This is a genomic window from Anabaena cylindrica UHCC 0172 (assembly GCF_034931625.1).
Classification (GTDB): domain Bacteria; phylum Cyanobacteriota; class Cyanobacteriia; order Cyanobacteriales; family Nostocaceae; genus Anabaena; species Anabaena cylindrica_A.
This window is the reverse complement of the sequence record NZ_JAYGGY010000014.1, coordinates 1-57,671: the sequence shown is the minus strand read 5'-3', so window position 1 is coordinate 57,671 and position 57,671 is coordinate 1. Positions and strand designations below refer to the sequence as shown.

46 protein-coding genes and 2 pseudogenes (1 of these 48 running past the window's edge) are annotated in these 57,671 nt (G+C 38.1%); 26 read left to right on the top strand and 22 right to left on the bottom strand.

Annotated features, from left to right (window positions below):
• A protein-coding gene (locus VB713_RS06245; RefSeq protein ID WP_416242411.1) for an amino acid permease crosses the window boundary here: on the top strand, positions 1-2,198 show its 3' portion. The gene continues 604 nt to the left of window position 1, outside the view; 2,198 of the gene's 2,802 nt are visible here — the last part of the coding sequence; the start codon falls outside the window, past its left edge; its stop codon occupies positions 2,196-2,198.
• A 151-nt stretch (positions 2,199-2,349) separates the two neighbouring features.
• Here VB713_RS06245 and VB713_RS06240 read toward each other — a convergent pair.
• Both VB713_RS06240 and VB713_RS06235 read right to left on the bottom strand, forming a co-directional pair.
• Positions 2,350-3,048: pseudogene (locus VB713_RS06240) on the bottom strand (glutathione binding-like protein).
• Positions 3,049-3,330: 282 nt separating this feature from the next.
• Positions 3,331-6,054: a pitrilysin family protein gene (locus tag VB713_RS06235; RefSeq protein WP_323310728.1), complete on the bottom strand. Its 2,724-nt coding sequence runs from the start codon at positions 6,052-6,054 to the stop codon at positions 3,331-3,333.
• Positions 6,055-6,356: 302 nt separating this feature from the next.
• Between VB713_RS06235 and VB713_RS06230 the strand changes: the two genes are divergently transcribed.
• Positions 6,357-7,319 (top strand): hypothetical protein, encoded by a 963-nt coding sequence (locus VB713_RS06230; RefSeq protein WP_323310709.1) that lies wholly within the window; start codon positions 6,357-6,359, stop codon positions 7,317-7,319.
• A 157-nt stretch (positions 7,320-7,476) separates the two neighbouring features.
• Here VB713_RS06230 and VB713_RS06225 read toward each other — a convergent pair whose 3' ends face one another.
• The 4 genes from VB713_RS06225 to VB713_RS06210 are packed head-to-tail and all read right to left on the bottom strand — an operon-like array spanning position 7,477 to position 9,913.
• Positions 7,477-9,177, bottom strand: coding sequence for a hypothetical protein (locus VB713_RS06225; protein WP_323310708.1), 1,701 nt, complete (start codon positions 9,175-9,177; stop codon positions 7,477-7,479).
• Positions 9,178-9,199: 22 nt separating this feature from the next.
• Positions 9,200-9,568, bottom strand: a complete 369-nt coding sequence (locus VB713_RS06220; protein WP_323310707.1) for a hypothetical protein — start codon at positions 9,566-9,568, stop codon at positions 9,200-9,202.
• Complete coding sequence (locus tag VB713_RS06215) at positions 9,561-9,749, bottom strand: hypothetical protein (protein ID WP_190713494.1); 189 nt, start codon at positions 9,747-9,749, stop codon at positions 9,561-9,563. The genes VB713_RS06220 and VB713_RS06215 overlap by 8 nt, the downstream gene beginning before the upstream one ends.
• Positions 9,746-9,913, bottom strand: a complete 168-nt coding sequence (locus VB713_RS06210; protein ID WP_323310706.1) for a hypothetical protein — start codon at positions 9,911-9,913, stop codon at positions 9,746-9,748. The genes VB713_RS06215 and VB713_RS06210 overlap by 4 nt, the downstream gene beginning before the upstream one ends.
• Positions 9,914-10,104: 191 nt before the next feature.
• On the opposite strand from VB713_RS06210, the gene VB713_RS06205 reads away from it, so the two are divergent.
• Positions 10,105-11,313, top strand: coding sequence for an XRE family transcriptional regulator (locus VB713_RS06205; RefSeq protein WP_323310705.1), 1,209 nt, complete (start codon positions 10,105-10,107; stop codon positions 11,311-11,313).
• Positions 11,314-11,320: 7 nt separating this feature from the next.
• Entirely contained in the window at positions 11,321-11,866 is a 546-nt protein-coding gene (locus tag VB713_RS06200; RefSeq protein ID WP_323310704.1) for a hypothetical protein, read from the top strand.
• Positions 11,867-12,001: 135 nt separating this feature from the next.
• Here VB713_RS06200 and bchM read toward each other — a convergent pair whose 3' ends face one another.
• From bchM to nagA, 3 genes are all read right to left on the bottom strand, one after another.
• Positions 12,002-12,685, bottom strand: a complete 684-nt coding sequence (gene bchM, locus VB713_RS06195; protein ID WP_323310703.1) for a magnesium protoporphyrin IX methyltransferase — start codon at positions 12,683-12,685, stop codon at positions 12,002-12,004.
• 161 nt (positions 12,686-12,846) lie between these two features.
• Positions 12,847-13,761, bottom strand: a complete 915-nt coding sequence (locus VB713_RS06190) for a DUF4351 domain-containing protein (RefSeq protein ID WP_323310702.1) — start codon at positions 13,759-13,761, stop codon at positions 12,847-12,849.
• Positions 13,762-13,770: 9 nt separating this feature from the next.
• Positions 13,771-14,934, bottom strand: coding sequence for an N-acetylglucosamine-6-phosphate deacetylase (nagA, locus tag VB713_RS06185; RefSeq protein WP_323310701.1), 1,164 nt, complete (start codon positions 14,932-14,934; stop codon positions 13,771-13,773).
• Positions 14,935-15,011: 77 nt separating this feature from the next.
• On the opposite strand from nagA, the gene purE reads away from it, so the two are divergent.
• Positions 15,012-15,530 (top strand): 5-(carboxyamino)imidazole ribonucleotide mutase, encoded by a 519-nt coding sequence (gene purE, locus VB713_RS06180; protein ID WP_323310700.1) that lies wholly within the window; start codon positions 15,012-15,014, stop codon positions 15,528-15,530.
• Between the two features lie 826 nt (positions 15,531-16,356).
• Positions 16,357-17,829, top strand: a complete 1,473-nt coding sequence (locus tag VB713_RS06175) for an ammonium transporter (protein ID WP_323310699.1) — start codon at positions 16,357-16,359, stop codon at positions 17,827-17,829.
• A gap of 485 nt (positions 17,830-18,314) precedes the next feature.
• Here the strand turns inward: VB713_RS06175 and VB713_RS06170 are convergent, their stop codons facing one another.
• The 4 genes from VB713_RS06170 to VB713_RS06155 all read right to left on the bottom strand — a co-directional run bounded on the left by VB713_RS06170 (position 18,315) and on the right by VB713_RS06155 (position 21,623).
• A complete protein-coding gene (locus VB713_RS06170) occupies positions 18,315-18,581 on the bottom strand; it encodes an NIL domain-containing protein (protein ID WP_323310698.1) in 267 nt (88 codons plus the stop codon).
• A gap of 54 nt (positions 18,582-18,635) precedes the next feature.
• Positions 18,636-19,475, bottom strand: coding sequence for a sulfate ABC transporter permease subunit CysW (gene cysW, locus VB713_RS06165; RefSeq protein WP_323310697.1), 840 nt, complete (start codon positions 19,473-19,475; stop codon positions 18,636-18,638).
• Positions 19,462-20,331 (bottom strand): sulfate ABC transporter permease subunit CysT, encoded by an 870-nt coding sequence (gene cysT / locus VB713_RS06160; protein ID WP_323310696.1) that lies wholly within the window; start codon positions 20,329-20,331, stop codon positions 19,462-19,464. Before cysT ends, cysW begins: the two co-directional genes overlap by 14 nt.
• A 185-nt stretch (positions 20,332-20,516) precedes the next feature.
• Positions 20,517-21,623: a sulfate ABC transporter substrate-binding protein gene (locus tag VB713_RS06155; protein WP_323310695.1), complete on the bottom strand. Its 1,107-nt coding sequence runs from the start codon at positions 21,621-21,623 to the stop codon at positions 20,517-20,519.
• Positions 21,624-22,335: 712 nt separating this feature from the next.
• Between VB713_RS06155 and VB713_RS06150 the strand changes: the two genes are divergently transcribed.
• The gene (locus VB713_RS06150; protein ID WP_323310694.1) at positions 22,336-23,532 is read left to right on the top strand and encodes a response regulator; all 1,197 of its coding nucleotides are present in this window, start codon (positions 22,336-22,338) and stop codon (positions 23,530-23,532) included.
• Positions 23,533-23,550: 18 nt separating this feature from the next.
• On the opposite strand, the gene VB713_RS06145 is transcribed toward VB713_RS06150, so the two are convergent.
• On the bottom strand, positions 23,551-24,324 hold the full coding sequence (locus tag VB713_RS06145; protein WP_323310693.1) for a class II glutamine amidotransferase: 774 nt from the start codon (positions 24,322-24,324) through the stop codon (positions 23,551-23,553).
• A gap of 217 nt (positions 24,325-24,541) precedes the next feature.
• Here VB713_RS06145 and msrB point away from each other — a divergent pair, with 217 nt between their 5' ends.
• Positions 24,542-25,036 carry a peptide-methionine (R)-S-oxide reductase MsrB gene (msrB, locus tag VB713_RS06140; protein ID WP_323310727.1) on the top strand — a complete coding sequence of 165 codons (495 nt, stop codon included), beginning with the start codon at positions 24,542-24,544 and terminating at the stop codon, positions 25,034-25,036.
• Between the two features lie 52 nt (positions 25,037-25,088).
• Here the strand turns inward: msrB and VB713_RS06135 are convergent, their stop codons facing one another.
• From VB713_RS06135 to VB713_RS06125, 3 genes are all read right to left on the bottom strand, one after another.
• A complete protein-coding gene (locus tag VB713_RS06135) occupies positions 25,089-25,424 on the bottom strand; it encodes a XisI protein (RefSeq protein WP_323310692.1) in 336 nt (111 codons plus the stop codon).
• Positions 25,412-25,828, bottom strand: coding sequence for a XisH family protein (locus tag VB713_RS06130; RefSeq protein WP_323310691.1), 417 nt, complete (start codon positions 25,826-25,828; stop codon positions 25,412-25,414). The genes VB713_RS06135 and VB713_RS06130 overlap by 13 nt, the downstream gene beginning before the upstream one ends.
• 166 nt (positions 25,829-25,994) lie before the next feature.
• Entirely contained in the window at positions 25,995-26,618 is a 624-nt protein-coding gene (locus VB713_RS06125; RefSeq protein WP_323310690.1) for an MBL fold metallo-hydrolase, read from the bottom strand.
• Positions 26,619-26,880: 262 nt separating this feature from the next.
• On the opposite strand from VB713_RS06125, the pseudogene VB713_RS06120 reads away from it, so the two are divergent.
• A pseudogene (locus VB713_RS06120) lies at positions 26,881-27,149 on the top strand (four-helix bundle copper-binding protein).
• A gap of 177 nt (positions 27,150-27,326) precedes the next feature.
• On the opposite strand, the gene VB713_RS06115 reads toward VB713_RS06120, so the two are convergent.
• Complete coding sequence (locus VB713_RS06115) at positions 27,327-28,916, bottom strand: helix-turn-helix domain-containing protein (protein ID WP_323310689.1); 1,590 nt, start codon at positions 28,914-28,916, stop codon at positions 27,327-27,329.
• Between the two features lie 1,037 nt (positions 28,917-29,953).
• On the opposite strand from VB713_RS06115, the gene fdxB reads away from it, so the two are divergent.
• From fdxB to VB713_RS06095, 4 genes are all read left to right on the top strand, one after another.
• Positions 29,954-30,247: a ferredoxin III, nif-specific gene (fdxB, locus tag VB713_RS06110; RefSeq protein ID WP_323310688.1), complete on the top strand. Its 294-nt coding sequence runs from the start codon at positions 29,954-29,956 to the stop codon at positions 30,245-30,247.
• Between the two features lie 434 nt (positions 30,248-30,681).
• Positions 30,682-31,626, top strand: coding sequence for a cytochrome c oxidase subunit II (locus tag VB713_RS06105; RefSeq protein WP_323310687.1), 945 nt, complete (start codon positions 30,682-30,684; stop codon positions 31,624-31,626).
• Positions 31,627-31,667: 41 nt separating this feature from the next.
• Positions 31,668-33,314 (top strand): cytochrome c oxidase subunit I, encoded by a 1,647-nt coding sequence (ctaD, locus tag VB713_RS06100; RefSeq protein ID WP_323310686.1) that lies wholly within the window; start codon positions 31,668-31,670, stop codon positions 33,312-33,314.
• Positions 33,315-33,493: 179 nt separating this feature from the next.
• Positions 33,494-34,090 carry a heme-copper oxidase subunit III gene (locus tag VB713_RS06095; protein ID WP_323310685.1) on the top strand — a complete coding sequence of 199 codons (597 nt, stop codon included), beginning with the start codon at positions 33,494-33,496 and terminating at the stop codon, positions 34,088-34,090.
• A gap of 178 nt (positions 34,091-34,268) precedes the next feature.
• Here VB713_RS06095 and VB713_RS06090 read toward each other — a convergent pair whose 3' ends face one another.
• Together VB713_RS06090 and VB713_RS06085 are read right to left on the bottom strand one after the other, a co-directional pair.
• Complete coding sequence (locus VB713_RS06090) at positions 34,269-34,835, bottom strand: Uma2 family endonuclease (protein WP_323310684.1); 567 nt, start codon at positions 34,833-34,835, stop codon at positions 34,269-34,271.
• Between the two features lie 270 nt (positions 34,836-35,105).
• Positions 35,106-35,684 carry a hypothetical protein gene (locus VB713_RS06085; protein WP_323310683.1) on the bottom strand — a complete coding sequence of 193 codons (579 nt, stop codon included), beginning with the start codon at positions 35,682-35,684 and terminating at the stop codon, positions 35,106-35,108.
• 54 nt (positions 35,685-35,738) lie between these two features.
• On the opposite strand from VB713_RS06085, the gene VB713_RS06080 reads away from it, so the two are divergent.
• The gene (locus tag VB713_RS06080) at positions 35,739-37,226 is read left to right on the top strand and encodes a glycosyl hydrolase family 57 (protein WP_323310682.1); all 1,488 of its coding nucleotides are present in this window, start codon (positions 35,739-35,741) and stop codon (positions 37,224-37,226) included.
• 6 nt (positions 37,227-37,232) lie between these two features.
• Here VB713_RS06080 and VB713_RS06075 read toward each other — a convergent pair whose 3' ends face one another.
• Positions 37,233-38,033 (bottom strand): exosortase-dependent surface protein XDP2, encoded by an 801-nt coding sequence (locus tag VB713_RS06075; protein ID WP_323310681.1) that lies wholly within the window; start codon positions 38,031-38,033, stop codon positions 37,233-37,235.
• A gap of 1,131 nt (positions 38,034-39,164) precedes the next feature.
• Here VB713_RS06075 and VB713_RS06070 point away from each other — a divergent pair.
• From VB713_RS06070 to VB713_RS06055, 4 genes are all read left to right on the top strand, one after another.
• Positions 39,165-40,220, top strand: a complete 1,056-nt coding sequence (locus VB713_RS06070; RefSeq protein WP_323310726.1) for a permease — start codon at positions 39,165-39,167, stop codon at positions 40,218-40,220.
• Positions 40,221-40,289: 69 nt separating this feature from the next.
• Positions 40,290-41,069, top strand: coding sequence for a TIGR03943 family putative permease subunit (locus VB713_RS06065; protein ID WP_323310680.1), 780 nt, complete (start codon positions 40,290-40,292; stop codon positions 41,067-41,069).
• Positions 41,070-41,139: 70 nt separating this feature from the next.
• Entirely contained in the window at positions 41,140-42,648 is a 1,509-nt protein-coding gene (locus VB713_RS06060; protein WP_323310725.1) for an Ig-like domain-containing protein, read from the top strand.
• Positions 42,649-43,215: 567 nt separating this feature from the next.
• Positions 43,216-44,802, top strand: a complete 1,587-nt coding sequence (locus VB713_RS06055; protein WP_323310679.1) for a hypothetical protein — start codon at positions 43,216-43,218, stop codon at positions 44,800-44,802.
• A 164-nt stretch (positions 44,803-44,966) separates the two neighbouring features.
• Here the strand turns inward: VB713_RS06055 and VB713_RS06050 are convergent, their stop codons facing one another.
• Entirely contained in the window at positions 44,967-47,036 is a 2,070-nt protein-coding gene (locus VB713_RS06050) for a flavin-dependent dehydrogenase (protein ID WP_323310678.1), read from the bottom strand.
• Positions 47,037-47,198: 162 nt separating this feature from the next.
• Here VB713_RS06050 and VB713_RS06045 point away from each other — a divergent pair, with 162 nt between their 5' ends.
• The 8 genes from VB713_RS06045 (at position 47,199) to VB713_RS06005 (ending at position 57,660) form a co-directional block, all read left to right on the top strand.
• Complete coding sequence (locus tag VB713_RS06045; protein ID WP_323310677.1) at positions 47,199-47,432, top strand: hypothetical protein; 234 nt, start codon at positions 47,199-47,201, stop codon at positions 47,430-47,432.
• 169 nt (positions 47,433-47,601) lie between these two features.
• The gene (trpB, locus tag VB713_RS06040) at positions 47,602-48,840 is read left to right on the top strand and encodes a tryptophan synthase subunit beta (protein WP_323310676.1); all 1,239 of its coding nucleotides are present in this window, start codon (positions 47,602-47,604) and stop codon (positions 48,838-48,840) included.
• Positions 48,841-49,367: 527 nt separating this feature from the next.
• Positions 49,368-49,919: a CAP domain-containing protein gene (locus VB713_RS06030; protein ID WP_323310675.1), complete on the top strand. Its 552-nt coding sequence runs from the start codon at positions 49,368-49,370 to the stop codon at positions 49,917-49,919.
• 103 nt (positions 49,920-50,022) lie between these two features.
• On the top strand, positions 50,023-50,652 hold the full coding sequence (locus VB713_RS06025; protein WP_323310674.1) for a ribonuclease D: 630 nt from the start codon (positions 50,023-50,025) through the stop codon (positions 50,650-50,652).
• A 518-nt stretch (positions 50,653-51,170) separates the two neighbouring features.
• Positions 51,171-52,808 (top strand): TAXI family TRAP transporter solute-binding subunit, encoded by a 1,638-nt coding sequence (locus VB713_RS06020; protein WP_323310673.1) that lies wholly within the window; start codon positions 51,171-51,173, stop codon positions 52,806-52,808.
• A 395-nt stretch (positions 52,809-53,203) separates the two neighbouring features.
• Complete coding sequence (locus VB713_RS06015) at positions 53,204-53,920, top strand: response regulator transcription factor (RefSeq protein ID WP_323310672.1); 717 nt, start codon at positions 53,204-53,206, stop codon at positions 53,918-53,920.
• Positions 53,921-54,349: 429 nt separating this feature from the next.
• Positions 54,350-55,111 (top strand): endonuclease/exonuclease/phosphatase family protein, encoded by a 762-nt coding sequence (locus VB713_RS06010; RefSeq protein ID WP_323310671.1) that lies wholly within the window; start codon positions 54,350-54,352, stop codon positions 55,109-55,111.
• Positions 55,112-55,290: 179 nt separating this feature from the next.
• Entirely contained in the window at positions 55,291-57,660 is a 2,370-nt protein-coding gene (locus VB713_RS06005) for a type I restriction endonuclease subunit R (protein WP_323310670.1), read from the top strand.
• Positions 57,661-57,671 lie beyond the last annotated feature (11 nt).

The following is a 57,671-nucleotide window of genomic DNA, read 5'->3' as shown; positions in this document are numbered from 1 at the left end:
CAATAAGTTTTATAAATTGGGCTAAATGGTTCTTTTTTATCAGCTATACAGCCTATAGTTGTGAAACAGTTTCCTCCTTTGTCGCTGATAGTCGTCATCCCCGACAAACTTTAGAATTTCTGGATATTGCTGCTTGGTTAATGCTGCCCATTTTTATTGGTGGTTCTTGGGTAGTAATTCGTTTATCTAATTTGGGAGATTTGGGAGATAACACTTATCTTACCCTGGCGGTTGCTGCTGTGCCTTTTTGGGGAAACTTTGCCCCTATCACCATCACTTTTTTAGTAGCTGGGTGTTGTTTACTAGGTTCAACAACCGCAGTTTCTAATTCCCCCCGAATTATTTACCAGTTGGCTAAAGATCAGCATTTAGCAACAGTATTTTCTCTAGTTTCTCCTCGTGGAGTCTTTGGTTCAGCACTGGTTCTAAGTTTATGTCTTTGTATAATCTACTTTTTGTGGGGAGACATATCTCAAATCGTCATCGTCGGTAATGTGGCCTGGTTTGTCGCATTTATGCTCATGCACTTGGGATTATGGAGAAAACGCAATCAAGCAGATATATTGTGGCCAAAACTATCTTTAGTTTTTTATATCTTAGAAGTTGTAATTCTTGTAGTAACTGCCTATGCTTGGGGTTGGCAAGATTTTTTGGCAGGGTTATTAGCTCCCTTTTTTGTATTAGCGATTGATGCCTTTGTCCGTTACGTTCCCTTCCCTATTTTTCGTTCCCCTTGGTGGGTAAGGCTATATAAATCACAACGACGCACATCAGTCAAAGATTCCCTAGTTATACAAGTGGGGATGTTGATGTTCCTCCTATGCGGTGCAGTTTTAGCAGGTTGTGTATTTGTGTGGCTGTTGAATACACCTCCGAATACTACTACTAAAAATCTGATTGTCATCTTATTAATCACCGTAGCATTTGCGGGAGTTGCGATCGCTTGTTGGACAAGTTTACCGCAAGTGATGGCATTAGCAGAAGCACGGGAATCAGCCGAACACTTATTTACCATTGCCCAAGATGCTATTTTAGTAGTAGATGAACAAGGTATTATCCGTCAAGCAAACCCTGCAACAGCAGATTTTTTTGGTTCCAACCCATCGCAATTATTAGGACATCATCTCAAAAAATGTCTCCCTGAATTGCCTCAATATCCAGAAGAGTGGCAAAAGAGAGAAGAATATACCCTCCACCAAAATCATCAAATTAGAACTTTAGAAGTTTCCATCTCAGACCGACTCAATCAAGATTTTCAAGAATATGTTGTCATTATTCACGACATCACCCAACGCAAACAAGCAGAGGACATATTACGACAATCTGAAGCTCAATTAAGGCAAGAAGCACAACTATTAGCTACGCAATTGGTGCAAAGTGAAAAAATGTCTAGCTTAGGTCAATTAGTAGCAGGTGTAGCACATGAAATCAATAACCCAGTTAGCTTTATTTATGGTAATCTCACCCCAGCAAATCAATATATTCAAGATTTAATTAAACTGATCCAACTTTATCAGCAGCATTATCCCCAACCAAACCCAGAAATACAAAATCAAATAGAAACCATAGACTTAAATTTTGTTATAGCAGACCTACCTAAGTTATTACGTTCAATGGAAATTGGTTCTCAACGAATCAAAGAAATAGTATTATCTTTGCGAAACTTTTCCCGTTTAGATGAGGCAGAAATAAAAGCTGTAAATATCCATGAGGGAATTGATAGTACACTGCTAATTTTGCAAAACCGCATCAAAGCTACATCTGATAGTCCCGCAATTGAGGTAATTAAAAAATATGGTAACTTACCACCAGTAGAATGTTATGCGGGACAACTCAATCAGGTATTCATGAATATCTTAGCTAATGGAATTGATGCTTTAGAAGAGTCAATGATTAATGGCAAGCAAATTGAGAACCCAAAAATTAAAATTCAGACTGAAATCACTAAAGACAAACAAGTAATTATTCACATCAAAGATAATGGTTATGGCATTCCTGAAAATATTCAAAAGCGCTTATTTGAACCTTTCTTCACCACCAAAGCAGTAGGCAAAGGTACAGGTTTAGGTTTATCCATTAGCTACAAAATTATTACAGAAAAACATGGTGGTAATTTAAAATGTATTTCTGCTCCTGAACTGGGGACAGAATTTGTCATTACTATCCCCTTAAAACAACAAGAATTACCACCTGAATAATTTTCTTTCTTCTTCCTATCCCTACGGGACGCTACGCGAACGCGTTCTTTGCGTCTATCCCTACGGGACGCTGCGCGAATGCGGTTCATTTAGTCTGTATTCTCATCGTCAGAAAGTACCTGAATACTTACTTGTCAGCACAGTTATTTATCTAACTTTGTACAGTATTACTTGACTGATTAAATAACAAATCTCTTGATTTTTTGCTATCTAGAGCTTAATTTTTAAACTCCTCAGCTTTCTTGTAAGCACGGATTACGGCTGGACGGTTTTTTATGGTTTCAAACCAGCGTGAAATATGGGGAAAATCGTCTAGATTTTGACCTTGATTTTCATAAGGAACAATCCAAGGATAAATGGCAATATCAGCAATAGAATAATCACCTGCTACAAATTCTCTATCTGCAAGTCGCTTATCTAATACCGCATATAAACGTCCAGTTTCTTTGACGTAGCGATTAATAGCATACTCTATTTTTTCGGGAGCATATTGGCTAAAGTGATGGTTCTGTCCAGCCATTGGTCCTAAACCACCCATTTGCCAAAATAACCACTGGAGAACTTCCACACGTCCATGCACATCTTGAGGAATTAATTTCCCAGTTTTTTCTGCTAAATACAATAATATGGCTCCAGATTCAAAAATGGAAATTGGCGCACCTCCATTTACTGGTTCATGATCAACAATTGCGGGAATGCGATTATTAGGAGAAATTTTGAGAAAATCAGGCTGAAATTGATCACCAGCACCGATATTTATAGGAATGATGGTGTAGGGAATTTCTACTTCTTCCAAGAAAAGTGTGATCTTATGACCATTAGGAGTTGTCCAATAATAAAACTCAATCATCGCTTTTGATGCAAATTTATAGTACTAATTAAAATTGTATCTTAAAATACTTAAGCTCATTTTTGCCAGAAAAAGTTTGGGTTTAATAAACAATACCTTGTCCATTTTCTGTAGGTTGGGTTTCATGCTATTGCGTTGCAACGCTCACGCGAACAACCCAACCTACAAATAAAGACTTTTACCGCTTTTCAAACATCCTCTAAGAGAAGAAGACCGGAAACAGAGTAATGTATTACTAGGTTTATACCTAAATAATACACTGAATTAGCCGTGGTATTACTGTCAAGGGCCAGCAGTGACAATGACCAAATTTTCTGGTTGAATTAAATCTTCAATTGCTTTCTGCACTTGATTCATAGTTACTGCTTGAATGCGTTGAGGAAATTCGCGGATTTCTGCGGTTGATAATCCTGAAACAGCATTATTAAGAATGATGCTGGCTATTTCGCTAGGATTAGCCAAATCTACGGGGTAACTATTGGTAAGAGAACGTTTGGCTGTGTTAAATTCTGCTTCAGTTATACCTTGGTCACGGAATTGTTTAAGTAAAGCTATAGTACTAGCGATCGCTTTTTGAGTATCACCAGGTGCTGTCTGCATAGAAATCAAGAATGGGCCAGGATTGATTCCCGCAGCAAAACCACTGTATATACCATAGGTCAAACCTAAGCGATCGCGCACTTCTGTTCCCAAACGACTCGATAAGGTATCACCACCCAAAATCTGATTGAGAATCAGTGCTGCATAATAACGAGGATCTGTGCGCGAAATGCCATTGTAACCAAGGTAAGTAACAGCCTCAGATTTACCAGGAATTACTGGATTTAGCAGTTGAGTTTTTGACAACGATTTTACGGGATTGAAGCTAATAACAGGTGGTTTTCCCTGTGGTTGCCATTTCTCAAAAGCTTTATTTAACAAGGATTTAAGCTGCATTGGCTCAAAATCACCGACAAAAGTCAATGTTGTAGCATCCGGTCGATAGTGTGTTTGATAAAAACTCACCACATCTTCACGAGTGATATTTTGTAAACTCTCGACAGTGGGAAAACTGTGGAAAGGATGATTTTCTGGATAAATTGCTTGTTGAAAAACCCGTCTTCCTAGGGTTCTGGGGTCATCTAACTGGACTTTGAGACTGATTAATTCTCGTTGACGACTTAGTTCTAACTGGTCTGGGGGGAAGTTGGCATTCTGCACCACATCTGCTAAAGTTTCCACTAATATCGGCAAATTAGCTGATAATCCTTGACCACTAATGCTGAGTCCTTCACGATTAGCGCGGAAGTTTAAACTAGCTCCTCTATCTTCTAAAGTTTGCGCTAAGGTGAGAGCGTTTTGAGTTTGAGTTCCATTCATTAAGTTGGTAGCGGTCAAATTCGCTAAACCCGCTTTTTGATTACCATCAAATTCATTGCCAGCGTTAATCTGTCCACTAATATTGATGGTGGGTAGACTGGAATCTTTTAACAACAGCACCTTCAAGCCATTAGCTAAGGTAAAATTTTGTGGTAAAGATTGTTGGTTAGTGTTGGTAACTGATGTTGTCGGTGGCAGATATTTTGCTAGTTCTGCGGGGTCTACAGGTTGACCAGGACTAAAGTTTTCCGTAGTGCGTCCAGCAGCACCACTAGAAGTTCCTGGTTGACCATCTGCTTGAGTTGGTTCAAAGTAACCGATAGTTTGTTTGGCTGGGTTGAGATATTTTTTAGCGACTCGCTGGACATCTTGGGGAGTAACTTGAGCGATCGCACTCAAATACTTTTCTATATAATGATAGTCTCCAGCAATAACTTGGTTATACGCCAATTGACTAGCTTGACTGCTAATATCCTGATTATTCAAAATATAACCAGCTTGCAACTGGGTTTTGGCTCGGTTTAATTCTTCAGCAGTAACCGGTTGCTGTTGCAATTTCATCAAAGATGCTTGCAGTTCAGCCGTAATTTTGCTTAATTCTTGACCAGGTGCGGCTGTAGCACTAATATCATACCAACCCGGTTCTATCAGTTCCGCAGCAGAACCACTGACCGAACTAGCCAATCCTGATTCTATTAGAGCTTGATACAATCGAGAACTACGTCCACCTGTCAGAATAGCATCCATGACATCAATTGCCGGTACATCAGGATGTTTGATATCTGGTAAGGGATAGACAGCTTGGAATAGTGCAGCACTTCCTGATTGTTTGAGGACAATTGGCGTTTTTTGAACAGCATTAACCGCTGTCACCGCAGGAGAAACTTTCAAAGTCGTTTTTTCTCCTTTTGGCAATTTTCCAAAAGTTGCTTTGATAGATTTCAGTGTCTGTTTGGTGCTAAAATCACCTGTAACTACCAAAGTCGCATTATCAGGACTGTAGTAAGTTTGGTAATAATTGCGTACCTGCTCAAGCGTGAATTTTTCCACATCAGCTTTTGTTCCCCCCACTGGTAAACCGTAAGCACGGTTAGGGAAAGCGGCTTTTCTGACTTCTCGATCTAAACGATATTCTGGAGAGTTTTCATATCCTTGCAACTCAGAAATGACTACACGCTTTTCACTGGTTAGTTCCTCTGAGCCTATTAAAGCATTTTTCATGCGATCGCTTTCCAGAGTCAACAGTGCTTCTAACTTATCTCGCTGCACCGTCCCAAAATAAGCCGTTTCATCAAAACTAGTAAAAGCATTAAACTGACTACCCAAAGCACTAAATAACCTGCCAAATTGCACCGGACGGTCAGTAGTGCCTTTAAACATTAAATGTTCGAGTTGGTGAGAAATACCACTTTCTCCTTTTCCCTCATTGCGAGAACCAACCTTATACCAAACCTGCACACTTACCACAGGTGCAGTATGTACTTCTTTGGTTAATACAGTTAAGCCATTTTCTAAAACTGTTTTTTGCACCCCTTGGGTAAAAGAGAGTGCAGAAACAGGAGTAACTTCTGGTGTGGCAGCGTTGGTAAAATTGCCGGAAAGCGGCAAAACACTGAGAATCAGACTGAGACACAAACCTAAAAGCATATAAAAGCGCAGCTTCATAAGCGGTTAATTTGAAACAACAAAACCCCAGCTTTTGGGGTGAAAGATAAATTAGAAAATCTCTCTTTTGGGTGATGACAGGTATTTATCAACAGTTGAGAGGTGAAGGACTAAGCAGGTTTTGCTATTCCTCTAGTGTAGTCATGAAATTCTAGCGTGAAGAAAAAAACGAACGGCGGATGCTAGATTGGTTAGATAAATCACACCCAAACAGCTTATTTGCGAGAAATAGAAGAAATAGTAAATTAAAATAATCCCTAATTTGTAATTCGTAAACTTTTGTTATGAAAGAAATAACTGCCAATTATGACGAATCTTGGAAAAAAGCATTAACCGAGTACTTTGAAAGCTTCTTAATATTCTTTTTTCCTGAAGTCCATCAGTTAATTGATTGGACTCAAACGCCTAAATCCCTTGATAAAGAATTACAGGAAATTACAGCTTCATCAGAGACAGACAAACGTATTGCTGATCAACTTTATCAAGTTTGGTTACTTGACAAACGAGAAGTTTGGATATTAATTCATGTGGAAATTCAAAGCCAATATGAAGTAGAATTTGGGCAACGAATGTATATTTATAATTACCGTTCCTTTGATCTATATCACAAACCTGTAGTTAGTCTAGCTGTTCTAGGTGATGAAAGGAATAATTGGCGACCTAACACTTATGGTTATTCCCTTGGAGGGTGTGAAGTTAGTCTGAAATTTCCCATTGCTAAACTGCTGGACTATGAATCTTGTTGGCAAGAATTAGAATCAAGTGACAATCCCTTTGCTATCATAGTAATGGCACATTTAAAAACTAAAGCCACCACTGGTAATTTATCAGAAAGGGAACAATGGAAATGGATATTAATTCGCGGACTTTATGATAGAGGCTTAACAAAAGAACAAATTGTTAACCTCTTTAAAATCATTGACAAAATGATGACTTTACCTGAGCAATTACAGCGAAAGTTAGTGAATAAAATTAACAGTTTTGAGGAGGAAAGAAAAATGCCTTTTATCAGTCCTACAGAAGAACTAGCAATAGAACGCGGTAAAGAGATTGGTTTGTTAGAAAATGCTCGTAATAGTGTCAAAACTGTTTTGCAAACTCGACTGGGTGAGGTTTCTTTAGAGATTATAGTATCTTTAGGTCAGATTTCTAATCTATCTATTTTGGATGAAATGTTGAAGTTGGCAGTAACTGTTAATTCTTTGGATGATTTTAAACAGGCTTTGGAATTGGCGATATCGAAATAATTAATATTCCTGGCGAATAGAAGTCATGAATATACAAACAAAGTCCATCTTTCTCGTCTAGATGGATTTTGTCTATGTAGATGTAGTTTCTAAATTCCCTTTGAATACCAAATCCTATTTTCAAAACCCGCTTTTATAGGAAGTAAATCAACTTTAATTATATAGGACTTAGTCGTATTGTAGTTTTATGTATTTCTTCGTAATTTAGGCGAAGTAAAGGCATTTGAATTACAGTTCCATAAAGAGAAATAGTTCCTTGTTCCCATCCTAATATTGATTTTTTATAGATATCAGCTAAAAGATTATCCGCAATATTTTTAAATTCTACAAGACTTAAATTATTTTTGATTAAGTATTCTATAACACCGTTAAGGAGTTGAAGATTAACGACAGTAATATCATTTACTAATTTCCAAACAGATTCAGTTCCAATTCCAGACCGACATAACAGCACACTTACACTGTGAACTTCCTTAATTGGCGTTCTAAGTATATCTGATAGCACACGATCTCGTTCATGCTGTGGAAGATTTTGGAAGCGGTTAAGCTGTTCTATACCTTCTATCGAACGAGTTTCTATGGCTTGTGTCATTCTTGCACCTTGCGGTGGAATAGATGCTTTTGCCTGTATATGCAAAACTACATTTGATGTTGGTTGATAAACAAGAAGATCAAATTCACCCCTTAATTCACCATTACTCCAGTTTTGATTAGAGATAATTTCTAAATTTGATATTTTTTTAAATATGCACAAAGCTTGTTCTAAAAGCGTGGGTTCTAAATATTGTGAAACAATATTATTAAACATAGTGGGATTCCGTTTGTTAATAACATATAAAATATTTCTTGTGTGGAGCATTAGCCGAATAATATACGGGCTGAATAGGTAAGATTTCTCATAATTCAGCAATGGTGGAAAAAATCCTTCTCCATCAAGATTAAAACTATTATTTGAAACATCAACACTAAAAAATTTTAGTATAGTTTCAAAGGCAGAATCATTTACACCTGTTAACTCAGTTAATAAGCCTATAAAAAAAAATTTGTCATGCCATACTGCGATCCATTCCAAAAATTCATTGGATATTTCCTCTTGTCTTACACTATTATTTTCTCTTTTCCAAAGAAATTCCAGGGCATTTGCAATACCAATACTAAAATCTGCATACGCAATGAGTGCAGATCGAATCTTACAAAATTCATCCCAATTTACCCCGACAGAAATCTGAAAAGCTTTCGATTCTAAAAGCGGCATTTCTCGAAAATCATATAATCGATAATTAAACAAATATTTTAAAACTTCTAGCATTGAGTTAAGTTCAATATTAGGAAGATTTAATGCTAATGGGATAAAGATTGGATTGATATTAGATGGTGATTTGTTAGTGGCAAAAGCCAAGCTCAAATCTGTCAAAATAATATCATATTCTTCATATTTTGCAAATTGCTCACTAGAATGTATAAGCTCAAATCCTTCTGAAGTTTTTTGTACCTTGTAATAACCACGATGTACTTCAGGCATCAATTGACAAAAATGAGCATAAGATAATATCTGTGCTAATTCTTCGACATCTTTATCTTTTTCAATTGCTGAAATAGCATCAATTGCACTATTACCAATTTCTAAAGTGCAATTTTTAAGAAAAGGAATAAGATAAGAAAGTCTACTAATTAAAGTCTCTCCATCGGCTTGTCCTTTAGATATATTTCTTCCAAAACGACCACTTTGCATGAGATAATCGATTGTTCCAAAGAAGTTAGTTAGAACACTTCTCAGTGGTAATTGAAAGATTGGCGATTGAGCAATTTTATCATCAATTTCTTTCTCAAAGTTACATAGTTCTGTTTTATCAGACATTGTTTTTACCTTTTTACAATTGTCATTTAACCAAGGGAACTTGGATTTTTGGTAATGGTTTTAATGGGGTATTGATGGGAGAATAACGACAATAACAAATAACTACTGATTCAAAAGTACCCACAGGTAAATCTGGTACATATTCTTCTACCTTGGAAACTTCCCAATCACCAATTCTATAATGTGTACTTGCACCTGGAAATTGAGGATCTACATATTCTTCAATTTGACAAAATTCTTTGAGTCTATAACCTGGTTCGGGAATAGGCTTTTTAGAACCATCATAATGTTCAGCTAGGATATCAGTACAAGCCCCAGTATGAGATAGTAACATTTTTTCCCAGTTTTCTAACTGTCCTTTATCTGCTTTAAAAATAATATATTTACTCATTTTCTGATTCCTCATGATAATTAGGAAATTCTGTTTCACCTTCAAACACACAATCAACTTTGAGAATTTTATTATTAGTAGGTTCTACTTTCAATAATTCCCATCCGTATTTATCAGCCATTTCCTGACATTTATCTCTATCTGTTGCTGCGTGTCTGGAAATTTTTTCGTCTTCTGTCATGGTGATTTTACTTGTTGAGACTTTTTGTTTTCAGCGATCGCTCTCTTGACAATAACCTTAGCCAATTGAGTAACACTGAGAAACTCTCTGGTAGCCCAATCTTCTAAATATTTATATTCGTCTTCTTCTATGCGAATTGTCATTTGCGGTTTTTTGGAAGGCATATCTAACCATGATTCACTACTCCTAAATTATCGTTCTTATTAGTCTGATTGACTAATAATGAATTAAAGTAGTTATAGGTGAGTCACTTGTAATTATAATAGTAACAGGTAATCTATTTGTCAATCATATAAAAATCTGACATTATAGCTAAAATAATATAATTAATACCTGACATTATCCTAAAACCATCATGACTACCAATATCCTGGATAACATTGATCTGCGGACATTAGGTGAACTCCTACAGCAAGCCCGTAAAAAATGCAACATGACTCAAGCTGATGCAGCCAAAATTATTGATGCTGCACGCACCACCATGATCGCTATTGAAAAAGGAGAACGCCGTCTTAAAGCCAATGAACTGATTAAACTTGCTCGTGCTTACGGACGTTCTGTAAGTGAATTTGTGCGACAACGCCCAGTAGTTCAACCTTTTGAAGTGCAGTTTCGGGCAGTTTATCAACGCAGTCAAGAACAACAGACAGAAATTGAGCCATTTATCTCTCAATTAGAGGATTTATGTCAAAATTACCTAGAACTTGAGAAGATTATGGACGCGCCAATCCCGCGAAACTATCCTTTTGAGTATCAAGTAACAGATATGCCCATAAAATCTGCTGCGGAGAGTATAGCAGTAGCAGAGCGTCAACGCCTGGGTTTAGGTGATGCGCCTATTTCCCAACTGCGGGACATCCTAGAACAAGATGTGGGTTTACGGATCTTCTATTTGCAGATGCCGCAAAAATACTCAGAAGTATATAGCTATAACGAAGAAGTTGGCGGTTGTATGGCTATCAATGCTAATCATCCAGAAGAACGTCGGCGCTGGTCAATGGCGCATGGATATCTGCACTTTCTCGCACATCGGCAAAAACCTGAATTCCTTTTTGATGGACAGTATCAGCGAATGCCAGAAAGTGAGCAACTAGCGGAAACTTTCCCCAAATATTTCCTCATGCCTACCAGTGGATTGCTGAAGCGGTTTAATGATATGTACCGTACACATGGCAAATTTACGCCGACCAATCTATTTACACTAGCTCATTATTATGGTGTTTCTGTAGAAGCCCTAGTATATCGGTTAGAAGAAATGGAACTTCTACCTTCCGGAACTTGGGATAAATTGCGAGATAGAGGTTTAAAAGTCAGAAAGGTACAAGAGGAACTTGGCTTAGAACAAATCCCGCAAAGAATTGATCTAATGCCACTTCACTACCAGCATCTCGCAATTGAGGCATTAGATCAGGGTTTAATTACGGAAGGGCGTTTTGCTGAATTTCTCCATGTTGACCGCTTAGAAGCCCGTCGTATTGCCGAAGCATTACGGGAGTATTCAAGCGGAATGATGGAAGAAGATACGGATTTTGATTTGCGTCAAATCCAAACTGCTGGGAAGTGAAGAAAATATGCAAATTACTCACTCCCATATTTTGCTTGATGCTTGTTGTGTTCTCAACCTTTGTACATCAGGTCAATTTCTGGCAATTTTAAAATCTCTTCCGGCTGAAATTGTTGTGACTACAGTTGTACAAGAACGCGAATTAAAAACACTCCAACGACTTCAGGAACAAGAAAATGATGCTGTGTTAGAGTTTGAAGAAGCTATTCAACAGGGTTTACTAAAAGTTGTGGCTTTTGAGTCAGAAGAGGAAGCGGAATCTTTTGTAAATTATGCTGTTGACCTTGATGATGGCGAATCTGCAACTTGTGCGATCGCTGTTCATCGAGGATGGGCAATAGCGACTGATGATAGAAAAGCAATTTCATTTATTCAAAAAGAAGCGCCCTATATTCAGATTTTATCAACTCCAGAAATTATTAAACATTGGTCAGAAAAAGAAAGTATTGATTCCACAATATTAAGTCATGTACTCAATGCAATTCGGATTAAAGGGCATTATGTACCACCAAAAAATGATCCTCTGCGAAATTGGTGGCAAAATGCGTCTTAACCCAAATTCCGCAGATATGACTCCTATTACTAGGAATTTTGATGCATTTAATGTTTCCTATGCTTATTCAAAAACCCTTGTAGGGATGTGAATCCCTACCCATAGGTCTTGACAATCTTTGTGATCAGATGTCTATTAACGTGTAGCTTCCAACAAACGAGAAAAGTAGAAGCGAGTTCGAGTCATTGCTTGACGCTGTATTGTGAAGCCATTTTTTTCGAGGATTTTCACCACATCAGCTTCACGGTGTAAATAGGCACGAGTTGCTTTACTAGGGCCTGGAAAGAAACTACCAATTTTTTTGAGGATAGTCAGGAAACAGGTTTTAGGTGCAAAACTCAGAATAATGCGTGATTGTGCTAAAGAACACAAATGCGAAATCATCTCGTCTGCTTTTTCTTGGGGGTAGTGAATAAGAACATCTAAGCAAATGACAGTATGATAATTACCACTCAAAGATTCTAAATCCTGAACTGCGAAAGTAGGATTTGTAGAATTTGACAAAGCTTCTACACTTCTATCTTTGGCTTCTGACACCATTTTTTCGGAGATGTCGCTGGCGTAAACTGTAGCACCATCTGTTGCTAAGGGAATACTAAGACTACCCACACCACAACCAGCATCACAAATTGATAACTCTGCTAAATTGTTATCTGCTTTTAACCAGCCGATGACTGTATCCACAGTTTGCTGATGTCCAGTACGGATGTCTAACTGGACTTTGTTGACTTCACCATCACCATAGATGCGTTTCCAACGGTCAAAACCTGTGGAATTGAAGTATTCACGTACTATTGTTTTATCGTCGGCTGCGTTCATAAAGTTGATTATTGAAGTTCCCAATTCTTAGAATTATAAATTTTTTGAGCTAATTTTTCACTTAAAAAAGAGGAATATTTTTCACATCTGCTTTCACTCAGTAGATAATTGGGTTTCAACCTAATCATGGTTTATGGCTAAAACCCCACTCACAATCTTTATCATTGTTGATTTTGATTTAACCAACTTTCTAAATCATCGACTTTAGCAAAGTCTAATAATTCCACTCCCAAAGTTTCTAATTTCTCAAGTGGTAATTTTTGAATCTTCTCAATTAATGTCGATTGAATTTCGCCAAGCCGTCGATTTAATAGACGGATAATTAAAGATGTTTCTCCTTCAATTTTCCCTTCAATTTTCCCCTCTATTTTTCCTTCTTGAACCGCTAACTCTCGATCTTGTTGATACAATGGTGCTAATCTCATAATTATCTCCTTGTCTTCTGGTTCTTGACTCACTGCCAGATTTTTTTGCAGGTTATACAGCAATTCTAGCGTTACTCTCCGAAATGGGTGGTTTGCTGTTAATGCTGCTAGTTCTTCAATGGCTTGTTTCTGTACAGTTCCTCTTCCTAACATTCTAATCCAGAGGGTTGCTTCTGTTCGAGGTAGTTGGTGAATAACTACTATGGCTGTGCGTAGTGCTTTTCCTAAATAGTAGATCCCTGGTAAAGAGTCGGTTTCTAAAGTAGCGTTAAAACTGGATAATATTTCAGCAGAGGCTGTAGGTGTGAGTATCCATAATTTTGGATTTTCGGATTCTTGAAGATTGGTTTTATTGCGTTTGGCTTCTCTTTTTAAGGCTCCTTTTACTTCCAATAATTTTAACAAGCAATCGCAGATTTCATCGGCAGAAGCAGGATTGCGATATGGTTCAAATATGGCGGGTATAGATGCAAATTTACCTAATAAACCTAAGAGTTGTAAATTAGAATTTGCCTGGGGAGATGGAGAAAAATAAACGTCTATTTCCCTTACTTCTCCTGCAACGCGAGCAGGTGCTTGCACTTCTCCATAGTTTTTCAGGAGTTCTTCTAAATAGTCTTTGGCAAATTGGTCATGAATGAATCTCGTCATGTGATAATTTTATAATCTTTCCCAAGTCAATTCTTGTGTTTCTTCTTCATAATGCCAGCGTAATAAATTAGCAGGTTGATTTGAGGCAATTGTTGGTAAATTTATTGCTTTTCTGGGTGCGTCTGTGGCTAAAAATATAGCTTTTTCTACGTTACAAATTCCCCATTTGACTAAGTTTTGTACTCCCGTTAATAGGGGTAAAGTTGTGCCTGATAAAGTGCCATCAAATAATCTGGCTGTACCGTTAATAATTTCAATTTGCCGATCATCCCAAGGATACACGCCATCTGGTAATCCTAATGGTGCGAGGGCATCACTGACAAGAAATAAGCCTTTGCTGGCACGGAGAAGAATTTCTAACATGGTAGGGACTACGTGCTGTCCATCGGCAATAAAACTACACATCACATCGGGATTGTTCATGGCTGCACCTAGTAAGCCTGGTTCACGGTGATGTAATGGTGGCATGGCATTAAAAGCATGGGTGAGCATTGTTGCACCTTGTTCAAAGGCGTTTTGTGCTTGTTCTGCTGTGGCTTGGGAGTGTCCTAAACTGACTGTGATGCCTAATGAATGTAAATATGGGATGACTTTACCGGTGGGATCTAATTCTGGTGCTAAGGTGATGACTTTGACAACGGAGGCATAATCACCTAAAACCCGCTTAACTTCATTCATGGTTAGGGGTAGGAGGTATTCTGCTGGATGTGCGCCACGTTTACCGTAGTTCAAAAATGGTCCTTCGAGATGGACTCCGAGAATTTTCGCGCCTGAGTTTTGGGTATAGTTAGAGATGACTGCGAGCGATCGCTGTATATTTTCTACAGAAGTTGTCACTAAGGTTGGTAAATAGCCATCAACACCCACATTCCACAAATATTGGGAGATATCTTCGAGCATATCGGCGTTTTTAACTGTCAAATCAGGAAACGCCAAACCTAGTCCACCGTTAATTTGCAAATCAACGCCACCGTGGGAAATCCAGTCGCCGGCAAAATCTAAAATTTGTAAGTCTTCTGGTGTCACTCGTCTACAGACTTTACCCATTGGCAGAATTTGCTCAATTATGCCGTCTTCATTCACCCAGATCATCTGTAAGTCTTGATAACCGGGTACTCGTACATTGATAATATCTACGTTTGTCAGGATGGAATTTGGTGTTGCTTTGGTCATTACCCTAGCCAGAAAAAGCTGAACCTCAACCGATTGTAGATGGAAGCATCGACAATTAATCTAAAATCTAAAATTCTATGAGTCTTCAAGTTGGTATTATCATGGGCAGTGATTCAGATTTGCCTACAATGAAAGATGCGATCGCAGTTTGTGAGGAATTTGGTGTTGAATGCGAAATAGCGATCGTTTCTGCCCATCGTACCCCAGAACGCATGGTGGAATATGCCCAAACAGCACACCAACGCGGTATTAAAGTCATTATCGCAGGTGCTGGTGGTGCGGCTCACCTCCCTGGTATGGTAGCATCTTTAACCCCCCTCCCTGTGATTGGTGTCCCCGTAGCTACCCGCAATTTACAGGGTGTGGATTCTTTATATTCAATTGTACAAATGCCAGCGGGAATACCCGTAGCTACAGTAGCCATTGGTAATGCTAAAAATGCCGGACTTCTAGCAGTGCAGATTCTCGCTACTCACCAACCAGAATTACTGCAAAAAATCCTGGAATATCGCCAAAGCCTATGTGATATGGTCATGGACAAACAAGCCAAACTAGAACAACTTGGCTATCATCAGTATTTACAGCAGATGTCTTGATAGGGAACAAAGGAAGAAATAGCCACGAAAAATCAAGGTTTTCAGCACTGTAAAAATCCTAGTTCCTTTACTTCATTCAGGACGCTTCGCGTTTTAATTATGGGGATTTTTCCGTTAAGAGTTCCCTCTTAATCGCTTACATCCCCTACCTGCAAAACGCTAAGGAAGGAGAATCACTCGAATTTAGTTAAATCTGGAACAGCTTGTCAGTAAAAACCAATAGGTCATAAATTTTTTATATAAAAAATACCCAAATTATTATTTTTTCAAATATTTAATATTTAAGTCCTTTTTAATTAGATATAGATAAGGCTAAATCCTTGTATTGCAAGGGATACATTCACCTTGACCTTGATTCCAGAGTGGATAATTTATATCAAAAACATGAAAATGTATTTTTTGATACAGAATTTATTTCTAAATTAAATAGAAAATCAATCAAATTTATTGAAGAACGGTTTCATTAAATTAAATCAGGAATTTACAGATTAATTCCTGAAGCAATTACATCTAAATTTTCCCTTAATTAGGGTTAATTAACTAAATTTCGCCTGTAATTTGCACCTTGATCGATAATCAACTTTCATGATAGTTAGGGGATAAATCATGGAAGAAATATTCTGTTTTCTATGTCTCAAACTGACAATTTTTATTACAAATCAACAGGTTTGAGCCAAAATAGAATCCATTTTTGAAACATAAATTATTGAGGCAGTGATTTTTCAGATTTAGCGGTAAAAACATTGTTTAATGTTTCTAGAATTAATTAATTTCTGTCAGCTTCTGAAAAACATCAATCAAGGCTTTACTCGCAGGAAAAACAGCAATGAATAAACGTACTCGACCCTTGTACCGCCTACTAGCACTAGCTATAGGTTCAATGGTGTTTGCAATTTTTGCTCCCACAGTTGTTCAAGCAGCAGATCCACCAACAATTCAATCTTTAGCGGAAACAACAACCAAATTACAAATTTCTATTGATACTACCTGGGTATTACTCACAGGGTTTCTAGTATTTTTCATGCAAACTGGCTTTTCGATGTTAGAAGCAGGTTTGCTCCGTCAAAGAGGTGTAGTTAACGCCTTATTAGAAAACTTCGTTGATGCTGCTGTCACCATCTTAGTTTGGTGGGGAGTTGGTTTTGGGATTGCCTTCGGTACAAGTGCTGGTGGTTTTATTGGTACAGATACCTTTTTCCTCAGTCAGTTACCAACTGATGGAGCCTTCCCCGGTGGTGGTGTACCAGGTATAGCTTCTGAACTCAATGCTTACACCTTGTTCTTCTTCCAGTTTGCTTTCGCTGCTACTGCCAGTACAATCACAACTGGTTCAATGGCGGGAAGAACAGATTTCATCGGTGACTTAATCTATAGTGCTGTCATGGGTGCATTCAGTTACCCAATTATTGTTCACTGGGTTTGGAACGCGGACGGCTGGTTAGCCAAAATGAGTTTCCATGACTTTGCTGGTAGTTCTGTAGTTCACAGTGTTGGTGGTTGGACAGCTATAGTTGGTGCGTATTTGCTAGGCCCCCGTCCTGGACGTACTCCTTGGGGACAAATTCCTCCAGCACATAATTTAGGTTTAGCAGCCTTGGGAACCATGATTTTGTGGTTTGGTTGGTATGGGTTCAACCCTGGTTCAACTCTCGGTACTGGTAATCCTGGCTTGATTGGGTTAGTAACACTCAATACTACCCTTGGTGCTGGTGCAGGCGCTCTTGCGGCAATGTTTTACCAATACTTCCGTTCCCGTAAATGGGATTTAGTTTATTGTCTTAATGGTTCTTTAGCCGGACTTGTGGGGATTACAGCGGGTTGTGCTTTTGTTGCACCTTGGGCTGCGGTTTTAATTGGGTTAACCGGTGGAATTTTAGTAGTTTTAGGAATTGATTTCATTGAATCAATGCATATTGATGACCCTGTAAGTGCATTTGCTGTTCACGGTATCAATGGCATGATGGGTACTCTGGCTATAGGTTTCTTGGGTCAGCCAGAATTAACTCTGAACAAAAAAGCTGGGTTATTGTTAGGCGGTGGCTTTGATTTGCTGGGTGTGCAAATTTTGGGTGTAGTTGCGATCGCTATTTTCACCGTTGCTTTTGCCTTTTTGATGTTCGGTGGACTCAAAGCAATTGGCCACCTGCGTGTTGATTCTGAAGCCGATAAAATCGGTATTGATGCTTATGAACACGGCGCTACTGTCTGGCCTGATGTCTATGCAGTTGAGCAGTTTGTTGAAGAAGAAGAAAAATATCGCTCTCATCAGCCAGGAATTGGTGCTGTTGAAGGTGAATAATTTACTACTTTGGTTAGGTAAGCGTAATCAACCAATTACCTAACTCAAGTTGCTAGTTATCTAGTTGATAACGGTAATGGGTCATTGGTCATTAGTGAATAATTTTCTGTTTTAATCCTGTAAATCCTTAAATCCTGGATATCCTGATTCAGACATTTTCCCTAACTAGCAACTTACGTTACCTAACAAATATAGAGACGTTCCGTGAACGTCTCTAAAATGATTCTAGAAGCATAATTTATTTCAATATATTTTTTTTGGAAAATTGTCAACTATAGCTTTTTTAGCAATAATTAGCCTATATTCTCAATATTATTGATATTATTCTCAATAATTTAACGAAAATACGTTTTTACAGCCATTGATAATTACCTATTGACATTTTGTGATATTCTTAGTCTAAAATCTGCTTGGGCTTTTTTGCTGTTTGATAAAGAAACAGTCAGTAGAGACATTACTCTGCGGTAAACGTCTCTACGATTGAATTACCAATCACCTATCTTATTTTCATCCCAGATTTCCAACTTTAATTCTTGGAGATAGGTTAGCCCGAATTGAATTTGCACTGCTGTACCTTCTAAATCTAGGTCAAACCAACCATCACCGACTGCATCACGTCCCAGAATAGCTGCCTTAATATTCACAGTCAGTCCATAGTCAGATATTAAACGAGAAATCACAGGTTCTTGATGATAGTCTTGAGGAATCCTCAATCGAATCCCTTTATGGGTAAGCGCATTGTCACTAGCCATAAAAATCTCCTGCAAAGCGAATTGATATTGTTTAACAAGACTCATAATTACGAATTATTCAACATCCTTAATTCGTGTTTTCCGTTCCAAAATCTCCTTCAGTACCAAAGTCACAACTGCCAGTAGTGCCAAAATTACAGCCGCAGAAAAGGCAGATTCAGTTTCATACTGTTTATAAGCGTCTTCAACAAACAACGGTAAACTCTGAGTTGTATTCCCAATATTGCCAGAAACAACAGAAACTGCACCAAATTCACCCATTGCTCTGGCATTAGTTAAAATTAAGCCGTAGAGTAAACCCCAACGGATGCTAGGCAGTGTCACACGCCAAAAAGTCTGCCAATCGTTTGCACCCAAGGTTTTAGCAGCTTCTTCTTGGTCTTTACCAAATTCTTCTAAAACCGGAATTACTTCTCTAGCGACAAAAGGCATACTGACAAATGCAGTAGCTAAGACCATGCCGGGAAAGGCAAAGATAATTTGGATATCATGAGACTCCAGCCAAGGGCCAAACCACCCCTGTCGTCCGTAAAGTAGGACTAGCATCAAACCAGCAACTACTGGGGAGATAGAAAAAGGTAGGTCAATAATACTGAGAACTATAGCTCGTCCTGGGAATTTATGACGAGAAATAGCCCAAGCTGCACATAGACCAAATACAGTATTGATCGGTACGGCAATTAAGGCCAGCAAAAGAGTTAGCCAAGCTGCATGGAGAAATTCAGGTCGGGTGAGATTAGAGACAAAAGGGCCAACTCCCTTTTTAAAAGCTTGGTAAAAAACATTGAGTGTGGGGATATATTGAACTAAAGATAAATAAGCGATCGCAATTCCAATCAAAACCCCTGGAACCCAACTCTGCTTTTTAGGACCATTTCTCTTATCTATTGTCATATCTTCTCGACCAAGCTTGTAAGAAATTAATTGCTAGTAACAGCACCAAAGAAATTAACAGTAAAACCACACCAATCACTGTTGCACCAGAATAGTCATACTGTTCCAATCGCTGAAAAATCAACACAGGTGCAATCAAATCTTTAAACGGTGTATTAGAAGCAATAATCACCGTTGAACCATACTCTCCCACCGCACGGGAGAAACCCAAGGCCACACCAGTCAAAATGGTTGGAAATAAAGGTGGTATAATCACCTTCCAAAAAGTCTGCCATTGAGAAGCACCCAGACTCCAAGCAGCCTCTTCAATTTCCTGTTCCATTTCCTGAAGCACTGGTTGCACAGTCCGCACCACAAATGGTAGAGAGATAAATATCATTGCTACTCCCACCCCCAAACGGGTAAAAGATACCTTAATTCCTAAAGGTGCAAGTAAAGAACCAATCCAACCATTATCACTATAAACTGTTGCTAAAGTTAAACCTGCTACCGATGTTGGTAAGGCAAAAGGTAAATCTACGGTCGCGTCAATGATGCGTTTGAAAGGAAAATCGTAACGTACCAACACCCAAGCAATCAGAGTTCCAAACACGCCATTGAGCAAAGCAGCAAAAATTGATGTTAAAAAAGTAACGTTGTATGTTGCTAAGGCTAACTCACTGGTAGCAATTTCCCAAAACCTAGCCGGAGATTCAGTACTTGCTTTGAGAAACATTGCTGCCATAGGCAAAAACAACATTACAGTTAAGTATGCTATGGTAATTCGCCAAGTCCAAGGAAGTCGAATTACATTATCTAGAAACACCTTCCAGACAGGAAGTTTATGATCAACTTTCACCGAAGAAGATACGGTCATAATTCAAAATTTAAATTTAGCTTTTTGTCTGATTAGAGTCAGGAGTTCGGAGTCAGGAGTCAGGAGTCAGGAGTCAGAAGGAAGAAGGAAAAAGGAAGAAGGAGGAAGGAGGAAGGAGGAAGGAGGAAGGAATTAATCACCAATTACCAATCACCAATTACCAATCACCAATTACCAATCACCAATTAACGTTGAATTTTGGCTTGAATTTGGTCAAAAATTGCCCCATCAGCAAAAAATTTCTGCTGAACTGTATTCCAACCACCCAAGTCCTGGACTGTACTCAACATTTTCACTGTAGGGTACTGGTTAGCCAACTCTTTAGTTTGAGCTAATGTCTCATCCACAGGTCTAAAACCCACTTTGGCAAACTCTTGTTGTGCTTCAGCGGTAAACAGGTATTTGACAAAAGCTTCTGCTACTTCCCGATTACCGTGTTTATCAACATTTTTATCTACTACAGCAATGGGATTATCAATGGAAATATTGACATCAGGAATAATATAATTTACCTTTAGTCCTTTTTGTTGTGCCAAGATAATTTCATTTTCATAGTTAACTAAAGCATCACCCTGACCTTGTTTGAAAAAGGCATCGGTGGCTTCACGAGCATCTTTAGTTAAGATAGGCACGTTTTTGTAAACTTGGCTGACAAACTCAACAGCTTTAGCTTCATCCGCATCGGTTTTAATTGCTGAATTCCACAATGCTAGAAAATTCCAACGGGCTACACCTGATGTTTTTGGGTCGGCAGTAATTAATTTTACTCCTTCTTTGCTCAAATCTGACCAGGTTTTAATATTTTTGGGGTTGCCTTCTCGTGTCACTAATACTGCTACTGATTTAGAAACAATACCATTGTTGGCAACTTCTTTTTCCCAGCCCGGTTGAATTAGTCCGGCTTTTTCAATCTTTTGGGTATCTAAAGCTAGTGCTAAGTGGACAATATCTGCGGATAAACCATCAATTACAGCACGAGTTTGGGAACCAGAACCACCATAGCTTTGCCGAAAGGTAATAGTTTGGTTATGTTCTTGTTTCCACTTCTCACTAAATTTAGGGATGATAGCTTTGTAAGCGTCTCTTGTGACTGCAAAGGAAACTAAGGTTAGTTCTACGTTTTGGGGTTTGGCTGTAGCAGAAGTTGAGCTAGAGGAGTTACTCTGATTTACACCAGAGCAAGCGGTAACTGATACACTCAAGCATATTCCTGCTAAAAAGAGTGATACAAAGCTTTTGAGTGAATTTAGCTTGTACCTAAATTGTAATTGTTTGAGCGATCGCAAATTCATTTTCTGTCCTCCTGTGAATCCACAGTTAATTGATGGGGATAAAGTAGTTGCTGTTCATGGTAATAGATAATTGCAGATATTTGGTTATAAATGCAAGAAAAAACAACACTTCTTCGATAGAGAATATGGGGATTGTATCAGTTTCATGGTCAATTACAACCCCCATGTCCAGTAAATTTTCTTGGCGAGGCTCTCATCTGGCACGACTTTAGAGACTTCCAACTAAAAAAATATCCCGTCGTTGTGACAGCAGGGGAGGGGGCAGGGAGCAGAAAAGTCGCTTTGATTTGGTGAAATTGGATAGCGTACCCTACGGGATCTTGCTACGCGGAGCGTCCCGGAGGGAACTAGCGCTGCTGCAAGCAGTACATCTTTTTTGTGGAGTTCTCTAACTCCAATTACGCAATCAAATTATTACAGTAACTCTTCAGGGATGTGATGCTTGCGGTGTTCTCTTTAGCATCGCTTTCTTGAGGAGCTACTTTTATTTTTACGACAAAATTTCTGATAGCAAATATTCAGTATTTATACCATTGTTAACTTTATTTACAAAAGTTTACTATATATAAACTGACTAAAAGTGTTGTTATATTTTATTGCATCAGGGTGACAGGAAACTACTATCTATGCTAGATTTAAATGCTAAATTTTTCGTCATTTGAATCAGTAAAGCAAGCTATCCTAAGCACTAAAAAATTTTAATGAGGAATTTATGACTCAGCCGCAACTTATACAATTTGATAGGATAATAAATATATTCCAAAAATGTACTCAACTGCAATTTAGTGGTCAAGTCAATATTAAGGATACAAAAAAAAATAATTGGACTTTTTATTATCAGTTAGGAAAATTAGTATGGGCAACAGAAGGCGCTCATACTTACCGTCGTTTGCGTAGAAATATCGCCGAAGAAAGTCATCATATTGATATTAATAGTATCAATTTTTCTAGTATTGATATATCAGTTGATTATTGGGATTTTTTGATTATAGAGAATTTGTATAAAACTCAAAAAATCACCGATGAACAAATTACGAATGTAATAAAAAAAACGATATTTGAAGTTACCTGTGACTTGGCTCAAAAAACTAACTCATCTTCTTTCTTTTGTGAACAAAGTCAAGATATAAAGTTAGAATCTCCAGTAATTGCTACATCTGGAAATAAGATATTTACAGAAATTAAAACTTTCTGGAATGGTTGGTCAGAATCAGGTTTGGAGGATTTTCATCCTAATTTATCGCCAATATTACGCAATCCAGACTTACTACGCAGGCAAGTTAGTCCAATTGTGTATACTAATTTTGAACGGTTAATTAACGGACAATATACATTATGGGATTTAGCTGCAAAAATGAAGCAGAGTGTGGTGTCTGTCGCTCGCTCTTTGCTTCCTTTTATTCATAAAGGAATCACAGAATTAATAGAAATAGGTGACTTACCTTTAGCAGTTGCTCAGGTAAATCATCAATCTAATCATTCACGAGTAATTAGTAAAAATGCTCCGCTCATAGCTTGTGTGGATGATAGTCCTCAAGTTTGTAAAATATTAGAGAGGATTATTACTGCTAATGGGATGAGATTTATAGCTATTCAAGATCCTGTCAAAGCCTTACCGATACTAATTGAAAATAAACCGGATTTGATCTTTTTGGATTTGATTATGCCTGTGATCAACGGTTATGAACTTTGCAGTCAATTAAGAAGTACTTCTTTATTTGCTAAGACACCAGTGGTGGTATTAACCGGTAGTGATGGTGTTTTTGATAGAGTACGTTCTAAGGTATTTGGGGCAACGGAATTTATCACCAAGCCAATTGATAGTGATAAAGTAATTGGGATGGTGAAAAAGCATTTACTAACTGAACCAAAAGTTGGCAAGCCATATCATTTGGCATTTTCTTATTAAGATATTGTGCGGCATAAATTACTCAATGTTAAGGGGTAAACCATCCTGAAAGACTAGTATTTTTCCTGGTTGGATTTGTGTCCAAATTTCGTTATCTGTGAGGGGAATAGTGACAATGACAGCAACGCGATCGCTTGGGGTAGTCAATTCGCTAAAATCTACAGTCATCTCTTCATCAATTAAATGCGCGGCTGCAAAGGGTGCTTGACGGATAATGTACCAGAGTTTAGTAGAGCAATGGGTAAAGAAATGCTCTCCATCAGAGAGTAAATAGTTAAAAATGCCGATCGCGTTTAATTCTGCTGTAATTTTGCTCAATACAGGATAAAGTAGCTTGAGCGGGGGTTTACCTTTAGGGAAACTTGCTTGCAAAGTGTTGAGAATTAAGCAAAATGCTTGTTCGCTATCTGTGTTACCAACAGGTTGAAAAATGCCATTATTTTGAGGATGAAAGTCTGGTAAATTGCCATTATGGGCAAATACCCAATATCTACCCCAAAGTTCCCGGCAGAAAGGATGACAGTTTTCAATGGCTATTTCACCTTGGGTAGCTTTGCGAATATGGGCGATGACGTGGGTAGAGTGGATAGGATAGCGACGGACTAACTCTGCTAATGGGGAAGCTATGGAGGGTTTAGCATCTAAAAAAATCCGACATCCTTTACCTTCAGAAAAACTAATACCCCAACCATCGCTATGATCATCGGTTTTTCCTCCCCTAGCAGAAAATCCTTCAAAGGAGAAGCAAATATCTGTTGGTACATTGCAGTTCATTCCTAGCAGTTGACACATTAGTGTTAAAGCGCTGAATTTTCTATAGATGTTTGTGGATAAAGATACTCCAGAATAGCTGATCTATGTTGATGCGAACGCTGCAATTTGAAAATTAAACTTTTTTAGCTAATTTTAATGAGTTTATCAGGTGTTTCTCAGAGCGATAGCTGATGATGATTAAATTCTCATCTGGGTTTGCTTGGCTGAGGAAAGTAAAATGGTAAATAATAGATATATGGACAAACGCCGTTTTTTACAGATTAGTGCCGTATTATTTGGCACAGCATTTTTTTCACGTTATATCAATTGGGGTTCAGAAACTATGGCAGCTTCTAATACTGAGTTTGCAGTGACAAAAACAGAACAAGAGTGGAAAAGCATTTTAACAGCGGAACAGTATCAGGTGTTGCGAAAACATGGCACAGAACGCCCTCATACCAGCCCTTTAGACAAGAATTATGAGCCTGGTACTTATGTCTGTGCTGGGTGTGGACAGGCTTTGTTTACCTCAGACAGCAAATTTGATAGCCGTACTGGTTGGCCGAGCTTTTTTAAACCGATTGAGGGTGCGATCGCTACTACTACAGATCGGTCTTTGTTCATGACCAGAACTGAAGTGCATTGTAGCAATTGCGGTGGACATTTAGGCCATGTTTTTAATGATGGACCCAAACCTACTGGCTTGCGTTACTGCATGAATGGCGTGTCATTGCAGTTTACACCGGCTTAGTCAAAAGAGCGATCGTCAAGCACTGCTGTTTTCAGCAGTTCGCTTTTTTGGCTTAACCTACTGCATAATCTGTAAATTTTCGCATAAAAGGGGAATGAAACCCGATGACAATATCCTCTTTAGGAACACCAAGTTGAACTAATTCTTCAGCAATATCAATTTCTGTTCCATTCCATTGAATCCAGATTTTTTCGTTTTTGATGTCGAGGTGCATAGAACAGCCATACACTCGACATTTATTTTCCCAGCCAATATGGACAATCTGATAATGATCCCGTTGTGTATCGAAGATTGTCTCTACTTCAATTTCTCCATAAGCAGGTTTATAGCTGGCATATTTCGTCAATATTTGCTGAATATATTGGCGATAATCTTCTAACTTTGCCATTTCACAATCTCCTCTATTTCAACATTGTAAACAATTAGCTTTAGTTGATATTCCTGAATTATGAATTGTGTAAATTTAGTTGTAAAAAAATCAGTATAAGCTTCTAAAGGAACTGCTAGATACAAAATACGTTCAGGTTCTTTTATTTTTAGCGTAGCGCGATAGTTAAGGAATTGTCCAAGAGCAGTATGAAATTCAGATATTGCTGAAGTGTTTAAAAAACTTTTGATTTCAACCGCTATTTTTTCTCCATTTTTTTCAGCTGCAATCAGTTTTTCTGCTCCTAAATCAATATACAGATCAACTCCACCAAAACTAATAGATAAAGGATCGTGGGTAATTCTCCACCCGTCTTTTTGAAGTGCAATTTTTACAGAATTATGAAAAGCATCTCTAGCAGACATAAGTTATTTTTAAAAATGTTAACTATTGTGTATATAAAGACATAAGATTCTTGTAGGAGGTAATAATCTAGACAATTGCAATGCAATTCTGTCTGAAATTTCTCAGACTGTATTTGCCACCGTACCAACCAAAGGCTATTTGTTTGCTTTTACTCATAGTATTTTTTCATCCCAAAGTCGCTACCAATTCCTGCAACCTTTCCCTACCATCTCGAAAAACAGACCAACCATCACCCACTAGCACCGCTTCCACCTTCTCTAATGCTGCCAAACGGCGCACAGAAGCCACAGCTTGATCTCGATTCATCAGCTTTTCATCTGGTAAAATAGTTAAAGTACCGGCTTTGTGCGATCGCACTAAATCCCCAGTAATCAACGTCGTTTCCTCCAACAACAAGGCCAACTCACCGGGAGTCTTTGAACCTTGGATTTCAATCACCTTCAATCCTGGAACTAACTCTTCACCATCAGTCAACCAGCGATAGCTTCGCTCGCCGCAGGCATCGCACAAAATCGAAAAATCTTCTTTCTCCGCCTTTGGTGCAGCAATTTTAGCATAGGTTTGATTAGCAATTTCCTTAGCTGACCGCAGATGATCAGAATTCGTCAGCACAATCCAAGCCACACCACCGAGAGATTCCAGATGATTCCAATCATGGTTTGATAAAGCCACAGGATCAATCAAAATATTGCCTTCTGGACGTATCCAAGCGAACCCATTGAAATCAATATTTCTTGCGGGGTTAAAACAAGACCAGCTATATAAATCAGGACGGTGCAAAGATTTCATGATAATTCTAGTTCAGAACTTTCAATAGTTTGTATTAATAAACCAGCATTAATAATGTATCATTCATGTTCCCCAGACAGCGAAAAAACTACTGTTTTCCTTGTCACCATTGTTAGAGATTGAGGATAATCTGGATATATCGTTAATGTTTTCATTAATCCAAATCAAAACATACGCAAACATTAGAAAATCAGGAGTATTTTTTCTGATGATGATGTCTGAAACCATTACCACCGAAATGTAAGCCTGCATTAATACTTATATGGAATACCACAAGAAATACTTAGAAACCATGACCTACTGTATCAGTAAAGGTAGGAAGTACATGGATATGATGGGTATAATACGCGACTACTCAAAATGTGCATGATGTGCATGAACATGATGATGGGTGGTTCCGAGTTTATGGGACGTAATTTTATGCTTTATGCGGAAATGTGCGATGCCTGCGGCAAGCGAAGCTATCGCCATGCCGCACCTTATAATAGATATGCTGAAACTTGCAGATCAATGCAAATAATGTCAGCTTAACTAATTAGTAATTACTAAATTTATCTAGTTCTCATACTCTGTATGGGAATGAATTCTAGAAGGCTCTGCCTTGAGCTAAGGCTGCGCTATCGGTAACACTTCTGTTAAATTAGAGGCAGAGCCTCTTTGATGGCATTCCCAGCCGGAGACTGGGAACGAGATAAAGAGATAACTAAATTAAAGAATATTCAGCACCTTTCTGAGTAGTGCTTGGTCTTCTAACTTAGGTTTAAGACGACCATTTTCAACATCACGAATCCAGCTTTGGCTTTTACCTGTAAGCCTTGCTAATTCCCTTTGGGAGATATTAATATTTTTGCGTGCTTGCAAAACTTGTTCACCTAATAAATCATCAGTGCTTTTAAGAGTTTTTTTACTCCTAACAGTACGGCGCTTTTTTTTCTCCGCATCTGAACTTAGCTGTTCCCATTCTGGGGGAAGTTCAAAAGATAGAATTCGCGCATTCATTAACAAATTCCACTTACCACGAGGTCCACTATCTGTTAGTCGATTATCACCACCACCATCATTAATCCAAAATTCCAAAGCCTCATCTGGATCTTCAGGAATATCGACTAATTTCGCCCACAATGGTTGAATTTCTGGCGGATAGGTAATAGGGTCAAATAGTGGTTTGACTCCGTAATGATTGAGAACTTCCAAATCATTTTCAAAAGTTCGTAACAAACGCTTACGTTCATCTCTCAATCTTGAAGCTAGGTTAATTTTTTCCTCACCATAAGCAACTCGCATTAAAGTAGGAACAGTGATGCGTTGTTCTCTACCCATTTTGGTTTTAAATAATAACCATAACATAAGTCTAATAGCACCTTCATGTTGCTGCCAAAGACTCATAACTGTAGTTAACAGCGTTTTAGGAAGACTACCATACTGATAGAATCCACTGCGCTCTTTACTAGCTTGTCTATTCAAGAAGTGTTGTGACCAAGTGCCTGTTTTAACCTTAAATGTCAGTCCAATCAAATATTTACACCCCAGATCATCTTCTTGAAAATGGTGATGGATATCTGTTAAATGCCATAAGTGACTTTGTGTAACAGAAAATCCGGGAACTCTACCCCGTTGCGGCCAGTCTATGGTAACAATGAGAGAACAAGCTTGTTGAACGATGTTTTTGATTAAAGAAAGCTTGGCAGTTTTGTTGAGGTCTTTGCGTTTCTCTAACCCCAAATATTTTTCAATTTGGCGTTCATCAATGGCGAATTCTTGTTCCCAAGGTTTATCTAAGGCTGTAGCATGGGCAGCGAAAATTAAATGAATACAAGCTGCTCGAATATCGAGGCTTTCAATTATGTGTAAATCTTTAGCTAGGTTACTAATTTGAAATGGGTCTTGAATATGAAAAGAAATTGCACCCCGACCTTGATTAACTTGTCGGCTATAATGTAAATTATCTTCTGCATCTGTTTCCCAATTTAATGATTTGCGTTGTGCTAGTAAATTGCAAGCTTCCCAAATAACTATTGCTGAAGCAAATGGATGATTCTTGCCATTAGAAAATAAATCAGGACTGGTAGGTTCTCGCGGTTCAATTTTGCATCTTCCTTTTTTCGCTTGTGCAGGTATGGGAGCATTTGTTGGACAAGCAATGACACATTGTGGTTCTGGATAATAACCCTCGCAATTATTACAAAGACAAGGATCAATCCAATATTCATCATCTTCTATTTTGATTGCACCCGTAGGACATTGGGGACGGCATTTGTCACATCCAACGCAATTTTTGTTAGGAATTGTATAAGGCATCAGGCTTCTTCCTACTCTAATTGCTGAGATGTTTGGCTCAAGTCTCCCCGTGATGTCTCTTTTTGATTCATAACTTGCTACCAAAGTATCTCCATGACAAGAAATGTTTTTCTCGCCTCACTTTTCAGTTATCAGTTAACAGGATTTATATTGTGCTTTACCCCTACTAATAGATTTAGCTGAATGAAAAATCACAGCATATCCTTAATAACTGTTCACCGTTGACTATTTACTGATTAAAGACATTGAAACGAGAGCTTCATTGCTTCTTCATTAACTATACATTTCATAAAGATTTCGCTAAGTTTGTTCAGAATGAGCTTAGGAAGATTTCTTAATCTTTGCCTTTATATTTGACCATAAAACCTTACCTAAAGTGTTTTTGGGTAACATCTAAGTAATACTAAATTGTTTAAATGATTGTTAATTTGAATTTATTTATTGCTATGAAAGTTACAGTTTTTTTAGAAGTTAAATTTTGTGCATAATTTAAGTTAAGGTAAAATATAACTTTTTTGATGATTTAATTTGTATGGTTTTTCACATAAAAGGTAATTCAGGTTTATTTAGTATCCACTAATACTGTTAAATTGCATTTTTTATCCATCAGGTAAATATTATATTTGCAAAAGAATATCAATATAACTTTTATCATTTACCTGCACTATATTTTGGCAATAACCAGTCTAATTTATTATTTGCCTTGGCGACTGGAAGTCGCGGCTACAGAGACAAAACCCATCTTCATGGGTTTCAAATTCCTAATTTTCCGTTATGTTTATGTAGTAGCATTCGCCCTTGATGTGGTGAAGCCATATTATAATCACTAGAAACTTTTCAAACATTAAAGGATGTTTGTTATTAATAATAACTATCATTTAATATGATTAATGATCTAAACTCAATTGCTATTATTTAGCAAGTCAGCAAAATTTGATAAAAAAGTTAATTTTTATTCGTAAAAATAAAAATTATTAGGCTAGGATTAAGATTAAATCACTAACTAATTTGTAAGCAAAATTGCTGAGGAAAAAATCATGGCGACATTAACAGGAGTGACTTTTGGCGGTAAGACTTGGACACCTAAATTTGCTCAAGAAATTGACAAAGATAAATGTATTGGTTGTGGCAGATGTATTAAAGTATGTGGCCACAATGTTTTAGGTTTGAAAGCATTGAACGAAGAAGGCGAATTTGTGGAAGACGAAGATGATGAAGAAATTGAACGGAAAATAATGGCAGTTACTTCTCCAGAAAACTGTATTGGTTGTGAAGCTTGTTCTCGGATTTGTCCCAAAAATTGTTATTCTCACACTACAGCAGACAACTAATATCTTTGGGAATTCCTCACAATAATGCTTTGCTCCAAAAAGCACTATTTAACTGCGTAAATCTGCTAAATTATGTAATTATATAGGAATATCTTATTTTTTTTTAAACTAAATAAAAAGTTCATCATCAACAAAAATATAAATCGTAAATTGTTATAAATGAGCAGAATTAAAATCCTGAGGTTCCGGTTTTTATAAAAAAATTAAATCTGAATATACTAAAAGCATTTTTTTTAATCTTGAGGAAAAGATATGAAAAAATCTGGAAGTTTCTGCGATTTAGTATTAAGTGTAAGCTAGAACGTTAGTAAGTGAAAATCAAAAACACTGCCCCAAATCCGAGAACAGTGAACAGATTGATAACTGGATAAGTACGGACGAATTGTAATTTGCTCCTACAAATGATAATTGATAACTGATAGAGTGCAGGTAGTATGCAAAAAGTTCCTGTGTCGTTATGGACGCTATTAGCTGGGATGATAATTTCCCCTATTAGCATTTGGATTGGTCAAAATCATCATCTACTACCGGTACAAGCATCGCAACAAGCACCTTTGGTAGACGGATTTTTCAATATCATGTTTACCATTGCTGTTGCTTTATTTTTAGTAGTAGAAGGAACGATTCTAATTTTCTTGTTTATGTATCGTCGCCGTCCAGGAGACAATGGTGATGGTACACCTGTAGAAGGTAACTTAGCCTTAGAAATTTTTTGGACAGCAGTTCCCACAGTAATTGTGATTGTTTTGGGTATCTACAGTGTAGATATTTATAACAAAATGGGAGGCTTAGAACCAGGAAGTCATCCTCATGGACAGATGGCTATGGCTGCTACCATGAATGATGGTTCTGAATCTGTAACTCCTGGAATTGGGATTGGTGGAAGTCCCCAAACTCAAGGTAAACCAGCAGATTTGGTTGTTGATGTGAAAGGGATTCAGTTTGCTTGGTTATTTAACTATCCCGAAACTGGTATTGCTGCTGGTGAGTTACACGTTCCTGTTGGTGCTGATGTGCAGTTGAATCTATCAGCAGATGATGTAATTCATTCGTTCTGGGTTCCGCAATTTCGACTCAAACAAGATGCACTTCCTGGTATTGCTACTGAATTGCGTTTTGTGGCTACCAAACCAGGTACATATCCGATAGTTTGTGCGGAATTATGTGGTGGTTATCACGGTGCTATGCGATCGCAAGTTGTTGTCCATACCCAAGAAGATTTTGATAGCTGGTTAACAGAAAACCAGATTGCTCAAAACCAGGGACAATCTCAAGTTGTGGCTGTAAATCCAGCTAATTTATCTACACCTGAATTTCTCGCCCCTTATACCGATGATATCGGAGTGAGTGCAGAAACACTTGCTCAAATTGCAAAATAGCAGCGTTCAGTTGACCACTGAACAAATTCCCAAAATAGCTTATGACACAGTTAGAAGTTTCACCAAATACGCCACACACCTCACACCCTACAGCCTGGAAATGGCGAGATTATTTCACTTTTAATATTGATCACAAAGTGATTGGGATTCAATATTTAGTGACATCGTTTGCATTTTATCTGATCGGTGGGTTGATGGCGATCGCACTCCGCACCGAATTAGCCACCCCAGAATCCGACTTTATCAACCCGAATCTTTACAACGCCTTCATGACCAACCACGGGACAATCATGATCTTCCTGTGGATTGTCCCCAGTGCAATTGGGGGATTTGGTAACTATCTAGTCCCCTTAATGGTGGGTGCTAGAGACATGGCGTTTCCTAAATTAAATGCGATCGCATTTTGGTTAAACCCACCCGCAGGATTATTACTGTTACTCAGTTTCATTTTTGGTGGTTCCCAATCAGGTTGGACAGCTTACCCACCATTAAGCTTAGTTACCGCACCTATCGCCCAAACAATGTGGATTTTGGCGATTGTCTTAGTGGGAACTTCCTCAATTTTGGGTTCACTCAACTTCGTGATCACCATCTTGTTAATGAAAGTCCCCAGCATGAAATGGGATCAAGTTCCCCTATTTTGCTGGGCAATTTTAGCAACTTCCATCCTCGCACTTGTCTCTACACCAGTATTAGCCGCAGGTTTAATCCTGTTATTGTTTGATATCAACTTTGGTACTTCCTTCTTCAAACCAGATGCAGGTGGTAACGTCGTTATTTATCAGCATTTGTTCTGGTTTTATTCCCACCCGGCGGTTTATTTAATGATTCTGCCGATTTTTGGGATTATGTCCGAAGTAATTCCTACCCATGCACGGAAACCAATATTTGGCTATAAAGCGATCGCATTTTCCACAGTTGCTATTTGCGTCGTCGGTTTATTCGTCTGGGTACACCATATGTTCACCAGTGGCACACCTGGATGGATGCGGATGTTCTTCACCATATCCACCCTTATAGTTGCAGTTCCCACAGGTGTGAAAATCTTCGGATGGGTTGCAACCCTTTGGGGAGGCAAGATTCGCTTCACCAGCGCCATGCTATTTGCGATCGGCTTACTTTCCATGTTCGTCATGGGTGGATTAAGCGGCGTAACAATGGGAACAGCCCCCTTTGATGTTCACGTCCACGACACCTATTATGTCGTCGCACATTTCCACTACGTTCTCTTCGGTGGTTCCGTCTTTGGTATTTACGCAGGTATATATCACTGGTTCCCCAAAATGACCGGCAGAATGATGAATGAAACCTGGGGAAGAGTTCACTTTGTCCTCACTTTCATCGGTACTAACTTGACATTCCTACCCATGCACAAACTGGGTTTACAAGGAATGCCCCGCCGAGTTGCCATGTATGACCCCCAATTTGTCAGCTTAAACCAGCTTTGCACCATTGGCGCATTCATTTTGGCTATTTCCGTCATTCCCTTCGCTTACAACGCCATTCACAGTTGGACAAAAGGAGAACTCGCAGGTGATAATCCCTGGGAAAGTTTGACTTTAGAATGGACAACCAGTTCTCCACCAATTATCGAAAATTGGGAAGTTTTACCTGTTGTTACTCATGGTCCCTATGACTATGGTCATATTCATGATGAATCATCATCGGTGACAGAAGCTGTTAGTTAAAACACAGAAATTGTAGGTTGGGTTAAGCGACAGCGCAACCCAACAAATCACCCAAAATATTGGGTTTAATTTCGTCTTCAAATGTTGGGTTTCCTTCCGTCAAACGCCATTCACCTCAAGCCGGGGAACCCGTCCACAGTGATGGCTCCCCAACCTACACTTATTACTAGGAAAATAGCATGACTGCAATTACAACCAGTGAACATCACGAAGCTGGACACGAAGAACATCAAGATTTGCGAGTTTGGGGACTATTGACTTTTCTGGTTTCTGAATCTTTGATGTTTGGTGGATTTTTTGCCACCTATTTATTTTTTCGGGGTACTACCGCTGTTTGGCCACCAGAAGGAACAGAAGTAGAATTATTTATCCCGACAATTAACACTATCATTCTGGTTTCTAGTAGTTTTGTCATTCACTTTGGTGATATGGCAATTAAAAGAAATAGTGTTGGTTGGATGCGGTTTTGGTATTTCATTACCGCAATTATGGGGGCAGTTTTCTTAGCCGGTCAGGTTTATGAATACATGAATTTGGGATATGGTCTGACCACCAATATTTTCGCCAATTGCTTTTATCTCATGACCGGTTTCCACGGTTTACACGTCTTCATTGGACTCTTGTTAATCTTGGGTGTATTATGGCGTTCTTTGCGTCGTGGTCATTATTCTGACACCAAACACACTGGCATCGAAATGGCAGAAATTTACTGGCACTTCGTTGATATCATTTGGATTGTTCTCTTCACCTTAGTTTACATTCTTAACGCTTTGTAAATTGGTAATGGGTAATGGGTAATTATACACCTTTTACCTTTTACCTGATCTATAGATCATTCACAATTGTGAAAACAGCATCCAATCACATCCTGTAAATCCTTAAATCCTGGATATCCTGATTCTGACAATTAGCCGTAATTCTGCTAAAATTGTAAGTTTATAAAGGAACTCCTGATTAATCAAAAATCTGTGATGCTTGTAAATTGAGATTATTAAATTGTGGAGATATAACTAAATCATCACCAGAAAAAATCCCAACTTCATTATAAATTTCATTGCTGAATTCTAAAACTAATATACTTTTGGTTTGTGGGTCAATAATCCAATATTCAGGAATACCACAATCTTGATACTGTAAACGCTTGGCGATGAAATCTCTATCTCTTTGTAATTCCCCAGGGCTAACAACTTCAACAACTAACAAAGGTGGTGACATTGACAGGCGAATCGTGTTACGGTTTGCTAATTGTTGAATATGTTCTTCTCGAATAATAGTCAGATCAGGATAACGGTTTCTCGGTTCTCCTCTTACTTCCAATTCCAAACCATGTCCCCGAACTCGATCAATGCCTATTAACAATGCAAAAATGAGAAAAAGACGATTAGCAATCTGCACATTAATCCCTGATTCTGGCGGCATTTCAATTAACTCTCCATTAAACAATTCATAAAGTTTATCTGTGCCATCATCATAAGATAAATATTCTTCAAAACTTGCAAATCTGTGTTTAGTTTGTACCATGACATTTACTCCATGATTACTTATGGTTTAATTTTAACATTATTTATAAGTATTAAAACATCATCCAATCACATCCTGTAAATCCTTAAATCATGGATATCATGTATCCCTAACGGGAGGCGTAAGCCATTTCTGACAATTAGCCGCAATTCTGCTATAATTATAATCACTTCAATGTAATCGGTGACAGCATAATGATTACCACTGTTGACCGTCGTTATAGTTTAGATGAATAATCTTACGTTGATATAATAAATATTTGAGTCTGCATCAATTAGTTTTTCTTCTCACGTAAAATCGAAAATACCCAAGCCAAGAGAATAGATTAACAGCAACTAACAAACCTGCGCCTAAATAAGCTTGAATACTAGAAAATAAATAAATTGTCGCCCCTAAAACCAATAGAATTTCTACCAAAGCCGCAATGCGTCCATAATGATTTACATCCCAATAAGAAACAGGACTAATAAAACGATAATTACTGAAAGGGAAAAAGTGACGATGAGCATCATTGTTATGAACTGGTAAATCTAACAAAGAATGCAACACCATACTTATAAAACCTACCTCAATTACTTGCCAATTCTCGATATGGGCAATTAATAAACCCAGCAATGCTAAAGGAATTGAATGAAACGTACTGACAATAAATTGCCAAAAAGGTTGATAATAAACCTCAGACCAAATTTGGCGTTCTGGCAAACGGTAAACAAACTTCATCAAGAAGTAGAACACAAAGATGGGAATATCTGGAAGGACTGCACCGATAATAATCGCTGGAGTAGCCTGAGTTCGTAATTGTTGATTAAAAATTACCAGATTGAGAATTGCGTGACTGGGGGTATTCATTGCCAGATATCGGTGCAAGATGTATAGTTAAACATTGTTTCGGAGCAACCAGAAATGTTTCAATTACCTACTAATCTGCCTAATTTGCCCGAAATCATTGACGATTTACCAAATATATCTGGTTGGGAAACGGAAGTTCTTTCTGTAGTCAACCATAATCAGCCTGTATTTTTACCCACAACTAATATTAAATTAGCAGATGTAAATGCAGTATTTGCGATCGCACTCCATATGCACCAGCCCACTATACCAGCTGGACAGAATGGTTCACTCATCAGCAATCTGCAATATATGTTTGAACATCAACAGGAAGGAGACAACCACAATGCAGCCCCTTTTGCTTATTGTTACAGCCGTATAGGTGATTTCATCCCTGAACTAGTCAATCAAGGTTGCAACCCCCGTGTGATGTTAGATTACTCCGGAAATCTGTTGTGGGGACTCCGACAAATGGGAAGAAGCGACATCCTCGACAATCTTAAACGTATCACGTGCGATCGCACCTATCAGCCTTATGTAGAATGGTTAGGAACGATGTGGAGTCACGCTGTCATTCCTTCCACACCCATACCAGATATTAAACTGCACATCATCGCTTGGCAACAACATTTTGCCGCAATTTTTGGTTGGGAAGCACTAGCGCGAGTCAAAGGATTTTCACCCCCAGAAATGCACCTCCCCAATCACCCCGACACCCTCTTTGCATTTATCAAAGCCCTCAAAGAATGTGGATACCTTTGGTTATTAGTGCAAGAACACACCATAGAAACAATTAATGGTGAATCAATCACCCAAAAACATTTACCACATCGTTTAATTGCTCGCAATTCCCAAGGAGAAACAATTAGTATTACCGCCTTGATTAAAACCCAAGGTTCCGATACAAAACTAGTCGCTCAAATGCAGCCATACTACGAAGCAAAAACATTAAGCAAACAACAATTAGGTAATTTTCTAGTACCACCTATTGTTAGTCAAATTGGTGATGGTGAAAACGGTGGCGTGATGATGAATGAATTTCCCAGTGGTTTCAAACAAGCTTGGGGCGATATGTTGCAAAATGGCGGAGGAAAAACCGGAGTAGTCGGTGTTTGTGGTACAGAATATTTAGAATTACTAGAAGCCGCTGGTTGTCAACCTGAAGACTTTCCCCAATGTCAACCAGTAGGACAGCATCAAATTTGGCAACAGATTGAACCAACTAATTCTCACCCAGATGCTGTCGAAAATGCCATTCAAGAAATCAAAAAAAATAACCCCAACTTTCATATTGATGGGGCATCATGGACTAATCATATTAGTTGGGTACAAGGATACGAAAATGTTTTATCGCCCATGTATGAATTAAGCAGTTTATTTCATCAAAAATTTGATCAATTGTTGTCTAATAACTCAGATGAACCTGTAACTAGACAACTTCACTATCGCCAAGTTTTATTACATAACCTGTTACTACAAACAAGTTGTTTTCGATATTGGGGACAAGGTGCTTGGACTGATTACGCACGGGATATATACCAACGTGGCGAAAATTTACTTTAACACCAATTAAATTGAATTCTGTTTCAACTGACGACGGCGTAATAAAGCGAGTCCAGCAACTGCACCTAACCCAAGTATAGTTGTTGGTTCAGGTACAGAGGTTCTAGCTATTACCTTAAAATCAGGGCCACTATAGCTTGCTTTAGATGTTAATCTCAAACCACTTAATTCAGTAACTCCCAAATCTTGGAGACTAATACCCCAAGAACCTACATCTTGACTTCCCCCAATTTCTTTGGTGTCAATTTGGAAGCCAGCATAATTAGTGGGTTTTTTCGTTTCTGTAAGTTGTTTGAAGTTACCGATAATGTTCCCAGACATATCCAATGCTTGAATACCTAATGTACTATTCTGACCACGTTCCCAAAAAAACAGGTTATCCAACCCTGAATTATCTTTGAAAATTTTGCTATCAAAGAAAACATCAATTATGAAAGAACCGTCATCTTCTGTGTCAATGATGTTATTCAAGTTGTTATTACCCAAAAAAGCTGCAATAGCATTACCTGTAGGATCTTCGGCTGTTGCTAATGGTGAGTTTGCATTATCACCTTTATCGGTACTAGCTGCACCACTGTTAGAGTTTGTAGTGTTTTTAGGTGTATTGTATTTAATAACAGCCTTATTGACATAAGAGAAGTTATCAAATGTTTTTCCATTTTGAGTAATGGAGTTGAGGATGACATTACTCTTAGCATTAGTCTTCGTGACATTGCTGGTAAAACTTGCAGCTTCAGCGGAGTTAGCACCGGATAACACAGCACCGAAAAGCAAACTTAGAGAGATAAATACACTTTTAATTTTCATCAAATTTTCCTAGGTTTTTATAAGAGGGTGTTTTTTGCTTTTTTATTGGCAGTTAATTCTAATTCTAACTATCTCGGAAAATATAGGATTTGTAACCCGGAAATATGCGGGTATATTTTTTTCATTAATTGCAACCATAAAACATGAATTATTTCGTTTATTGATATGGGTTTTAAATTAGACAACAGTAGTATCCGGTAAAGATAGAAATGCGGAAAATACTGTTTACTTAGGTGTTTGAATATGAAGAAACCGTGAAAATATGCATAATACTAATGAATTAGACATTTCAGGAGTTATTATGGGAGAATAAAATGCTTATACTTACCGTGTTATTATCACGGTACTCATAGTAGCAGCCAGTATCTTTATCAAAAAAAGATATCTATAAATAGGAGTTGCTGATAGCGTAGCGTGGCGTAAGCCATAAAAGTCTTTTGGTTACGGCTAGGAGTCAGGATGAAGAATTAGAAGAAGAGAAGAATAGTCTTGCTTTTTAGTATTTTTGTAGTGAAAAAGTAACCAATATCAAGATCAACTCCGAGCAGGACTGACTATAAAGAAAGATGAAAGCAATCAAGATTAATACCCAACCAAATATGAAATTACAGCGGATTGCAGATCAATGATGTACAGAATCTAAATTCAAAGCCAGACACCAAGCCAGTTTTACTTCTGACTCCTGAATTCTGCTGTATCTGCCAAAACTGGTTTAAGAACAGGACAACTTCAAATAATTTATGATCTTACAGATGGGTGATTGAAATATTTACAATTAAATATTTGGTATATCATAATCATCTGAGATATTGTCATTAGTAGTAAATACACTCAACTCAAAATATCTATGCTAGTGTAGCAGGGATAAAATAACTATCCAGTCAAAAAGTTTAAAAAGCTCAGGAAGTAGGAATAATTCGTGAATTAGCCATACCACACTTTTGCCTTCTACTCACCTTTCCTTGCATATACTATCATGAATTGCTTAAATAACCCCAATATGCCTAAATAACTGAGTATAATGATTGTTTACTTTTCTAGTTCTGCCTTTGATCCCCATTTGATCCCCATTTCGATAAAATGACTAGGCATAACCCTAAAACTCAAAACCGCTTTTGACTGCGACGCATGATGAATCAACTGAACAACGGTTTTACGCTATTTCTAAGTCTGCTAGTCGAGGCGATGCCTTTTTTACTGCTGGGAGTGTTATTCTCCAGTTTTCTGCTATTTTTTATTGATGAGCGTAAATTAGTAGAGAAAATGCCGACAAATCCTCTGCTGGGGGCTTTAGTAGGCAGCATGATTGGCTTTTTGTTTCCGGTGTGTGAGTGCGGTAATGTGCCGGTAGCACGGCGGTTATTGATGCAGGGAGTACCCACACCCGTAGCAATTGGCTTTCTATTAGCAGCACCGACAATTAACCCAATTGTGATTTGGGCAACTTGGACAGCATTTCGAGATCAACCAGAAATAGTAGTGTTAAGAGTTGTATTGTCTTTAGCGATCGCTACTATTATCGGTTTTATCTTCAGTTTTCAGCAGGACTTAAGTCCTTTTGTGCAACCGACTATCGCTCGTTATCTCAAATATAATCCACCTGCTAAACAAGACACTAAACGTAAGGGCAGGCGTTACCAAGTACCAGCAAACGCAACTGCTAATACCCTTTTGCAATCAGGAACTTATATTCTGGGCGGTAAAGCAGGTATATCCACTAGGATCAGTGATAATTTAATCCAGGCAACTCTTTCAACTTCTAGCGTCAATAAACCTCTTGCAGATAAACTCCGTCTCGTATTGGATAATATAGTCCAAGAATTGCGGGAACTAGGAGGCGTGATGGTATTAGGAAGCGCTATTGCTGCTTCTATTCAAGTTCTAGCGCCCCGTGAACTCATCCTCAGTTTAGGTGCTGGGCCAATCACCTCAATCCTAGCCATGTTGGTTTTAGCAGCAGTAGTATCAATCTGTTCTACAGTCGATTCTTTCTTTGCACTATCTTTTGCCTCAACTTTTACCAGTGGTTCTTTGTTAGCATTTTTGGTATTTGGCCCCATGATTGACATCAAAGGTGTTGGTTTGATGTTATCAATTTTCAAACCTAGAGCTTTATTTTATCTATTTGCTTTAGCCGGACTATTGACATTTTTCTTGACTTTACTTTTGAATCTGCACGTTATGTAAGGGTTGGCATTAATTATATCCACTGTATTTACTCTTGAGTATTTTGTTAAAAAAACTGACTAATAAACAATGGCTTCAATCCAAAGTTCAAAATCCAAAATTAAAAATCAATTGATCCCTTGGCTAGATGTACTAGCAATTACAGCTTGGGGAATCTTGATGCTGAAATATTGGCTCACAAGTAAACTCAATCTGTTGATTCACCCCGATTATTTTTGGTTAGTAATTATGGGTGCTGTCGGTTTACTAATTGTTGGGTTTTCCAAAGGGAGGCAACTTTGGAAACGCCGTCGTCGTTATGAAGCACCTACGAATAATGATCAGCATATAAATTTATTTCCCCCTGGTTGGGGTAGTGGTTTGCTGCTAACCACAGCGATTTTAGGATTTATAATTACTCCTCGTGTTTTTACTAGTCAAACAGCACTAGATCGAGGTGTAACTGAGTTACTTGGAGCCACACGCTCCCAACCACAAGCCTTTCGCGCTACCGTTCGTCCAGAGGAGCGATCGCTCATAGACTGGGTACGCATCCTCAATGTCTATCCCGAACCAGACGCATACACAGGACAAAAAGTGAAAGTCCAGGGATTTGTGATCCATCCCCCAGAATTAGATAAAGACTTTTTGTTATTAGCAAGATTCGTGATCACTTGTTGTGCCGCAGATGCTTATCCAGCAGGTTTACCCGTTCAACTTCCAGATAATCGTGATCAATATCCACCAGATATGTGGCTAGAAGTAGAAGGACAGATGATCACAGAAAATGTAGCAAATAAACGCCAACTGACCATCAAGGCTACCTCCCTCAAAAAAATTCCCCAACCAAAGAATCCTTATAGTTATTAGGGAACTCTCAATAGGGAACAGGTGCAGGAAGAGTTTTTGCCAATGCCCAATGACCAATGCCCAACTACCAATGACTCAATCCCATAAATTTATTCAACCACTAGATCGATTAGCGATCGCGCTCATGCTCATCTTGAGCTTGCTCATAGGGTTAGTCATCTGGCAAGGTGACGCAGTTAAGCCCATAGTTAGGAATTTTAACTGGCAAAATCAACAAATTGGTGCAGAAGATATCTCATTTACCCTGACTTTTAGCCGTCCAATGGACACTAAAAGCGTAGAGGATAATTTAAAAATTGATCCACCTCTAGCAGGTAAAATCAGTTGGGCTGGAAGACGGCTGGTTTACACACTCATAACACCAGCACCCTACGGCACAAATTATCAAATTTTATTGCAAGGAGCCAGAGATAAATTCTCAGAAGCAGAAGGAAAAAAGCGAGAAATTCAGCCTTTTACAGGAACTTTTAGTACTCGCAATCGCGCCTTACTTTACATAGGAGCTAATCAACAAGAACAAGGAAAATTAGTACTCTACAACCTAACTCAAGAGCAAAAGAAAGTACTTACCCCCCCAGACATAGTTGTCATGGATTTCGAGCCATTTCCCAATGGAGAAAAAATCTTATTCTCTGCTCGCTCTGCCAAAAATCCAGACTTACTCTCAGCCCAACTATATACAGTGACAACAGGCATTGCCAGCCAAATTGATGAACAACCAGAACCAGCGGGCAAACTTGACTTGATTGTAGATAATAAAGACTATCAAAACCTGAAATTTGATTTATCCCCTGATGGACAAACAATAGTTGTTCAACGAGGCAAAAAAGATAATCCAGGAGATTTTGGCCTGTGGTATCTTCCAGCAACCACCGATACTTATGGAAACCAACCAACTCCAAAACGCTTGGAAAGCCAACCCGGTGGAGACTTTCTCATCACACCAGATAGTAAAGCTGTAGCAGTTGCTCAAGGACAAGGAACAGCAATTTTATCTCTCGAAGGAGATGCCACTAAACCACTAGATTTTTTACCACAATTTGGACTAGTCCAAGCTTTCGCCAAGGATGGTTCACAAGCCGTAATGGTCAAATTTAATACGGACTATACGCGAGATTTATTCCTAGTCACCAATCAAGGTGTACAGAAACAATTATTAAAAACAACAGGCTCAATTCTCGGCTGTGATTTTGATCCTGCCTCACCCACTCTCTACTGCTTGCTTACACAGCTAGTATCACAAGAACAATACATAGAACAGCCTTATTTAGTGGCGATTAATCTGAAAACTGAGCAGCAGAAACCGCTATTGATGCTACCACCAGCCCAACGAAATGTGCAAATGAGTTTAGCACCTGACGGTTTGGGTATATTGTTCGACCAAGTAGTAGCAGTACAAAATACTACGACACCATTAACTTCATTACCCGCCAATACTTTAAAAACTGATGATGGAGAGCCGATTGCTACTAGTAGTCTGTGGTTAATGCCTCTGCTACCAATCACTGATGCAGACAACATCGAAATCAAGCCAGAACAACTACCTTTAGTTGGTTTTCATCCCCACTGGCTACCTTGATCAATAATATGGGGTGCAGGGCAGGAAAATAAATTCTTTCTCCTGACTCCTAACTCTATTTTTTTAATGTAAAATTTAATACTTTAATTCTAGAAAATTTCTGCCTTTCTCTACCTAATTGTAGTATCTGAGTGGAGAGCGCTGGGGGCATAATAATTTTTAGCAAATTAATATAACTTTTAACCAACGTCAAGTAGGTTCACACCCTCTAACACTTGGGGAGAAAAAGACTACATCATACAGAAAGTTGACGCACAAGAAACTGACAATGTTATAACGGCGTTATCAGCGTCAATTTTAAATGCACAATGAGGATACTCTCTAATGACTAGTACATACAGTCAGGTACAAATAGCTAGACAGTTAAAAATAGACAAAAAAATTCAATTCTATGAGCATTCAAGCTTTCTGGCTTTTGCTTATAGCCTAGCTACCTGATAGTACTAGCCACTCATGCTGAAAGAGAGTTAAACTTGGCTTCTAGAGGAAATCCTGAATTTAACGCAGTTGATCAGCAATGTTGTCATAAACACTACTGAATACTTTTAAGCAGGTGGGTCAAGAGTGATGAATATAGCTGACACCTCAAACAACGGCACTGTGATTGAACCCCTAAATTCTGCAAATTCGCCATCATCAGATCTGGCGAGTTGTCCTTTTTACTCAGTTGTCCATGATGAAAATATGGCCGTGACTAATTTACCACTCCTGAACCCAGCCGCAGAACAGCAGTATGAACCCGTAGTCAATACTCAAAAAGACTGGGTTGCAGAACCTGATAGTGAGAAACAAGCAGTTGTAGACTCTGAATTTCATAAATTACTGACGCTGAATCAAGAATTAAGCACAGCTAATGGTGACTTGTACTCTCAAGTAGAACAGTTAAAACACGAATTAACTGAAGCAGAAAAGATTTTGCAATGGCAAAAAAAACGCTCCAGCGTTACAGATTCGATGCTAAATCAACAAACTCAGGAACTCTCAGCTGCACAAGAGCAAATCCAGTCCCTATTTGAACAGTTAGAAACGGCTGTACAAACTGTTCAAAGTCAAGAAATTTTCATCGAAACTCATAAAGCACATTTACAAATTAGCCAGCAACGCCTAGCTCAATTAGAACGCCAGTGTTCACTGCTGCAAACTAACTACAGTGAACAGTCTCAGCAGCTATTGCACTCAGAAAATACTTGTCGGGAGTTGCGAACTAGATTGATGCGCCAACAACGTCAAACTCTTCAATTTAAAGCGGCTCTAGAAAAATGTTTGGATACATCTGTTCCTAACTATGACACCCTAGAGGATAAAGCCCATCATCCCCATGACGTAACTGGTGGACACACAAGATTCTCTAGAAAAGCGCGATCACTATTCCCCAATGCCCAGCCCATTAAACCTTGGTCAGCAGAATCAGATTTTGTGAGTGATACCTGCGGGAGTTTACACCAACACGTAGAACACCAACACGCAGATAGTTCTTGGGTGGAACCGTTAACGCCATGCTCACGAGAAAAAAATTATTCTGCACCAACATCTGTATCTTCTGAAAACTACTCAGATGATGAATATATCTTCACACCTTCAGAAATAGCTGCCTCTTTAGAAGATAGTGAATCTGTAAATACATCAGAAACTGTTTCTAATTCTTCCAACATAGACCAGCAGTTGGAGAGTCTGATTCAAATGTTTTTTACCTCTGTGCCTACATCAGAGAATGAGCAAATTAATCAAGCTGATGCGCCTATCTCAGAAACGTTAGCATCTATTACAGAGAATTCTGAAAAAGCAAAAATTACAATAGAACAAGATTTAGAGACGGATATTATTAATACGGCTGCTACCTACAATGCAGGCGTGGACGATTCTCTCATCTCTGTCTCTAATGATCCATTAATAAGTCCCACTTCTCCACACCAAGAGACGAATGCTGTAGAAATTGAGGACTATTGGTCAGATGTCTCACCATCTACAAAATCGAAATTACCAAAGCACAATTTTTCCACAGAACCATTGGGTGAATATCCCCAAGATAATAAATCACCTTCCCCGTTGATTTATCCCCAGCGTCCACCCAAGGGACGCAAGTCATTAGCATCTGTGGAATTACCAAATTTTCGTACCAAGGGTAATGAGTCAAAGACCAAAGATAAAGAATAGGACTCAGAACTCAGAACTCGGTACTCAGAACTCGGTACTCAGAACTCGGTACTCAGAACTCGGTACTCAGAACTCAGAACTCAGAACTCAGAACTCAGAACTCGGTACTCAGGACTCGGTACTCGGTACTCGGTACTCAGAACTCGGTACTCAGAACTCAGAACTCAGCACTCAGGACTAGTTTGAGTTACTGCTTTTGGGTTAACTTTGACTACCTGATTGTGCCATAGTGGTTTGCCGGTAGAAATTGCATAATTAATTGTTAACAACTTTAACCACAGTCCGGGATAACGGTGTTCTAGCCAAGATTGATTCGATTTGAGGAAACTAGCGAACCATTTGCTTAAAAAAGTACTGACTAGGGCGTGACGACAGAAGCTGACATAATTACCCAACCATCTCAGCAAATCTTTAAGCCCAGCCATTTGCCAAATCCATACTAGCAATGCTGGATTTTTCCTTGCTGCTTTCAGGGCTAGACGGTTAAAGGTTAACCAATCACAGCGATCTTTAATGAAATTATCTGCCACTTCTGGGGGTTCGTCTGCTAATAAGCCAAAGAAGGTATTGAGCATAGAATTCACCCTTTGGGGAGGGATAAATTTCCCTGTGGGAACCATCATGCCTTTAGAAAATAGCCAGGTGACAGCAACGTTACTTTGGTAGGCACGGATTTGGTTTAAGTGCTGGAAACTCAATAAGTCATGTTTGAGGGCTGTATTTAATAGAGTGGTTAAACGCTCCAAATTGCGAACTAGGGAACCAAATCCGGTGAATATTAGAGGTGACTGGAGTGAGGCAGCATCACCAATTGCAATTAATCTATCAAAAGCAATTGTGCGATCGCTACTACTAACACTAAAATGCCCCGGTATATAACCAAAAGTCGGCTTTTTCCACACCAGTTTATCCATATCACAGCGACGATACTCTGGCAAAATCGTGAAAAAATCCTCATACATCTCCAGCAAAGAACCAGGATTTTTCCCATTCACCTCATGATAATGAAATAGATAAATCGTTAGTTCTTCCCCAACTCCAGGAAACAACTCCCAAATCAACTGTCTACCCCTAGAAATATCCCCATGACTATAGAGAACATCTCCATAATCAGAATCCCAGACTCCCGGCTCAAATCCCTTCTCAATTACTGCTCCCACCGTTGGACAAACACTATCAAAAGCCCTACCACCATTTAATTGCCAAGCAATAGGTGAAGCAGTTCCCATCGCATCTATCAGCAATCTTCCACTCACTTGTTTTTCATTGCCACTAAGCAAATGCTTGACACTCAAGACAACTTGTGTTTTACTCACATCTGCTCGGATAAACTCCGTTTCATCCCAGATTTCACCACCCGCAGCTTGTAGTTTTTGTCCGCATATTTGCAGTAATTTTTCAGAATCTAGAGCTATATTCAGCACAGTAGGCGTGTGTAAAATTGGTGCTTTGAGGTGAGAGGGATTATTGCCATCAAAAAATTTATTGAAGCCGTCTTTGTACTCTTTGGCAATAATTGTTTCCAACTCAGCATTTGTCAGCAAACCCAAATTAACCAAACATTGGATTTCATCACGGGAAATATTCCATTCCCGATTCATTCTGCCAAAAGGTAAACGTTCCACCAACAAGACTTTATAGCCCAACTTAGCCATTAAAGCTGCATGAATTGAACCTAAAGCCCCACCAATGTAAATGAGGTCATACTGGGGATTGGGCTTTCCTTCTTCCTTGTTTTCTACAGAAAACACCACCTGACGGGGCTGCTGAGGATTTCTCACCCCTTCTCGCCAACGTTGCTCCCACCAGTAAGCACGCTTGAGGTCATATTCCCCATTAGGCATTTTCTGAAAGTACTTGACAGTTAGGGGATAATAAGGTTCTAGCTCTGCGAAAATCGACTTTTGGAAATCAATTTCTGGTAGTTCTGGATAACTATGGGGGAAGTGGCTGCGGATTTCTGTGGTTAGACGTTGGAGAATTTGCTCCTCATTGGCAAAGGGTTTCTTAGCCCAACGGAATACCTTGAGATAAGTAGTATGCTGTACCGACCAGACAAACACAGACAGTTCATCCGGCAAACCTTCCTCAACAGAGACAACAGGGCTTCTCAGACGAAAACCATCTGCTGTCAGCAACTTTTCCCCATTCCCCGGTGCAAAATCTACCTGTAGCCAGTTGCGTACAGCCGCAGTGTCAGTTGTCGGAATTTCTAAGTAAAGAATCTCTTTCATATTTCGGCTGATATCTCCCATCGATCTACTCACTACGAAAGATTTGACAAAGAGAGGAAGTGCGTTAGACTCCCCCCTATCACTTGCATCACCATTAAATTAAGAAATTTTAATAGGTTGTTAAATTTATTAATCATTTTAGAACTTCTGTAAACTCATACCATGAATTATCCTATCCCAGACAGTCCCCAAGAAATTTTTGCACTTCGACAACAGCCAGTTGATGAAGAACTGGTAGCAGCCGTAATTGCCGGAGTGGTTCAACTTGTTCGCGCTCAAGGTCAATCTTTAGAAGAATTAACTGCCCAGGTGTTAGCAGATGACACTATGTTAGATAGACAACAACGACGTTGGCTCAGTAAGTTAGTAGCCCAAGCGTGGGATAGTTTCCCCTAATCCTCCTTTGGCATTCTACCTTGTATAGACTAGTACCATAGGGCAAAATTAAAAAGCAGTCTATTACTTTTGGAAATAGTTCAGAAAGCTGTACAGCAATCTGAGGAATAACTATCCTCAGCAGTTCTAGAATTAAAATTAACTTTGTTCTCTAATTTTTACCCAATACGTGACTACTACACCCCTTTCTCCAAATTTCTCACAAACCGCTTCAGTACCTGATACCCTGGGACGTTTTGGTCGCTTCGGTGGCAAGTACGTTCCGGAAACTTTGATGCCCGCTTTAGCTGAACTAGAAAAAGCTTATCAGCAATATCGTAACGAACCGGGTTTTCAGGCAGAATTACAAGGTTTACTGCGCGATTATGTAGGACGTGCCACACCGTTATATTTTGCTGAACGCCTCACTAGTCATTATGCCCGTCCTGATGGAACAGGGGTACAAATTTATTTAAAACGTGAAGATTTAAATCACACTGGCGCACATAAAATTAATAATGCTCTTGGTCAAGTGTTATTAGCCAAGCGCATGGGTAAACAGCGAATTATTGCGGAAACAGGTGCAGGACAACATGGCGTAGCGACGGCAACTGTTTGCGCTCGTTTTGGTTTAGAATGCGTGATTTATATGGGTGTTCATGATATGGAACGCCAAGCTTTAAATGTGTTCAGAATGCGGCTGATGGGGGCTGAAGTTCGTCCTGTGTCTGCGGGTACGGGAACTCTCAAAGATGCCACTTCTGAAGCCATCCGCGACTGGGTAACGAATGTGGAAACTACTCATTACATCCTTGGTTCTGTGGCTGGTCCCCATCCATACCCGATGATGGTACGGGATTTTCATGCTGTGATTGGTGAAGAAACTCGCGCCCAAGCGATGGAAAAATGGGGCGGTTTACCTGATATTTTGATGGCTTGTGTGGGTGGTGGTTCTAATGCAATGGGACTATTTCACGAATTTGTGAAGGAGCCATCTGTGCGTTTAATTGGTGTGGAAGCAGCGGGAGAAGGTGTGAATACTGGTAAACACGCAGCTACTTTGACAAAAGGACAAGTTGGTGTTCTGCACGGTTCGATGAGTTATCTTTTGCAAGATGATGATGGCCAAGTTATTGAACCTCATTCGATTAGTGCGGGGTTAGATTATCCTGGTGTGGGGCCAGAACACAGCTATATGAAAGATATTGGACGGGCTGAATATTACAGTGTGACTGATGCTGAGGCTTTGGATGCCTTTCAGAGGTTGTCGAAGCTAGAGGGAATTATACCTGCTTTGGAAACTTCTCATGCGATCGCTTATCTAGAAACTTTGTGTCCCCAACTTTCTGGTAGTCCCCGAATTATCATCAACTGTTCTGGACGAGGTGATAAAGATGTGCAAACTGCCGCTAAGTTCTTAATTCAATGAGTACAATCGTACTGTTAATACTGCTGTCATAGAAACATCTGTTTTCCAGAAAATCAATCAGTACCAGGCTTCCCAAAATTTACCTGCACTGAATCGTAATTCTAAGATTGACAATCAAGCCATCATAGTCAAAACATGACTAGTGGTAAAGTCGGCTTAAAAGTACAGGAAATTTGACCAACATCAGAGGTGATCAGCAATAGCTGTTGACTAATTTTAGTATCCATGACATCTGTGAGTGGATACTATTTTTTATAGATTTTTTTTGATTAATAATGTAGTGTCAAGAACATTTAATCAGGTAAAGCATCTACTACTGACGCATACTGGATACCAGGATTTTAAAAAAGTCATGAAATTGGCAGATTTTCAGGGAAATAAAATGCCATCTTGATAACACTGAACTCAGAATTTTGGAAAATCAGGTAATTTCTCAGTTGATAAATACTTGATAGTATCCTGGTATTTATTCTGAAATCAGAAGATAGAGTATATGTCTCATAAATTCATACACTACCTAATTCTCTATGTTCCGACAAACTGCTTTTGGCATGGCTTTAAGTACGCTTGTCCTTGCTAGTGGGTTCATGACGGCTCCTATTACCGGTAATAGTTTTACCAAAAAAATCGCTCAAACTCAGCAGTCATTGAATATTTCTAGTCAGGCAGTTATTGCATCGAATCTTAATTCTCAAAATTCTATTCTAGAAAAATTAGTTTTTGAGCAAATTAATCAATACCGGGCTGCTCAAGGAATGCCAAAGTTAACTTTAAATGCAAAAATCTCTCAGCAAGCAAGAATTCACAGTCAAAATATGGCTAATGGTATAGTTAAGTTTAGTCATCATGGATTTGAACAGCGAGTTAAAGCCATACCACTTAGTTACAACAGTGCGGCAGAAAATGTAGCTTTTAACATCGGATATAGTAATCCCGCAAATCAAGCTGTGATTGGTTGGTTAAATAGTCCCGGACATTTAAAGAATATTCATGGACAATATAAACTTACAGGGGTTGGTGTAGCCACTAATGCTAAAGGTGAAGTCTACCTCACGCAAATATTTCTGAACACGAGATAGATTTTTTGACTGATTTTTTTGGCAAAATAACTAAATAATAATTTAGTGTCTGATAGGGTAATTTAACTGAAAGACACTATAATTTATTATTTCCGAGCAATTTATGACATTACACAATTTTCAAGTTTGCGATCGCGATTTGGATGCTACCACTCTTTCTCAATATTTAAAATCTGATGCTCTTGCTGTGGATACCGAGACTATGGGACTATTACCACAGCGCGATCGCTTGTGTCTCATCCAATTGTGCAACCCAGAGGGACAGGTAACAGCCATCCGCATCGCTCAAGGACAAACTGAAGCTCCTCACTTAAAACAACTTCTGGAAGCACCCCATGTCCTGAAAGTATTTCACTTTGCCCGGTTTGATGTCGCTACCTTGCGTCACAACTTAGGAATCCAGGTTCAACCTGTTTTTTGTACCAAAATTGCTAGTAAGTTAGCTCGTACATATACCAATCGTCACGGACTCAAAGATGTGGTGCAAGAATTGGAACAAGTAGAACTAGATAAAAGCTCTCAAAGTTCTGATTGGGGAAACGCCACTAATTTATCTGAAGCTCAACTCAGTTACGCCGCCAACGATGTCCGTTATTTACTGAGCATACAGCAAAAGCTCACCCAAATGCTACAACGAGAAGGGCGTTGGCAACTAGCACAAGAATGCTTCCAAGTTCTGCCAACAATAGTTTCCTTGGATTTGTTACAGTTCAAAGATTTATTTGAACACTGAGGAAATACAGCAGGAGTCAGGATTCAGAAAAAAGATAGATTCCTCCCCAATTCCCTAATTTCTCTGCTGGTTTTCTAAATGATTTTGTATCCAACAGTCAATTCACAAAAAATTCATACTGGCTTTATCTTTCTTGAGGGTGAAGAGTAACAAAATCTCTCTTTCGATGTATGCAAATTGATAAAAGCTGACCTTGTTATACTAAACACGGTTAGAAGATGGAATTCTGCACAATGAGGAAAAACCTATATGTGTAGGGGTTTAGTAGTGCTAAACTCCTACCGATACTCAATTACAGCTAATTTTTTCAGAAGATTTATTCTTAAATTTACATTTTCATAACCTTTCCTTAAATCAAATAAACACATTTCACTTTAGATAAAAATATATCAATTTTGCAAAGCAAAACATTCCCATAAAATTGGGAATAGTGTCCCTTTTTCATGTATTAAAAGTTATGCTCATAAAAATAAAATACGTTCAGAATCCTAGCTGGTTATTACTGAAACTGTGCAGATATGGCAAAATTTAAAAAGAATACGCACTCCGATTTTTTCAAATTTATTCTCACTCTCGATCCTTTATCTAAGCTTATTTTTGCAAATCTTGGACTTGCCAGCATCAGCATATTTGCAATCATCACTTGGAATGTAATCAATCGTTTATCAACTCCTCATCTAACTATTGCTGCTGGAGATAAAATGGGAGAAAGCTATATCATTAGCGAAGCTATACAAAAAGTAGTTGAACGTAGATCAAATATCAAAATTATAGTCAAAGCAACTAGTGGTACAACAAAAAATATCCAGATGTTATTAGAAGGAAATGCCCAATTAGTAACGGCACAAGCAGATGTAACTTCTCAAAAAATTGGTACTTTGTCTAGCGATAAACCTATATTTTTAAATTACCACAAAAAACCCACAGCTAAAACTGTATCTGTATTATATAGAGACCTATTTCAGTTAGTTGTCAAAGATCCTCAGATTAATCAATTCGTTCAACTCAAAGGTAAAAGAATCGCTGTAACTGCCAGTGGCGGGCAATATGAGTCTTTTCTCAAAATAGCAGAACATTATGGTTTAAGCCAAAAAGACTTTAAAATTACAGGCTTAGATAGTAGCGGTAAACCTATTAATGGTTACAACGATAATACCGCAGATCAAGACTTTAATGAAAACAAAGCAGATGCGGTATTCCGAGTTCGAGCCGCAGGCAATAAATCCATCTCTAATTTTGTCAACAATTATCAGGGAAAATTATTACCGATAACACAGGCAGAAGCAATGAAAATTAAACAACCTGCCTTTGAAACTGCTATTATTCCCCAAGGAGCATACAGAGGTAATCCTCCCATGCCGACTACTAACTTGCCTACAGTAGCAATATCAAGATTGTTATTAGCAAGCGATCAAGTAGATGATCGCATAATTAGAGAATTAACACAAATTATATATGAATATCGCCAAGAAATAGCTAACGAAATTTCTCAAGAACACGCTGAAGTTAAACCATTAATTGCTGATATTAATCGCCCCAGTAGCACTAATGGTATTGATGTCTCTTTGCATCCTGGTGCTTTGGACTTTTATGAACGGGATAAACCCACATTTGTCCAAGAGAATGCTGACTATATAGCTCTATTATTAACAGCTTTTCTAATTTTAGTTGAATGGATTAAACAACTAAAGTTATGGATTGAAAGGAGTAAAAAAGATGAAGCTGATGAGTACCTGAAGTTAGCTATTAACTTAATGAAAGAAGACCAATACAAGCTTGAAGATAGGCAGAAAATGCTTGATAAAACCTTCAATGAAGCAGCTAAAGCCTTGGTGGATGAAAAAATTTCCCAAGAATCATTCCGAACTTTTAACGAAGCCTACAAAAATACTAGAGAAGCTATAGAAAGAGATAGACAAGTTTCTCAATTAGTTATTGAACAGAAGCAGAGAGAAAATTCTGCTAAATATATTAAGATAGTAGTCAAATTATTGCAACATCGCCAGCAAAATAAGGATTTATTGCAACAAAAGCTAGATCAAATTCTTGAACAGGTAGTAGGCGATTTGGTGTCAGAAAATATATCCCAAGAATCATTCCGAACTTTTGTCGAAGCTTATAAAGCTACAAGAGATGCAATTGATCGCAAAAATTAAAGACACTTTTTTTATCTTTTTGAAATGCTATGTGTTAGCGTTGGCGTAGTCTCTCGTGGAGAAGCTTATGCCTGCCAACCATTTTGGTAATATTTTTGTTTAAATGGAATAAATATCTTTACTGATACGGCTGTTTAAGCGCGAGCAAAATCTAAGTGTACGATTGTAAATTTATACCAATCTTTTTTTGAAAAATACCAAAATCATACATTACCTATAGATTCTGTAAGCATTATTATAAAGTTTGGATAAACTTCAGGGAAAATTAAGTGTATATCTGTACTAGCGTATTATTCAACCTGAGCTAGGGTAGGAGCAATTACACTCTCAACAACATCTAGACTCATCTATCGCCACAGCAAATTGCCTAATCAAGTCATAGACTGCATTGCATTATGGATACGCTTCCCACGACTATTCCTAAAATTCTGGTTGTAGATGACGATTTCAGCGTCCGAAATCTCGTTTACCGTTTTCTCAGTCGAAAATATCAAATAGAGTCAGCAGCAGACGGTAAAACGGCGCTGGCGTTGTTTGACCAATTCAACCCAGCATTGGTAATTCTAGATTGGAATTTGCCAGATGCCAATGGCTACAAACTTTGTCAAGAAATGCAGAGTCGGACAAATGTTTTAGTTTTGATACTCACTAGCCGGAATGATGAAGCGGATAAAATTAGGGTTCTGGCAGCAGGTGCAGATGACTTCATGACTAAACCATTTAGCTTGGCAGAAGTAGAAGTCAGAGTGGAAGCACTTTTAAGACGCATTCGTTATATCCATCCTAGTCAATCACAACGCCTCATTTTTAAACAGTTAGCAATTAATCCAGAAGGTAGAGAAGTAACGCTGAATGATAAACCCTTGGCTTTAACTGCTTTAGAGTTTAATATCTTACATTTTTTAGCCAGCCATCCTGGTCAGGCTTGGAGTCGTCCCCAACTAATTCAAAAAATTTGGGGTTGTGACTATGTAGGAGATGGAAGAGTGGTGGATGTGCATATTGGTCAGCTGCGTAAAAAAATGGAAGCTGATTCTAGTATGCCGGAATTTATTAAAACGGTGCGTGGTTATGGTTACAAGTTTGAACCACCTGAAGGTAGCAAAATTTAAATTTCCAATTTCCCAAGCAACACATTAAAAGATTAATGCTGTTTTTGCTTAAAAAATTGGTTGAAAATCTGAGTTTACTAAGGACTTTTTTGAGGCTTGGCTAGATTATTCGTGTTAATTTAGGATTTTGTATACTTGAGAAGGTCATAAATTGCGTTTTTACATCTATGTGTCCCTTTTAAGCAAAAACTCAAATTGTGACTTTGCGAAGTATAGCTAAATCTGGTCAGGGAATTTGTGTCTACTCCAGCCTCATAGGAATTTTGGATTTTGGATTTTGTTGTGAGTTTCGACAAGCTTAACTACTGCGTCAGTCTAACGATTTTTGTTGAATTTTCCCTCATTAAGTTATTTTAGAAATATAAAATATAGGCTCACTAGAATTTTTGAATATTAATTAAATTAAAGAAGTTAATGAAAATCACGGTAATGAGTTTTAACCTCCGCTATGACAAACCAGATCCGGGGGTACGTCAGTGGGAAAAACGTGTAGGTGCGATCGCATCTTTAATCCAACATTATCAACCGGATTTACTGGGTACACAGGAGGGTAAATCTCACCAACTGCTTGATTTACAAGCTCTTTTACCTGAATATAAATTTGTGGGGGGCGATCGCACTGGGACAGGACAAGGTGAACATTGTGCAGTTTTCTACAATCCCCAACGTCTAAAGCTTCAACAAACCCAAGATTTTTATCTCAGCGATACCCCAGAAATCCCTGGTAGCATCACTTGGGGAACCCGTTTACCACGCATGGCCACTTGGGCCAATTTTGAAGTGAGTCATCCTGGAATTTCTTTAACTATCGTTAATACCCATTTAGATCACGAAAATGCTAAAGCCAGAGAGTTAGGTGCAGCGTTAATTAGTCAACGTTTAGGTGAATTTCCCTTAGAACACTACCTGTTGCTCACAGGGGATTTTAACGCCAATCCCAGCACCCTAGCGCGTCAGATTTTTCTCTCACCCCTAGCTAATGGTAAAAAATTACAAGATGCTTTAGCAACCCTTTCCTTAGAACAACAGAAAACCTTTCACAATTTTACAGGTAAAGCGTGGGATGCCATAGATACTATATATTGCGATCGCTCTTTCCAAATAGAACAAGTTATTATTGACCCTCAACAGAGGGAAGCAGTTTGGCCTTCTGATCATTTTCCGGTAATTGCGAAATTAACTGTCCAGTAATTTAATCAAGCTGATTTAACGGTTACTCCTAACTGCAAGTTTTACTAATTATCCGCGATTATCTACGGTAATGAAGGGGGAGATCGCACTGTGCTAATTGATTTATTTCTGGTATAACTATAACAGTCTGTATTAATTGTCACAGTATTTCTAGCTAAGTCTTAAAACCTTATCATCTTATGACTTTTAACGAAAATTCTAGGGTAAAACTGCCATCAGTTCTACATTTACAGCGATTAGGTTATCAATACTTATCGCTGAAAAATATAGTTTATAATCCAGAAAATAATATTTTTACGGATATTTTTAACCAAAGTATAACTCGTATTAATCCTCATATTGAAGAGGGTGATATTACTCGTCTATTAGAAGAAATTCGCTTTTTACTAGAAAATGAAGATTTAGGTAATGGTTTTTATGAAAGATTAATAGAACAGTCAGGAGATAAAATTATAGACTTTACCAATTTTGAGAATAATCATTTTCATGTTGTTACAGAATTAATATATCAAAATGGTGATGAAGAATTTCGCCCTGATATTACTATTTTAATTAATGGTATACCATTGGCTTTTATAGAGGTCAAAAAACCAAATAATCAAGAGGGAATAATTGCCGAAATTAAGCGAATTAATACCAGATTTACTAATAAAAAGTTGAGGAGATTTGCGAATATTACGCAGTTGATGATATTCTCTAATAATATGGAATATGATCATGAATCTATTGAACCAATAGCTGGGGCTTTTTATGCTGCTCCCTCCTATACAAACCATGATTTTAATTATTTTAGAGAAGAAGAAAATCTTGATTTATCATTAATTTTACAACCAGAAAATGAAGAAATAGAGAATTTTATTCTTCAAGATAATAATTTACAGAGTATTAAAAATAATGCTGAATTTATTACTAATAAATCTCCCCATACACCCACCAATAGATTATTAACTTCTTTATTCAGTAAAGAGCGATTAAAGTTTATTTTAAGGTATGCGATCGCTCATGTCAAGGAAGCCAGTGGTTGGCAAAAACATATTATGCGCTATCCTCAAATTTTTGCGACTAAAGCCATTGAGAAAAAATTAGACCAAGGTTTAAAAAGTGGGATTATTTGGCATACTCAAGGTAGTGGTAAAACCGCTTTAGCTTTTTATAATGTCAAGGTTTTAAAAGACTATTTCCGATCTAAAAAAATTATTCCTAAATTTTACTTTATTGTAGATCGTATTGATTTATTAGAACAGGCTAAAAAAGAATTTACCAGTCGTGGTTTAATTGTGCATACTATAGACTCTAAAAATTCTTTTGCTAATGATATTAAATCTACAAGTGTAATTCATAACTTTTCTGGCAAATCAGAAATCACAGTGGTGAATATCCAAAAATTTAAAGATGATCCTGATGTGATCAAAACTCAAGATTATGATGTGAATATTCAGCGTATTTATTTCTTAGATGAAGTTCATCGCAGTTATAACCCTAAAGGGAGTTTTTTAGCAAATCTGAGTCAATCTGATCAAAATGCCATTAAAATTGGTTTAACGGGAACTCCTCTATTGGGTGATGATTATAATTCCAAAATGCTATTTGGTGACTATATTCATAAATATTATTATAATGCTTCCATTGCTGATGGTTATACATTAAGACTAATTCGAGAAGAAATTGAAACCAGTTATAAACTGATTTTACAAAAAGCCTTAGATGAAATTGAAGTATTACAAGGAGATATTGATAAAAAGTTGGTATTTTCCCATGCACAATATGTAAAACCATTATTAGATTACATTATTCATGATTTTGAAAATAGTCGCATTAGGTTTGATGATCATTCAATTGGTGCAATGGTGATTTGTGATAGTGCAGAACAAGCCAAGAAACTATATGAAGTTTTTCAAGAAAAAATTAAATCTGCAACTAATGCACAAAATGAAAACAGTAAAAATCATGTAAAAACCGCAGCTTTAATTCTCCATGATATAGCCACAAAGGAAGAACGTAAAAATTGGATTGAAGAATTTAAAGAAGGTAAGATTGATCTGTTATTTGTTTACAATATGTTATTAACTGGGTTTGATGCTAAACGGTTGAAAAAACTTTATTTAGGAAGATTAATCAAACGACATAATTTATTACAAGCATTAACACGCGTCAACCGTCCTTATAAAAATTTTCGCTATGGGTTTGTAGTAGATTTTGCGGATATTCGCAAAGAATTTGATGCTACAAATAAGGCTTATTTCGATGAATTACAAGCAGAATTAGGAGATGAATTAGAACATTATTCTCATCTGTTTAAATCTAAAGAAGAAATTGAGGCAGAAATTGAAGAAATTAAAGATGTTTTATTTCCTTATGATACTGTGAACGCGGAAATTTTCTCTCAACAAATTACCCAAATACATGATAGAGAAACCATTTTAGCCGTCAAAAAATCATTAGAAAATGCCAAAAGTCTATATAATTTAATTCGCTTAACAGGAAATTATGAACTTTTAGAAAAGGTCTTAACGGGTGACAAGGGGGTTGAAGATGAGATGTGGCAATAATTTGAGAAAAT

Excerpts from the sequence above, each read along its gene's own strand:
- VB713_RS06235 (WP_323310728.1), bottom strand. The coding sequence starts at position 6,054 with ATGCTTTTAGGTTTGTGTCTCAGTCTGATTCTCAGTGTTTTGCCGCTT.
- VB713_RS06230 (WP_323310709.1), top strand. The coding sequence starts at position 6,357 with ATGAAAGAAATAACTGCCAATTATGACGAATCTTGGAAAAAAGCATTA.
- VB713_RS06225 (WP_323310708.1), bottom strand. The coding sequence starts at position 9,177 with ATGTCTGATAAAACAGAACTATGTAACTTTGAGAAAGAAATTGATGAT.
- VB713_RS06220 (WP_323310707.1), bottom strand. The coding sequence starts at position 9,568 with ATGAGTAAATATATTATTTTTAAAGCAGATAAAGGACAGTTAGAAAAC.
- VB713_RS06215 (WP_190713494.1), bottom strand. The coding sequence starts at position 9,749 with ATGACAGAAGACGAAAAAATTTCCAGACACGCAGCAACAGATAGAGAT.
- VB713_RS06210 (WP_323310706.1), bottom strand. The coding sequence starts at position 9,913 with ATGCCTTCCAAAAAACCGCAAATGACAATTCGCATAGAAGAAGACGAA.
- VB713_RS06205 (WP_323310705.1), top strand. The coding sequence starts at position 10,105 with ATGACTACCAATATCCTGGATAACATTGATCTGCGGACATTAGGTGAA.
- VB713_RS06200 (WP_323310704.1), top strand. The coding sequence starts at position 11,321 with ATGCAAATTACTCACTCCCATATTTTGCTTGATGCTTGTTGTGTTCTC.
- bchM (WP_323310703.1), bottom strand. The coding sequence starts at position 12,685 with ATGAACGCAGCCGACGATAAAACAATAGTACGTGAATACTTCAATTCC.
- VB713_RS06190 (WP_323310702.1), bottom strand. The coding sequence starts at position 13,761 with ATGACGAGATTCATTCATGACCAATTTGCCAAAGACTATTTAGAAGAA.
- nagA (WP_323310701.1), bottom strand. The coding sequence starts at position 14,934 with ATGACCAAAGCAACACCAAATTCCATCCTGACAAACGTAGATATTATC.
- purE (WP_323310700.1), top strand. The coding sequence starts at position 15,012 with ATGAGTCTTCAAGTTGGTATTATCATGGGCAGTGATTCAGATTTGCCT.
- VB713_RS06175 (WP_323310699.1), top strand. The coding sequence starts at position 16,357 with ATGAATAAACGTACTCGACCCTTGTACCGCCTACTAGCACTAGCTATA.
- VB713_RS06170 (WP_323310698.1), bottom strand. The coding sequence starts at position 18,581 with ATGGCTAGTGACAATGCGCTTACCCATAAAGGGATTCGATTGAGGATT.
- cysW (WP_323310697.1), bottom strand. The coding sequence starts at position 19,475 with ATGACAATAGATAAGAGAAATGGTCCTAAAAAGCAGAGTTGGGTTCCA.
- cysT (WP_323310696.1), bottom strand. The coding sequence starts at position 20,331 with ATGACCGTATCTTCTTCGGTGAAAGTTGATCATAAACTTCCTGTCTGG.
- VB713_RS06155 (WP_323310695.1), bottom strand. The coding sequence starts at position 21,623 with ATGAATTTGCGATCGCTCAAACAATTACAATTTAGGTACAAGCTAAAT.
- VB713_RS06150 (WP_323310694.1), top strand. The coding sequence starts at position 22,336 with ATGACTCAGCCGCAACTTATACAATTTGATAGGATAATAAATATATTC.
- VB713_RS06145 (WP_323310693.1), bottom strand. The coding sequence starts at position 24,324 with ATGTGTCAACTGCTAGGAATGAACTGCAATGTACCAACAGATATTTGC.
- msrB (WP_323310727.1), top strand. The coding sequence starts at position 24,542 with ATGGACAAACGCCGTTTTTTACAGATTAGTGCCGTATTATTTGGCACA.
- VB713_RS06135 (WP_323310692.1), bottom strand. The coding sequence starts at position 25,424 with ATGGCAAAGTTAGAAGATTATCGCCAATATATTCAGCAAATATTGACG.
- VB713_RS06130 (WP_323310691.1), bottom strand. The coding sequence starts at position 25,828 with ATGTCTGCTAGAGATGCTTTTCATAATTCTGTAAAAATTGCACTTCAA.
- VB713_RS06125 (WP_323310690.1), bottom strand. The coding sequence starts at position 26,618 with ATGAAATCTTTGCACCGTCCTGATTTATATAGCTGGTCTTGTTTTAAC.
- VB713_RS06115 (WP_323310689.1), bottom strand. The coding sequence starts at position 28,916 with ATGCCTTATACAATTCCTAACAAAAATTGCGTTGGATGTGACAAATGC.
- fdxB (WP_323310688.1), top strand. The coding sequence starts at position 29,954 with ATGGCGACATTAACAGGAGTGACTTTTGGCGGTAAGACTTGGACACCT.
- VB713_RS06105 (WP_323310687.1), top strand. The coding sequence starts at position 30,682 with ATGCAAAAAGTTCCTGTGTCGTTATGGACGCTATTAGCTGGGATGATA.
- ctaD (WP_323310686.1), top strand. The coding sequence starts at position 31,668 with ATGACACAGTTAGAAGTTTCACCAAATACGCCACACACCTCACACCCT.
- VB713_RS06095 (WP_323310685.1), top strand. The coding sequence starts at position 33,494 with ATGACTGCAATTACAACCAGTGAACATCACGAAGCTGGACACGAAGAA.
- VB713_RS06090 (WP_323310684.1), bottom strand. The coding sequence starts at position 34,835 with ATGGTACAAACTAAACACAGATTTGCAAGTTTTGAAGAATATTTATCT.
- VB713_RS06085 (WP_323310683.1), bottom strand. The coding sequence starts at position 35,684 with ATGAATACCCCCAGTCACGCAATTCTCAATCTGGTAATTTTTAATCAA.
- VB713_RS06080 (WP_323310682.1), top strand. The coding sequence starts at position 35,739 with ATGTTTCAATTACCTACTAATCTGCCTAATTTGCCCGAAATCATTGAC.
- VB713_RS06075 (WP_323310681.1), bottom strand. The coding sequence starts at position 38,033 with ATGAAAATTAAAAGTGTATTTATCTCTCTAAGTTTGCTTTTCGGTGCT.
- VB713_RS06070 (WP_323310726.1), top strand. The coding sequence starts at position 39,165 with ATGAATCAACTGAACAACGGTTTTACGCTATTTCTAAGTCTGCTAGTC.
- VB713_RS06065 (WP_323310680.1), top strand. The coding sequence starts at position 40,290 with ATGGCTTCAATCCAAAGTTCAAAATCCAAAATTAAAAATCAATTGATC.
- VB713_RS06060 (WP_323310725.1), top strand. The coding sequence starts at position 41,140 with ATGACTCAATCCCATAAATTTATTCAACCACTAGATCGATTAGCGATC.
- VB713_RS06055 (WP_323310679.1), top strand. The coding sequence starts at position 43,216 with ATGAATATAGCTGACACCTCAAACAACGGCACTGTGATTGAACCCCTA.
- VB713_RS06050 (WP_323310678.1), bottom strand. The coding sequence starts at position 47,036 with ATGAAAGAGATTCTTTACTTAGAAATTCCGACAACTGACACTGCGGCT.
- VB713_RS06045 (WP_323310677.1), top strand. The coding sequence starts at position 47,199 with ATGAATTATCCTATCCCAGACAGTCCCCAAGAAATTTTTGCACTTCGA.
- VB713_RS06030 (WP_323310675.1), top strand. The coding sequence starts at position 49,368 with ATGTTCCGACAAACTGCTTTTGGCATGGCTTTAAGTACGCTTGTCCTT.
- VB713_RS06025 (WP_323310674.1), top strand. The coding sequence starts at position 50,023 with ATGACATTACACAATTTTCAAGTTTGCGATCGCGATTTGGATGCTACC.
- VB713_RS06020 (WP_323310673.1), top strand. The coding sequence starts at position 51,171 with ATGGCAAAATTTAAAAAGAATACGCACTCCGATTTTTTCAAATTTATT.
- VB713_RS06015 (WP_323310672.1), top strand. The coding sequence starts at position 53,204 with ATGGATACGCTTCCCACGACTATTCCTAAAATTCTGGTTGTAGATGAC.
- VB713_RS06010 (WP_323310671.1), top strand. The coding sequence starts at position 54,350 with ATGAGTTTTAACCTCCGCTATGACAAACCAGATCCGGGGGTACGTCAG.
- VB713_RS06005 (WP_323310670.1), top strand. The coding sequence starts at position 55,291 with ATGACTTTTAACGAAAATTCTAGGGTAAAACTGCCATCAGTTCTACAT.